Source organism: Paenibacillus sp. KS-LC4 (assembly GCF_036894955.1).
Taxonomy (GTDB): domain Bacteria; phylum Bacillota; class Bacilli; order Paenibacillales; family Paenibacillaceae; genus Pristimantibacillus.
On sequence record NZ_CP145905.1, the window covers coordinates 3963329 to 4020999 of the forward strand.

The 57671-nt window shown below is 49.2% G+C and carries 49 protein-coding genes and 1 other RNA gene (1 of these 50 cut by a window edge); 2 read left to right on the plus strand and 48 right to left on the minus strand.

Annotated elements, in window-relative coordinates; all coding sequences use genetic code 11:
• Positions 1–341: 341 nt before the first annotated feature.
• Positions 342–748, minus strand: an RNA gene (gene rnpB / locus V5J77_RS16640) — RNase P RNA component class A.
• A 133-nt stretch (positions 749–881) separates the two neighbouring features.
• Here rnpB and V5J77_RS16645 point away from each other — a divergent pair.
• Entirely contained in the window at positions 882–2201 is a 1320-nt protein-coding gene (locus tag V5J77_RS16645; RefSeq protein WP_338551945.1) for an ISNCY family transposase, read from the plus strand.
• A gap of 103 nt (positions 2202–2304) precedes the next feature.
• Here V5J77_RS16645 and V5J77_RS16650 read toward each other — a convergent pair whose 3' ends face one another.
• The 38 genes from V5J77_RS16650 to V5J77_RS16835 form a co-directional block, all read right to left on the minus strand.
• Entirely contained in the window at positions 2305–3426 is a 1122-nt protein-coding gene (locus tag V5J77_RS16650) for a Nif3-like dinuclear metal center hexameric protein (protein ID WP_338551946.1), read from the minus strand.
• Entirely contained in the window at positions 3393–4181 is a 789-nt protein-coding gene (locus V5J77_RS16655) for a tRNA (adenine(22)-N(1))-methyltransferase TrmK (protein ID WP_338551947.1), read from the minus strand. The genes V5J77_RS16650 and V5J77_RS16655 overlap by 34 nt, the downstream gene beginning before the upstream one ends.
• On the minus strand, positions 4181–5026 hold the full coding sequence (locus tag V5J77_RS16660) for a hypothetical protein (protein WP_338551948.1): 846 nt from the start codon (positions 5024–5026) through the stop codon (positions 4181–4183). Before V5J77_RS16660 ends, V5J77_RS16655 begins: the two co-directional genes overlap by 1 nt.
• A gap of 147 nt (positions 5027–5173) precedes the next feature.
• A complete protein-coding gene (gene rpoD, locus V5J77_RS16665) occupies positions 5174–6310 on the minus strand; it encodes an RNA polymerase sigma factor RpoD (protein ID WP_338551949.1) in 1137 nt (378 codons plus the stop codon).
• A 34-nt stretch (positions 6311–6344) separates the two neighbouring features.
• Positions 6345–8180, minus strand: coding sequence for a DNA primase (gene dnaG / locus V5J77_RS16670; protein WP_338551950.1), 1836 nt, complete (start codon positions 8178–8180; stop codon positions 6345–6347).
• A gap of 42 nt (positions 8181–8222) precedes the next feature.
• A complete protein-coding gene (locus V5J77_RS16675; RefSeq protein WP_338556871.1) occupies positions 8223–8669 on the minus strand; it encodes a YaiI/YqxD family protein in 447 nt (148 codons plus the stop codon).
• A 61-nt stretch (positions 8670–8730) separates the two neighbouring features.
• On the minus strand, positions 8731–9546 hold the full coding sequence (locus V5J77_RS16680; RefSeq protein WP_338551951.1) for a pyruvate, water dikinase regulatory protein: 816 nt from the start codon (positions 9544–9546) through the stop codon (positions 8731–8733).
• Positions 9547–9630: 84 nt separating this feature from the next.
• On the minus strand, positions 9631–11715 hold the full coding sequence (gene glyS, locus V5J77_RS16685) for a glycine--tRNA ligase subunit beta (RefSeq protein ID WP_338551952.1): 2085 nt from the start codon (positions 11713–11715) through the stop codon (positions 9631–9633).
• Entirely contained in the window at positions 11715–12596 is an 882-nt protein-coding gene (gene glyQ, locus V5J77_RS16690; RefSeq protein ID WP_046229903.1) for a glycine--tRNA ligase subunit alpha, read from the minus strand. Before glyQ ends, glyS begins: the two co-directional genes overlap by 1 nt.
• 388 nt (positions 12597–12984) lie before the next feature.
• A complete protein-coding gene (locus V5J77_RS16695; protein ID WP_338551953.1) occupies positions 12985–14013 on the minus strand; it encodes a pectinesterase family protein in 1029 nt (342 codons plus the stop codon).
• A gap of 129 nt (positions 14014–14142) precedes the next feature.
• Entirely contained in the window at positions 14143–15117 is a 975-nt protein-coding gene (locus tag V5J77_RS16700; protein WP_338551954.1) for a LacI family DNA-binding transcriptional regulator, read from the minus strand.
• Between the two features lie 60 nt (positions 15118–15177).
• Positions 15178–16791 carry an extracellular solute-binding protein gene (locus V5J77_RS16705; protein ID WP_338551955.1) on the minus strand — a complete coding sequence of 538 codons (1614 nt, stop codon included), beginning with the start codon at positions 16789–16791 and terminating at the stop codon, positions 15178–15180.
• 44 nt (positions 16792–16835) lie between these two features.
• Positions 16836–17717: a carbohydrate ABC transporter permease gene (locus tag V5J77_RS16710; protein WP_338551956.1), complete on the minus strand. Its 882-nt coding sequence runs from the start codon at positions 17715–17717 to the stop codon at positions 16836–16838.
• Positions 17718–17757: 40 nt separating this feature from the next.
• A complete protein-coding gene (locus V5J77_RS16715) occupies positions 17758–18675 on the minus strand; it encodes an ABC transporter permease subunit (RefSeq protein WP_338551957.1) in 918 nt (305 codons plus the stop codon).
• Between the two features lie 264 nt (positions 18676–18939).
• On the minus strand, positions 18940–20100 hold the full coding sequence (locus tag V5J77_RS16720) for a hypothetical protein (RefSeq protein WP_338551958.1): 1161 nt from the start codon (positions 20098–20100) through the stop codon (positions 18940–18942).
• A 295-nt stretch (positions 20101–20395) separates the two neighbouring features.
• A complete protein-coding gene (locus tag V5J77_RS16725) occupies positions 20396–21934 on the minus strand; it encodes an MDR family MFS transporter (protein ID WP_338551959.1) in 1539 nt (512 codons plus the stop codon).
• Between the two features lie 52 nt (positions 21935–21986).
• On the minus strand, positions 21987–22733 hold the full coding sequence (recO, locus tag V5J77_RS16730) for a DNA repair protein RecO (RefSeq protein WP_338551960.1): 747 nt from the start codon (positions 22731–22733) through the stop codon (positions 21987–21989).
• A 54-nt stretch (positions 22734–22787) separates the two neighbouring features.
• The gene (locus V5J77_RS16735; protein WP_338556873.1) at positions 22788–22946 is read right to left on the minus strand and encodes a YqzL family protein; all 159 of its coding nucleotides are present in this window, start codon (positions 22944–22946) and stop codon (positions 22788–22790) included.
• A gap of 108 nt (positions 22947–23054) precedes the next feature.
• Positions 23055–23978 carry a GTPase Era gene (gene era / locus V5J77_RS16740; protein WP_338551961.1) on the minus strand — a complete coding sequence of 308 codons (924 nt, stop codon included), beginning with the start codon at positions 23976–23978 and terminating at the stop codon, positions 23055–23057.
• Entirely contained in the window at positions 23978–24424 is a 447-nt protein-coding gene (cdd, locus tag V5J77_RS16745; RefSeq protein WP_338551962.1) for a cytidine deaminase, read from the minus strand. Before cdd ends, era begins: the two co-directional genes overlap by 1 nt.
• A 21-nt stretch (positions 24425–24445) precedes the next feature.
• On the minus strand, positions 24446–24817 hold the full coding sequence (locus tag V5J77_RS16750; RefSeq protein WP_338551963.1) for a diacylglycerol kinase family protein: 372 nt from the start codon (positions 24815–24817) through the stop codon (positions 24446–24448).
• Positions 24817–25314 (minus strand): rRNA maturation RNase YbeY, encoded by a 498-nt coding sequence (ybeY, locus tag V5J77_RS16755; protein WP_338551964.1) that lies wholly within the window; start codon positions 25312–25314, stop codon positions 24817–24819. The genes V5J77_RS16750 and ybeY overlap by 1 nt, the downstream gene beginning before the upstream one ends.
• Positions 25311–27569 (minus strand): HDIG domain-containing metalloprotein, encoded by a 2259-nt coding sequence (locus tag V5J77_RS16760; RefSeq protein ID WP_338551965.1) that lies wholly within the window; start codon positions 27567–27569, stop codon positions 25311–25313. Before V5J77_RS16760 ends, ybeY begins: the two co-directional genes overlap by 4 nt.
• Positions 27570–27586: 17 nt before the next feature.
• Positions 27587–28558, minus strand: a complete 972-nt coding sequence (locus tag V5J77_RS16765; RefSeq protein WP_338551966.1) for a PhoH family protein — start codon at positions 28556–28558, stop codon at positions 27587–27589.
• Between the two features lie 6 nt (positions 28559–28564).
• Positions 28565–29758 (minus strand): sporulation protein YqfD, encoded by a 1194-nt coding sequence (gene yqfD, locus V5J77_RS16770; protein ID WP_338551967.1) that lies wholly within the window; start codon positions 29756–29758, stop codon positions 28565–28567.
• Positions 29759–29770: 12 nt separating this feature from the next.
• Positions 29771–30049, minus strand: a complete 279-nt coding sequence (gene yqfC / locus V5J77_RS16775; protein WP_046229917.1) for a sporulation protein YqfC — start codon at positions 30047–30049, stop codon at positions 29771–29773.
• Positions 30050–30221: 172 nt separating this feature from the next.
• A complete protein-coding gene (locus tag V5J77_RS16780; protein WP_338551968.1) occupies positions 30222–30758 on the minus strand; it encodes a hypothetical protein in 537 nt (178 codons plus the stop codon).
• 55 nt (positions 30759–30813) lie between these two features.
• The gene (floA, locus tag V5J77_RS16785) at positions 30814–31806 is read right to left on the minus strand and encodes a flotillin-like protein FloA (protein WP_338551969.1); all 993 of its coding nucleotides are present in this window, start codon (positions 31804–31806) and stop codon (positions 30814–30816) included.
• A 47-nt stretch (positions 31807–31853) separates the two neighbouring features.
• The gene (locus V5J77_RS16790) at positions 31854–33242 is read right to left on the minus strand and encodes a nodulation protein NfeD (protein WP_338551970.1); all 1389 of its coding nucleotides are present in this window, start codon (positions 33240–33242) and stop codon (positions 31854–31856) included.
• Positions 33243–33476: 234 nt separating this feature from the next.
• Positions 33477–33920 carry a GatB/YqeY domain-containing protein gene (locus tag V5J77_RS16795; protein ID WP_046229920.1) on the minus strand — a complete coding sequence of 148 codons (444 nt, stop codon included), beginning with the start codon at positions 33918–33920 and terminating at the stop codon, positions 33477–33479.
• A 15-nt stretch (positions 33921–33935) separates the two neighbouring features.
• Positions 33936–34109 (minus strand): 30S ribosomal protein S21, encoded by a 174-nt coding sequence (gene rpsU / locus V5J77_RS16800; RefSeq protein WP_046230300.1) that lies wholly within the window; start codon positions 34107–34109, stop codon positions 33936–33938.
• Positions 34110–34209: 100 nt separating this feature from the next.
• Entirely contained in the window at positions 34210–36144 is a 1935-nt protein-coding gene (locus V5J77_RS16805; protein WP_338551971.1) for an FAD-dependent oxidoreductase, read from the minus strand.
• A 142-nt stretch (positions 36145–36286) separates the two neighbouring features.
• A complete protein-coding gene (locus V5J77_RS16810; RefSeq protein WP_338551972.1) occupies positions 36287–37216 on the minus strand; it encodes a polysaccharide deacetylase family protein in 930 nt (309 codons plus the stop codon).
• A 43-nt stretch (positions 37217–37259) separates the two neighbouring features.
• The gene (locus tag V5J77_RS16815; RefSeq protein ID WP_338551973.1) at positions 37260–37604 is read right to left on the minus strand and encodes a histidine triad nucleotide-binding protein; all 345 of its coding nucleotides are present in this window, start codon (positions 37602–37604) and stop codon (positions 37260–37262) included.
• Between the two features lie 140 nt (positions 37605–37744).
• Positions 37745–38362 carry a hypothetical protein gene (locus V5J77_RS16820; RefSeq protein WP_338551974.1) on the minus strand — a complete coding sequence of 206 codons (618 nt, stop codon included), beginning with the start codon at positions 38360–38362 and terminating at the stop codon, positions 37745–37747.
• Positions 38363–38448: 86 nt separating this feature from the next.
• Complete coding sequence (gene addA, locus V5J77_RS16825; RefSeq protein WP_338556875.1) at positions 38449–42363, minus strand: helicase-exonuclease AddAB subunit AddA; 3915 nt, start codon at positions 42361–42363, stop codon at positions 38449–38451.
• The gene (gene addB, locus V5J77_RS16830) at positions 42338–45925 is read right to left on the minus strand and encodes a helicase-exonuclease AddAB subunit AddB (protein WP_338551975.1); all 3588 of its coding nucleotides are present in this window, start codon (positions 45923–45925) and stop codon (positions 42338–42340) included. The genes addA and addB overlap by 26 nt, the downstream gene beginning before the upstream one ends.
• Positions 45926–46078: 153 nt before the next feature.
• A complete protein-coding gene (locus tag V5J77_RS16835) occupies positions 46079–47458 on the minus strand; it encodes a class I SAM-dependent rRNA methyltransferase (protein ID WP_338551976.1) in 1380 nt (459 codons plus the stop codon).
• A gap of 112 nt (positions 47459–47570) precedes the next feature.
• Here V5J77_RS16835 and V5J77_RS16840 point away from each other — a divergent pair, with 112 nt between their 5' ends.
• Complete coding sequence (locus tag V5J77_RS16840) at positions 47571–48545, plus strand: Na/Pi symporter (RefSeq protein WP_338551977.1); 975 nt, start codon at positions 47571–47573, stop codon at positions 48543–48545.
• Between the two features lie 22 nt (positions 48546–48567).
• Here the strand turns inward: V5J77_RS16840 and V5J77_RS16845 are convergent, their stop codons facing one another.
• The 9 genes from V5J77_RS16845 to grpE form a co-directional block, all read right to left on the minus strand.
• Entirely contained in the window at positions 48568–48999 is a 432-nt protein-coding gene (locus V5J77_RS16845; RefSeq protein ID WP_056029360.1) for an NUDIX domain-containing protein, read from the minus strand.
• Positions 49000–49108: 109 nt separating this feature from the next.
• Entirely contained in the window at positions 49109–50539 is a 1431-nt protein-coding gene (mtaB, locus tag V5J77_RS16850) for a tRNA (N(6)-L-threonylcarbamoyladenosine(37)-C(2))-methylthiotransferase MtaB (RefSeq protein ID WP_338551978.1), read from the minus strand.
• Between the two features lie 4 nt (positions 50540–50543).
• Positions 50544–51323, minus strand: coding sequence for an RsmE family RNA methyltransferase (locus V5J77_RS16855; RefSeq protein WP_338556877.1), 780 nt, complete (start codon positions 51321–51323; stop codon positions 50544–50546).
• Positions 51324–51755: 432 nt separating this feature from the next.
• Positions 51756–52430: a site-2 protease family protein gene (locus V5J77_RS16860; RefSeq protein ID WP_338551979.1), complete on the minus strand. Its 675-nt coding sequence runs from the start codon at positions 52428–52430 to the stop codon at positions 51756–51758.
• Positions 52427–53425: a 50S ribosomal protein L11 methyltransferase gene (gene prmA / locus V5J77_RS16865; RefSeq protein ID WP_338551980.1), complete on the minus strand. Its 999-nt coding sequence runs from the start codon at positions 53423–53425 to the stop codon at positions 52427–52429. Before prmA ends, V5J77_RS16860 begins: the two co-directional genes overlap by 4 nt.
• A gap of 213 nt (positions 53426–53638) precedes the next feature.
• The gene (locus tag V5J77_RS16870) at positions 53639–53833 is read right to left on the minus strand and encodes a hypothetical protein (protein WP_338551981.1); all 195 of its coding nucleotides are present in this window, start codon (positions 53831–53833) and stop codon (positions 53639–53641) included.
• 133 nt (positions 53834–53966) lie between these two features.
• Positions 53967–55094, minus strand: coding sequence for a molecular chaperone DnaJ (gene dnaJ / locus V5J77_RS16875; RefSeq protein ID WP_338551982.1), 1128 nt, complete (start codon positions 55092–55094; stop codon positions 53967–53969).
• 403 nt (positions 55095–55497) lie between these two features.
• The gene (dnaK, locus tag V5J77_RS16880) at positions 55498–57327 is read right to left on the minus strand and encodes a molecular chaperone DnaK (RefSeq protein ID WP_338551983.1); all 1830 of its coding nucleotides are present in this window, start codon (positions 57325–57327) and stop codon (positions 55498–55500) included.
• A gap of 64 nt (positions 57328–57391) precedes the next feature.
• Positions 57392–57671, minus strand: the 3' portion of a protein-coding gene (grpE, locus tag V5J77_RS16885; protein WP_338551984.1) for a nucleotide exchange factor GrpE. 275 nt of this gene lie beyond the right edge of the window; only the last 280 of its 555 coding nucleotides appear in the window; its start codon lies off the right edge, out of view — the gene reads right to left on this strand; its stop codon occupies positions 57392–57394.

The following is a 57671-nucleotide window of genomic DNA, read 5'->3' on the forward strand; positions in this document are numbered from 1 at the left end:
TGGCAAACAGGTTTAAGCTGCTTGTCCGAGGGGCTGAATAGAAACTATAAAAGCATGGCTACGAAGCAGCTTATTTGCTTCCAGCCATGCTTTTATTTAACTGCTTGAACTGCTCAAATAAAATCGGATTAAGCTCCATATGCAAAAAAGAGATGCAGGGCCGTTAGCTCCCGAAGGAACGTCCACTACCATCTCTATAATCGCAAATGACGCAAAGTACAAAATATAAGAATTTATAAGTTTCACACTTATCATTAGGCTTATATTTCTCGGATTGAAACATGCCTTGCCGCCAATGGACGGCGATAGCCGTTTCACCTTGTTGCTTGTTTAAGTTCGTTACGGAAAGTTTGCCGTAAGCCGGGTTCTGTACTTTCAGTGGTCCAAACGGTGACGACCCTCCCACTAAGAAAGCGACAATCATCTATCTACGCCGCCTATTGCTAAGCGGCTCCAGCAACCAACCCGGACGTGCCTCAGGCTAAGGCTGCAGCTCGAAGCTGCAACGTCCTCTCGGTCTTGCTCCAGATGGGGTTTACCAGGAATACAGTCACCTGTACTCCTCGTGGTCTCTTACACCACGGTTCCACCCTTGCCTGTGCTGGCACGAAGCCAGCCATCGGCGGTCCATTTCTGTGGCACTATCCTTCAACTCGCGCTGACTGGACGTTATCCAGCATCCTGCCTTGTGGAGCCCGGACTTTCCTCTCGCGGCAACAAGGCCGCCAGCGATTGTCTGTCAAACTTTCCGGTGCATCAATCAGTATACAAGGTATTGACGTAAAGCTCAAGCTTTAATCATTTTCCTGTTGTTCTTCTGTGATAATGTCACCCCATAACTGTTCTGAGATAATGTCACTATGGGACAGGAGACCATTACATTGACGAGAAAAGAACTGAAGAAGATCCATGTGGTGCAGAAAATAGGGGATGGACATCTGACAAACAGCGAGGGGGCTTTGACGCTAGGAATTTCCGTTAGACAAATCATTCGACTGAAGAACAAATATAAAGCAGAAGGAGAATCAGGCATTGCCCATAAAAATCGGGGAAGGAAGCCGATACACGCATTAAAGGAAGACATAAAAGAACGAGCAGCCGAGTTATACACAGCAAAATATCAGGGCAGCAACAGTTGCCACTTTGCCGAGTTGCTCCAAGAGCATGAGAACATGGAACTGAGCCGTTCCAGTGTGAGACGTATTCTGCTCGCTAAAGGACTCAAACAAGCCAAGCAAAGACGCCAGACGAAGACTCACCAGCCTCGTCAGCGTAGAGCCCAAGCGGGCATGCTCTGGCAGATCGACGCGGCCTCTTATGCATGGTTGGAGGAGCACACTCCCGCCTTTTCCTTGCATGCGGCTATTGATGATGCTACGGGCACTGTCGTTGGCGCTGTATTTCGCCCCAACGAATGTCGGGAGGGTTACTCGATTGTGATGCAACAGGGTATCCAGAAATATGGCATCCCGCTTAGCCTTTACAGCGACAGACACACGATCTTCCGCTCGCCCCATGAGAAGCTTACCGTCGAACAGGAACTTGCTGGCGAAACAAAGCCTCTCTCTCACTTTGGAAAGGCGATGGCTGAGCTACATATTGAACATATAAAAGCAACCACGCCACAAGCGAAAGGCCGTGTTGAACGCCTCTGGCTGACCTTACAGGATCGTCTGGTCATTGAGCTACGGCTGCTTGGCATCACCTCAATGGAAGAAGCAAACGTAGCGCTCCCACGGCTCATCGCGAAGCATAACAAGCAATTTGCCGTTGCTCCGCGTTCCAGCGAATCCGCCTACATGAAGCTCCGCGATAACGTTCAACTTGATCATATCTTTACGATCCGCGAGCTTCGAACGTTGGGGTCAGGCCATACCCTTTCTTATGCGGGTACGGTCTACACTTTCGCGGAACCCTCACCTCAGCGTTTTGACGCGAAATCAGTCGTTGAAGTGCGCCAGACGCTTTCAGGAGACGTGTTCATTTGGCATCGTGGACAAGCTTTGCAGCTCAAGAAAACAGAACGGCCTGAGCCCGAGCAAAAGAAAAAGGCGAGTTCTGCGCAGCCACGCAAACCCGCCAACGATCATCCGTGGAAAACCACGCATGACAACAACATCACTAAGCGTAACACAAAACCAAGTACGTTCCAAGACAAGATAAATTCGCAGCACAACGATTATTTAGAGGCCTCCTGGTAAGGGCGGCCTCCACGCTTACAAGTGACATTTTCATAGCACAGTTAAGGTGACATTTTCACAGACGATTGACAGCTTTAATCATTTTCCAAGCTGCCGCTAGGCGTTATACAAAAGTAAAAGGCTCCGTATGAATCGCAGAGGCGATTGCCTTTGTATCTGATTTGCGCGACTCCAGCTGCACATTAAGCCAATCGGCTGTACGCTGCTTCATTATTTTTTCCACATTATGGCCCGGGTCAATAATCGCTATTCCCGCAGCGAGTGCATCATGAGCGGTATGATAGTCAATATCGCCCGTAATGAGCACATCAGCTCCGGCAAAAATCGCATGACGAACGTAGCGCGCCCCTGAGCCGCCCAGTACAGCCACTTTACGCACAACACGTTGTGCTTCACCAACTACCCGAACAACGGGCACCTCAAATGCCTGCTTCACACGCTCTGTAAGCTCAGCAAGCGTTACAGGCTCGCTCAGCTTACCCGCTCTGCCCAGTCCAACTGAACGGCAAGTTAAGTCGATTTCGTACAAGTCATAAGCAACCTCATCGTAAGGATGGGCTTTCAGCATCGCTTGCACGGCTTTGCGCTTTAAGCTGTCTGGGACAACGACCTCAAGCCGGACCTCAGCTGTTTTCTCCAGCTTGCCAGGAGTCCCAATATAAGGCGTCGTTCCTTCCCCAGGCAAAAACGTTCCCGTTCCTTCGCTTATAAAGCTGCAGCGGCTGTAATCGCCGATCTGGCCGCCTCCTGCGCTCCAAATCGCCTCCAGCACCTTTTCCTCATGTCCTTGAGGCACGAATACGACGAGCTTGTTCCACTGGTCCGTGTGCACTTCCTCCAGGCAAACACGCCCTTCCGGCTTTATACCGACCAAATCCGCCATCCAATCGTTAATGCCGCCATCTGTTACATCCAGATTGGTGTGGGAAATGTACACCGCTATATCATTTTTGATTAGCTTCTCATACAGCTTGCCTGCTGGCGTGGAAGTATCCAGCTTTGAGAGCGGGCGGAAAATAATGGCATGGTGGGCAATAATCAGCTCTGCTCCAGCCGCGATCGCCTCGTCCACGACCTCATCCGTCACGTCGAGTGCCACGAGAATATGGCTAATGGGCTTCGCCAGCGTCCCAAGCTGCAGCCCGATTTTATCATTTTCTACCGCATAATGCTTTGGAGCAAGCTGCTCCATTATTTGGACGACGGTTTGTCCATTGGCAAGCATGCGAGCACCTCCTTCATAATCGTTATCTCCTGTCGCAGCTGCGCCAGCTTGCCAGCTGCTTCCGGCTGCTCTGACAGGGATAGGCTTTGGCATACGCGTTCCAGCTTTTCAAGCTCTGCCTGCCATTTTTGATGAAATATCGGAATCGGCTTGCGCAGCAAAAAAGGTCCCATCCGCACGAGCAGAGCTAAGCGAATTTCCTCAGACAAGGAGTCAGGCAATAAGGACGTGTCATACACTTTAGCGTGATGCACCTTGCTCTCTTGGTCATCTTGCTTCTGAGCATGGAGAACCTCGTAAATCTTTCCGTCCTCCTCCATGATCGTCTCAGCAAGCAGCGACCAGCCGTGCTCAAGCAGCCAGCTTCTGACCCGGTCCTCGCCAACATTGGGCTGAAGCACCAGCTCTTTGACGCCCTCAAGCTTTCCAGCCTGATAACCAGCCTCCAAAATATCGCTCATTAATGCGCCGCCCATACCCGCAATCGTTACCGTATCAACCTCCAGCGGCTGAATGACGGATAAGCCATCTCCTTGGCGAACATCGAGCTTATGTAGCAGACCTACTGCTGCTCCCTGCCTGCGTGCCGCATCAAACGGCCCTTTATTTAATTCTCCGGCAATCGCCGAGGGCACTATTCCCGCTTGCAGCAAATAAACAGGCAGCTGCGCATGATCTGATCCAATATCAGCTATACGCGAGCCCGCTGTTACATAGCCCGCAATCGTTTGTAATCGGTTAGAAAGTTTCAACATTAAGCAACCCACACTATCCATTTTTTTCTCATTGCAAACAATAATATGCCGCCTAAAGCGATTTTAATGAGCAGCTGCAATTGCAGCCAATCCGTTTCCAGCACAAACAGCATTGCATACAGCTCAGGCATAAACCATACTAAAGCACAGGTTACGAACAATACAGCCGAAACCGGCTTCGACCATTGATGTACGAACCAGCTAGCCCATCCGAACAAGCCCGACAGCGGCAACCAATAAAGCTGAATGCCATACCATGCAGGAGAATCGGTCAAACGTGACAACAGCCATGCATATACGAGCAAGGAAGCAATCCAGCCGCATAAATGCAAAATATGAATACGAGCGCTAATGCCATATACGATCCAAAATACAGAACAGAAGCCAAGCAAGCATGCCTGCCAGTACCACTCCTCGATGCCATGGAAATTTAGCATGTACATTCCTGCCCCAAGCATAAGCAGCATGCCTACCCCACCGATTACAAGACCAGTGGCTTCATTTCGTTTACGTACCCGCTGGGAAATAATAAGTGAAATGACGACTGCTGAAGCGACGACCCCTATTTGCAATAAAGGATGAAAAGCGTTAAAATAAAGCACAACCAAGGAAATTAAGGTAAAAAAACCAAAAGTAAGCAGCCATTGCTTCCCTGACGCTTGCGAAGCGGCCATGACCGCCTTACCGATTCCGCGTGAAGAAGCTTGCCTTTTTTTGGGATCTTCTTCTTGATCGGGATCCACATATAAATTAAGCAGAAAATCACAATACTGCTGCGGCAGAAGCTTGCTTCTGCTCCAATAATCGATCTCTTTAACAATGGTCTGCCGACGCTCTTCATTCATCCCGGGCTTATTCCTTTCAAGGGAACTTTATACCAACTCGTGTTTTGAAAAAAAAGACCTTGCTGCTCGTTCATGCAGAAAGGTCTAATCTGTAAAACATTATAACGATATCGCGTTATAAAACCTGCCTACCGTTCTAAACACGATTTATTCAAGAAAATCCTTCAAGCGTTTGCTGCGGCTCGGATGACGCAATTTGCGAAGCGCCTTCGCCTCAATTTGCCGGATCCGCTCGCGAGTTACGCCGAACACCTTGCCCACTTCTTCCAGCGTTCTTGTACGTCCGTCATCAAGACCGAAGCGCAAGCGCAAGACATTCTCTTCACGCTCGGTAAGCGTATCGAGCACATCCTCAAGCTGTTCCTTCAGCAGCTCATAAGCAGCTGCATCCGCAGGAGCAAGCGCCTCCTGGTCTTCAATGAAATCACCAAGATGGGAATCGTCTTCTTCGCCAATCGGCGTCTCCAGCGATACTGGCTCCTGAGCGATCTTCATAATTTCCCGAACTTTTTCCGTGCTTAGCTCCATCTCCTCAGCAATTTCTTCCGGTGATGGCTCACGTCCCAATTCTTGCAGCAATTGACGCGATACTCTAATCAGCTTGTTGATCGTTTCCACCATATGCACGGGAATTCGGATCGTCCGCGCCTGATCGGCAATCGCCCGTGTAATCGCTTGGCGAATCCACCATGTCGCATACGTACTGAATTTAAAGCCCTTCAAATGGTCAAACTTCTCAACCGCTTTAATCAGGCCCATATTGCCCTCTTGAATCAAGTCAAGAAACAGCATGCCGCGACCAACATAACGCTTGGCAATACTGACCACTAGACGAAGATTCGCTTCAGCCAACCTGCGTTTAGCTTCCTCGTCTCCGTTCTCAATTCGACGTGCAAGTTCAATTTCATCGTCAGCAGAAAGCAGCGGAACGCGTCCAATTTCTTTTAAGTACATGCGAACAGGGTCGTTAATTTTGATGCCTGGCGGCAGCGCCAAGTCATCATCAAAATTAAAGTCGTCCTGCTCTCTTTCCTGTTCTCCTTCACGATTATCAAGCGGGTTATGGCGCTCCTCATCGTTTTCATTGAGAACCTCAATCCCTTGATCATCCAGTTGCTCGAAAAACTCGTCAATCTGCTCCGGATCTTGGTCGAAAGGCGATAATTTCTCCATAATCTCTTTATAAGTTAGGGAGGATCTCTTCTTACCCTGTTCAATCAGCTGGTCTTTGACTTGATCCAGCTTTTGTTCAGCTTCCAATCCAGTATGCTGATCATTCGCCATATTCCGACTCCCTCCTCCCTAGAAACCCAAGCTTTTATTGTCCTTTAAGCTGTCTCTCTAGGGCATTAATCTCAATGTGCATTTGCGCGGCTAGTATATGATCTCCAGCCCGTTCTGCCTTTACCGCTTCTTCCTTCTTACGCTCCAACTCCCTAAATATTGGAACTTTACTAACATGCTCAATATTGGCAAGCAATGTCTCTTCAGTAAAAGGGACATCCTCCATCATGGAAATGGCGGCGGCTGCTCTCTCCAAACGATCATCTCTAAGAGAATCAATAAAGCCTCCGACATCGGAATCATTATCCTTTGCATAAAATGCGTACAAATAAGCAGCTAGTGCTGCATGATCCTCCACATCGAACGCTTCCCCAAGCTTATCATGAACCACAAGCGCTGATCCTCTGTCACGCATCATAACATGAAGCAATTGCATTTCTGCTTTAACATAAGCAGGAAGCACTGCTGGAGGGCCCGAACTACGGCGATTTTCATTCCTACCATTATTCCACGAATTATCGTTATTATCCCCTTGCGGCTTCTTTTTTTGCAGCTCCAGCACTTTGGCTTGGCAGTCCTGCTTCAATACGTCAAGGGGGAAATTAAACTCGCGGGACAACTCCTGTAAATAAACTTCGCGTTCAATAGCGGAATCCAAATCAGCAACAATGCCAGCCGCCTCGAGCAAATAGTTTTTACGGCCTTCTTCTGTTAGCAGTATATGGTTTTTCCTTGAATATATAAGCTTAAATTTTGTGATGGTTGCCGCTCCGTCGATTGCTTCCCTAAGAAAGGTATCTGGGCCGTATTCCTCAATGTACTCATCGGGGTCCTTACCCTTTGGCAGGATGGACACTCTAACTCTAAGCTTGGCCTTCTCGAGCATCGGAATGGATTTCAAAGCAGCTGCTTGTCCGGCATCATCGCCGTCATAGCACAGGATAACCTCCTCCGCCTGCCTTCCGAGAATGGCACAATGCTCCTCAGTCAATGCGGTACCCATCGTTGCGACACCATTATTTACGCCTGCACTCCAAGATTTAATAACATCCATATATCCTTCAAACAGAACGACCTGCTTGCTCTTGCGAATAGCTGGCCTTGCATGATGCAGATTGTAAAAAACTCGGCTCTTCGTAAACAGCATCGTTTCCGGGGAATTCAAATACTTGGGTCCGCCTTCACCAATTACCCTTCCACCGAAAGCAATTACTTTGCCGTCACGATCCCATATCGGGAACATGATTCGGCTTCTGAAACGGTCGACATGACCGCTGCCGTCATTTTTAGCCGATAACAAACCGCCCTTTTCCATTAAAGCTGGGTCAAAATTTCTTGCGGTTAAAAATCGGTTAAGCGTGTCCCATTGGTCCGGCGCATACCCTATCATAAAGTGGTCGATCTGCTTTTCCCTGAGACCTCTATTAAGCAAATAGTCTTTAGCAATTTTGCCATGCTGTGTGTTATTCAATAGATAGTTATACAATTTCGCTGTCAACTGATGAGCTTCAAGAATGGCTAAGCGGTCTAAGTCAACTTCTTCGCGCTGACTGCCCTCGGCGCCAGTCCAGGTTACAGGCATCCCCGCTTCCTCGGCAAGCACTCTGACCGCCTCTGGAAAAGAGTAGCCCTCGATCTCTTCCACGAATCGTATGACATGTCCGGTCTTACCGCAACCGTAACAATGGAAAATTTGCAGCTCTGGCGTGACCGTGAACGATGGGGTCTTCTCAGAGTGGAAAGGGCATAACCCCTTCATATATTTGCCGTGCTTCGTGAGATGAACATACTTCCCGACTGTCTCTACGATGTCATAATGACGGCGTACCGCATCTATGACCTCCTCCGGTATTTTATTACCGTATGTCATCGTTCATCACCTTCATCCTAAGTAACACGTAAATAATATTCGCTAAATGTCATGTTTCTCCTGCTCGCTTTGCAAAACTTTTGTCATCTTTTGTTGAAATCGATCTCGATCCTCCGTTGTCATCGCTTTCGGACCCTTGGATTTACCGCCGCTGCGCCTGCGTTTGGCTTGTTCATGACGGCGTTCCATCAAATAATCAATGTTGTCATCGGTATATTGCTCGCCGCGCGGCGACAGGACAAGCGCCCCCTTGCCAAGCGCAATGCAGGCAAGACCGAAATCCTGAGTAACCACAATATCGCCCTTCAACAAATGATTAACGATATACATATCGACGGAATCCTTCCCCGCCTCCACCTGAACAACGCTAACGCCCTCTTCAGCCGCAAGGTGATGATCATAAGAAGAAACCATTAGCACCGGCAATGAGAAGCTGCGGGCAATTTGCTTAATTTCCGCTTTGACGGGACAAGCATCTCCATCCACGATGATGGTAGGTTTGTTAATAGAAATAACGACTCACCGCTCGTTTCTGCTCTAGAATAGCGCCCTAAGTAAAGCGGATATGCTCCATAATCAGGCTTGCCGTTTCTTCGACCGCACGATGGGATACGTCAATAATGACACAACCCAGCTGCTTCATGATGGACTCCGCATAAAGCAGCTCCTTCTCGATGCGGTCTGTCGCCGCGTAAGATGCGCTGTTCGGCAGCCCAAGCGCCTTGAGCCGTTCCTTGCGAATAATGTTCAAATAGGGCACGCCAATCGTCAGCCCTATAATCTTCGCTTTCGGAACATTAAACAGCTCTGCGGGCGGCTTAAGTTCCGGTACGAGCGGAATATTCGCCACCTTGTATTTCTGGTGAGCTAAATACATAGATAACGGAGTCTTGGACGTTCGGGATACGCCGATGAGCACAATATCAGCTTTGAGTACACCCGAAGGATCCTTCGCATCATCGTAACGGACAGCAAATTCAACAGCGTCCACCTTGCGGAAATAATTTTCATCCAGCACATGGTTGAGACCCGGCTCCTGCCGCGACTGCTGTCCCGTCTTCACTTCTAGACTTTGGATGAGCGGGCCGAGCAGATCAATCGACACGATATCATATTGCTCTGCCAGCTTGCCCATCGCCTCGCGCAAATGCGGGATGACGAGCGTAAATAATACGATCGCACCCGCTTCCTGAGCTTGGCGGACTACCCGTTCAAGCCCCGTTACATCCGTAATGAATGGCGCTCTGCGGATATCCGTCTGAATCGGATGAAACTGTGCGACGGCAGCTCTTACAACTAGCTCGCCCGTATCGCCAGCTGCATCCGAAACGACATAAATAATGACATCTGTCATTGTTTTTGCCATATTTTATCATCCTCCCCTTCTTCATTAGAAGTTGTTTCGAAGATGAGCAATTCAACGATTGCTACGGTTATTTTCTGCGCTAGCCTATGACCAGACAAGCTTCGAATAATCCGCTACAACCGCTATATCTTCTGCAATTAAAGAGAGAGTCGCCAATCGGTTTGCACGTACCTTCTCATCTTCCGCCATAACCATTACAGCATCGAAATACGTATTAATTGGTGCTTTCAGCGCAGCAAGCTTCGCTGCAGCATTAGCAATTTCTCCTTCGGCAACAGCTTGCTGGAACGAAGCATGAACCGTCTGCCATTCCTTGTACAGAGCCGATTCAGCTGGCTCCGCAAACAACGCTTCGTCTACATCCTTAGTCGTTGCTTTGGCAGCCAAATTGCTAACGCGGTTGAAAGCATCGACAATAAGCTTAAACGCTGCGCGGTCTTCGCCGGAAGCTTGTGCATTTAATAAAGCTGCACGCTCCACTGTCAGCAGCAAATTGTTAAAGCCCGCACCCATTACAGCATCTACAACGTCATAACGAATCGATTGCTCAGACAACACATTTTTCACACGAAGCGCGAAAAATTCCGTTAAATCTTTGCGTACATCATCCGCACTGCGCTTCATGCCTCTTGCCTCATGAACTTCAAGCGCCGCATCAAACAAGTCGCTAAGCTGTAAATTCAGACGCTGTGCCAAAATAATTTGCACGACACCAGCCGCTTGACGGCGAAGAGCGTAAGGATCCTGAGAACCAGTTGGAATAATGCCAATGGAGAAGCAGCCCACAATCGTATCCAGCTTATCTGCAAGGCTCACAACTGCGCCAGTGATCGAGGCAGGGGCGCGATCTCCAGCAAAGCGCGGCTGATAATGCTCATTAATGGCAACAGCAACCGTCTCGTTCTCGCCTGCTTTACGGGCATAATCCTCGCCCATAATGCCTTGCAGCTCTGGAAACTCACCGACCATTTGGGTAACCAGGTCAAATTTGCATATATTAGCCGTACGGCTAATATGCGCTGCAGTAGCCGCATCCACCTGAAGCTTTGCTGCAAGTAAATCAGCCAAAGCGCTAATACGTCCGACTTTATTGGAGACCGTCCCCAGTTCCTCGTGATAAACAATGTTTTCTAGCTTCGCAAGTGCGTCCCCAATCGCCAGCTTCTGATCTTCCTCATAGAAGAACTTGGCATCGGAAAGACGAGCGCGAAGCACCTTTTCATTTCCTTTTGCTACTACGTCAATTTTGTTGCGGTCGCCATTGCGAACCGTTACAAAGTATGGAAGCAGCTGACCTTTGTCATCCAGCACCGGGAAATACCGCTGATGCTCACGCATCGACGTAATGAGCACCTCCTGCGGAATATGGAGGAATTCGGGATCAAATGTACCATATAGCACATTCGGAATCTCGACAAGGAACAGCACTTCCTCCAGCAAATCCTGATTGATGGCGATTTCCCAATTTTGCTCCTTCGCCAGTTGCTCAATTTGAGCGACGATGATTTGTTCCCGCTCTTCTACATCGACCACAACATGCTGCTCACGCAAACGTTCTTTGTACGCCGAAGGCTCCGTTACGGTTGTTTCTGCCCCAAGGAAACGATGTCCTCTGCTGGTGTTTCCACTGCTTACACCTGTAATTTCAAACGGGACTACATCTTGGCCATAAAGAGCCATTAACCACTTTATCGGTCGAATGAACCTCAAATCGTAGCTTCCCCAACGCATATTTTTCGGGAACGACATGGAGGTAATCACATTCGACAAACCTTCGGACAATACAGCCGCCGTATCAATACCGATGCTGCTTTTGTTCGCATAAACATATTCTACTCCTGCAAGCTCTTGAAAATAAAGCTGCTCCGGCTCCGCGCCTTGACTGCGTGCAAAGCCAAGTGCCGCTTTGCTCCAGTTGCCCTGATCATCTTGGGCAATTTTGCGGGACGGGCCCTTTACCTGCTCATTGACATCCGCCTGCTTCTCTTCAACGCCTTGCACCAGCACAGCAAGTCTGCGCGGCGTAGCAAAAGCTTGTACTTCTTGATGAGCAATACGCGATTCTGCAAGCCATTTGACCAGCTTCTCCTTAAGCTGATTCATAGCACCTCTGACGAACCTCGCAGGAACTTCCTCCAAACCAATTTCCAGCAATAAATCCTTAGCCATTACGCCTCGCTCCTTTCTTTCAGCATCGGGAATCCAAGGCGCTCGCGCTCTTCCAAATAAGTCGCAGCCACTTGGCGTGCCAAATTTCTCACGCGCATAATGTAGCCCGTCCGTTCCGTCACGCTGATTGCGCCGCGGGCATCAAGCTGATTGAACGCATGTGAGCATTTCAGCACATAGTCATAAGCCGGGAACACGAGATTATGCTCCATTGTCTTCTTCGCTTCTTCTTCGTACATATTAAACAAAGAGAACAGCATGGCCGTATCAGATGTCTCAAACGTATATTTAGAATGCTCATATTCCGGCTGCTTGAACACATCGCCATACGTTACGCCATCCACCCACTCAAGATCAAACACATTTTCTTTGTCCTGTATATAGGAAGCAAGACGCTCCATTCCGTATGTAATTTCCACGGCTACCGGGCTTGCATCAAGGCCGCCCACTTGCTGGAAATAAGTAAACTGCGTAATTTCCATGCCATCGAGCCATACTTCCCAGCCAAGTCCCCAAGCTCCAAGCGTCGGCGCTTCCCAGTTGTCCTCAACGAAACGGATATCGTGATCCTTCGGATCAATACCGAGACGAGTAAGACTTTCTAAATAAAGCTCCTGAATATTATCCGGCGACGGCTTTAAAATCACCTGAAACTGGTGATGCTGGTACAGCCTGTTTGGATTTTCACCATAACGGCCATCGTTTGGACGACGTGAAGGCTCCACATAAGCTACGTTCCAAGGCTCTGGCCCAATTGAGCGCAAAAACGTCATAGGATTCATTGTGCCTGCGCCTTTTTCCACATCGTAAGGCTGAACCAAAATACAATTTTGCTCGGCCCAGAACTGCTGCAGCGTTAATATCATGCTTTGAAAGTTCATACCTTTTTCGCTCCTTTTGTGCTTTTGCAATTTCACCAGCAGCGACAGTCTCAAGGGAACGCAAAAACTCTCGCCTCTACGTCTGCCGCCAGACATAGGGACGAGAGCTGATCTCCCGCGGTTCCACCCTACTTGGCTTTCTTGACTGCAGCAACAATAACCAGTTAGTTGTACACTAGTTCTTCTCTACTTGCTGCGCAAGAAAACCCGCTTTCTTAAACGCGACTCCGGAGTGCCCTTTCGCTGCTGGTTCGCTTCGGGCTCTCACTATCCCCGAATCGCTAAAGCTGCAACCATCACAACTACTTTCTCCATCATTGTCCGATATTTATATCTGCTTATCATAAACAATTTGTATGCGATTGTCAAACTTCCAGGCTCAAGGCGCCTATTCCAGCAGCCGCTCCACTTGAAGAGGAGACCAGCCATCGGCACCAGCCAAAATCTGCTCCGGTGCATAATGCTCAGCTTGCTCGGAAGTAAGCTGCTGCGACCAGCTCGTTCGCTTGTCATTGGAGCCGCCTGGTCCTGTACTTGCATATTCCGCATATTCAATTGTAGGATGGGCATCAAGCTTATTCCAATCATCCCACCCAGCAGGAGCAATATGCTCGCCCATCCAGCAGCGAATAAAAATCGTTTTGGCATGGTTGCGCCATGGCCTGCCTAAGTATACGCTGCCTGCTGGAGCATCACCTGTTAAACGACATTCGTTGAATACATAGCCGTAAGGCAGATGCGCTGGGGTAGAGGCAGCAGCAATCCATCCATTAATGGCTTCGGGCTCTTTCGCCCCGCGATTTTTAGCAAAAATCTCGCAGCGATTGAACAGCGCCGTGGCCGATCCAAATATAAAATCAACATCGCCCTCGATATAACAGCTCTCGTAATATTGTCGGGAATGCCTTCTTGGAGCTCCCTCCCGCGGACCGCCAAAAAAACTGCGGTCAATTGGAACTTCTGGCAGCGGACCCGTAAACAGCGTATCCTGATGGCCAATTAAGCGACAGTTGCGGAAGCAGGCGCGATCGCCATCGGTGTATAGCGCAATCGCTTGACCTACTTTTTCTCCGGGGCCTGCCGAATTGATCATCGTCATATTTTCTCCTATAAAATCATTCGCTCCTACGAACACCGTATACGAATAAAACGTATGATAGAGCTCGCCATCTGGAAATGCTTTTGTCGCATGGTCATCAAAGCTAATAATCGTCTCATTCACATTTTCGCCGATTAAGCTGATCATTGGCTTTTCGATATGAAGCTTTTCCTTATAAACCCCATTTCGAACATAAATGACAACCCGCTCCTGGTTCGTCGCTGGTACGGCATCCACTGCTGCTTGAATAGTCGTAAAATCGCCGCTTCCGTCAGCGGCTACTATTATAGGGACAACCTTTGCTTCTTCTGCATTCATTCTAGCCGCTACACCTCCGCCGGACAAGCCTGCTGACTGCTATCGTCCGTCCCCTTAATAATCGCTTCCGCTGTCCGTAGCGTCCAGGCAAGCTTCTTTGTCTGTTGCATTGCATTGTCCTCCTTTAAGCTACCTTCGCTCCCTGCATGCCGCTACCGAATTCCGCAAGTACAGCCTCGGCTGGATGTCGACCGGATATTTAACGTCTTCACCCCGTATAAGCGAAACGATCAGCTCGGCCGCCTGAACAGCCAGCTCGCCAAGCGGCGGGCCGATTGTCGTCAATGCGACCTCGGCATACTGCATATCCGGCAAATCATCGTAACCGATTAAGGAGATATCCTGAGGCACTTGATAGCCCGCTTCAATGAAAGCACGCAGCGCCCCGCGTGTAACCAAGTTGTTGAGGCCGATGAATGCGGTTGGCGAGCTGCTCGTGAACGTATAGTTGCGTACGGCAAAATAACCATCTTCCCAAGAGGAATAAGCCGGAAGCACGCTTTCTGGGCAAAATTCCAACCCTGTTCGTTGCAGCGCTTCCTTATATCCTTCTATTTTAATGTTCTGGGAATTGCCGATAAACCCAATACGCTCATGTCCATGCGCTTTCAAATGCTCGACCGCTTTGAAGATACCTTCTTTGCGGTCGATTTTAATATAAGGTGAGTTCGGATTTTCATCAGCGCCAAGTACGAAGCATGGCATTGGCATCGAGGAGACGAGCTTCCAGAACGCCTCCCGATCATCAAGCATATACTCCCAAAAAATACAACCATCCACTCGCAGCTGACTAAAGATGTCTACTCCATCGCCCGCTATGACCAAAATCATTTGATAGCCGCGGCTTTTCAGCTCGCTATGCAAATTTTTCGAGATATTGGAAAATAGCGGGTTGCTGAGTTCATCCAGAACAAAGCCAATAATATTGCTTTTGCCCGAAGAAAGCTGCTGCGCCATAATATTTTTTCGGTATTGATATTTTTCCGCGATCTCCAGCACCTTCTGTCTAGTTGCCGGTTTTATAAGCGGATCATTGTTCAATGCCTTGGAAACTGTGCTGTAGCTTACTCCTGCAAGCTTGGCGATGTCCTTTATAGTAACCAATCCTAAGCCCACACCTTTCCCATCAACCGCTTGCGGCCCTCTTGCCCTATGCTGTGAAGGCTAGGATTTCGAGGCAGCCAAGTACCGGTCGTACTGAGCTTGCCTGCCCGCAATGATTTGTTCAATATTCATATTTTTCAAGTTTGTAATGTAAGCATCGAATTGATCAAGACTTTCTTTGCCTGTAATGAATTTCAAATTCATTTCATCGACATACGTTTGGATGTCCGGCATGGACATATTCTCAACGCTTGCTTCCTCAGGCAGCGCATATACGTCAGGGAATGGAGGACGGATGTATTGCTCAAGCTCCTTGTCGCGTTCCTTGTGCCAAGGTGCTACAATAGAATCCGCAGAATCTGTCGATTGCGCGCTAGGCAGGTTAACTGGGCCAATGCCTAATTTTTGAATGAAGTCATTGTCCTTACCCTTCTCGGTGAACACCTTCTTGCCGTCCTTCTCCTCGTACGTTACGCCTTTAATACCCCAAGTGTAGTATGTTTGGGCTTCTTCGCCAATAGCATAGTCCAAAAATTTGAAGGCCAGCTCAGGATTTTTTGCATTTTTGGAAATACCGAAAATTCCGCTTACTGGCGTACGGCCTACATAAAACTGATCACCATGCGGCCCTTTCAGCGGTAAAATGCCTTGGATGAGCGGCTCCTCCGGGTTGTAGTCCGCAAACAGCGGGCTGTAAACCATCGAAGTATACCAGCTGAAGTTGAACGTCACTCCAGTTACATTTTGTGAAAATCTCGATGTCACTTGATCCGCTGTCGTACTGGCAAAATCAACGCCCAGCAAACCATCGTCATACAAGCCTTTCAGGTAAGTCAAATATTCCTTGTATACCGGCTCGTAGTACCCATAATGCACTTTGCCGCTGTCATCGGCGTAAAACTTACTAGATAAGTCCATACCAAACACTGGTCCAAAAGCCATCGGGATAAATTTCGGATCCATCGACATTGGAATTTCATCCTGCTTGCCATTGCCATTCGGATCATCCGTTTTGAACTTTTTAAGCATTTCTGTGAATTCGTCGAGCGTGGTAGGCTCCTCTAGGCCTAGCTTTTTCAGCCATCTTTCATTCACCATAAACTCCGGCATGTAATTTTTCGTCAGCGTTTGTTGTGGGACATAATATATATTACCATCTGGAGTTGTCAGGCTGGCCTTAATATCAGGCGATTTCTCATAAAGCTTCTTCATATTGACGCCATATTTCTCATACAGCTCATTAAGAGGCAAAAACATGCCGCCGCTCAAGTATTTCATCGTCATATCCTTGTCAGGCAAATAAACAATGTCTGGCAAATCCGTACCCGCTGCAAGCCTCGGCCCTACAGAATCCGCGTAGTTTTGCGGAGGCAGCAGCTGCCAATTCACTTTAACGTTGGCATTTTTCTCAATTTCCTTGACGATATCCGCCGTTGCCAGATCCACATTCGTCGTCCATGCATTCGTTCCTAGGAAGGAAAGCTCCTGATTAGCTTGGTCGGTTATCGGCCCTGATCCGTTGTAGGCGGGTCCTGTCTCTACTGCTGCGCTTGCCGCTGGTGCGGCATTGCCATCTGTTGCTGCCGGCGCCCCACTATTGCTGCATCCCGCCAAAGCTGTTGCCAAAATCATGACCGACAATACTTTTTTCGTCCCTGTTAACTGTTGTGCCATTTAACGTTCCCTCCATTAGTAGATGCTGAGTTTAAAAGCGGTCGTTAGCCTTTTACAGCTCCAAGCGTAATGCCTTTAACGAAATAACGCTGGATAAAGGGGTAAATCATAATAATAGGTAAGATGCTCACGACGATAGATACATATCTGACTTGCAGAGAGGATACCGCAAGCGAGGCTGTTGACGTCGCACCTCCCATACGCTGCATAATTTCCGGAGAGGCCATAATGAGCACCCTTCGCAGAAAAATTTGCAGCGGCTGCAGCTCCTGATTGCCTAAATAAAGCAGCGCCGAGAAAAAATTGTTCCAGTGAAACACCGCGTAATACAAGGTCAGTACCGCAAGCGTTGGCTTGACAATCGGCACGGCGAGCCGGAACAGCATTGTAATATCATTCGCTCCGTCGATGGAGGCGCTCTCGAATATTTCCTTCGGGATGCCTTCAAAGGCCGAGCGGCAAATCATGACATTGAATGTAATGACGAGCACTGGAACAATCATAACCCATCGTGTATTGTATAGGCCTAGTGTCGTCAGCAGCATGTAGAGCGGAATTAATCCGCCGGAAAAATACATCGTAAAGGCAATAAAGAAATTCAGCTTGCGTCTTAGGAAAAATTGCGTTCTGGACAGCGGGAACGCTGCCAGGCAGGTGGCGACAATATTCAGCGTCGTTCCGACAACGGTGTACCATACCGTATTGTAAAAGGAAACCCACAGCTCCTTGTATTGAAGCACCATTTTATACCCCGAAATCGTGAATTCGACTGGATATAAAAACACCTGCTGCTTGTCAATCGCGCTGACGGAGCTGAAAGATACGCTGACGACATAAAGGAAAGGATATAAGGTTACGAGTATGGCCACGCAAGTTATGAAGTACACGAGGCCATAATAAATCAGATCTGTGCTAGACTTTTTCATTCCAGTCTCCTTTTCCAGCGACTTGTATAGGTGTGCGCTTTTACCATAGCGACATGTTCGTTGCCCGTCGGGTCAATTGATTCGCCGCAAAAACAAGAATAAATGTAATGATGGAATTGAATACGCCAATGGCTGTTGCGAAGCTGTAGTTTTGTCCGATGATACCCATCCGGTATACATAGGTCGAAAGCACATCTCCTGTTTCATACGTTGCCGCGTTATAAAGCAGATATACTTTCTCGAAGCCTACGCTCATAATGCCGCCAAGCGAAAGCAGCAGTAAAATAACAATTGTAGGTTTAATGCTTGGAAGCGTTAAATGCCATAGCTCTTGAAATTTGTTGACCCCGTCGATTTTTCCCGAATCATACATTTCTGGATCAATACTCATGATCGCTGCAATGTAAATGATGGAGCTAAAGCCGAAGCTTTGCCAGATTTCCGAGCTAGTGAAAATCGTTCGGAACCATCCCGGCTCCATCATGAAATTAATTGGCTCAATCCCTATCTTCCCTAGCAAAATATTGATGATGCCATCCGTCGGCGACAGGAAGTTGATCAGCATGCCTGCGATGACAACGGTTGAAATAAAATGCGGCAAATACGTAATCGTTTGGGCGAAACGTTTAAATGCTCTGTTTTTAATTTCGACTACGCAAATTGCGAACAAAATTGGAATCGGAAAGCCGAACAGCAACGGCAGAAAAGCAAGCAAGAAGGTGTTGCGCAGCAATCTCCAAAAATAAATCGAGTCATAAAATTGGATGAACCATTTAAACCCGACCCAATCCCCGCCGAAGATGCCATTTCCCGGCGTAAAGTTTTTGAAGGCCATAATCACGCCCGGCATCGGTAAGTACATAATGACCAAATAATAAATAAAAATAGGGGAAAACATGAGTAGTAAATATTTGTCCCGTTTGATTAGCCTAATCAGAGTCGCAGTGCGGCTATTCAATAAAATCCACTCCCTTCAGGTTTAAATTTACAACGTTTGAAAAATTGAATATGACGCTGACTCAAATCGACGATCAATAGGCAAATTCTCTACTCATCATTCCCCCTAACCAAAATTTACAACGTTGTAATTTTAAAATAAATGAATGCGTTTTCATTACGTTTTTATCATTCTAGCAGTTTATTTTCGTTTTGGCAATGAAAACGTTTTAAAAAAAATTAATTCCGTCAGCATTCGGTTTCCATGTTTATTTGTTTCGTCAGATTAATGAGGTCCCGCATTCGCTTGCACGATATTAGGAACATTCTGAACCGCATCTAGCGTATAGCTGTATGGGAACGGCAGCGATGCTGGGAATGCAGCTCCAGTAGCAGATGTTCCAGTAGTCTGGTTGTAAACATTATTGCGCTCATAGAACGAATAGCTATGTGATGAACTGTCTAGTCCAATCTGGTTGCTTTGATTCGTTTTGTAGAAATAATTGCGCTCGGAAAAAATGACGCTGCCGCTGCCGATCTGGTTAGCGTTGTATTGCTGCTGGTTAAATCCGGCTGAATTGTTTCCGCTCGGCGTTGTGCTGTTATCAAAATAATTGTTGTACAGGTGAACAAAGCCTCTCATCAGCGGACGGCCTTTCATGTTCGGGCCAAACCAGTTATGATGCATCGTGACATGCAGCTTGCCGCCGCCATAGGTGTATGAATCGCTGGCGTTGGAGCCAATAATGAGAGCGAGACGCTCGGAGGCGAGATCCTGATTAACACCCACCCAATTCCATAATGGGTTTGGATTCATATTCACCCAGCTGTCTGTGAAGTAAAAATGGTTGTAAGAAAGCGTTACATTATCCGACTTTAGCGAAACGAGCAGTAAATCATCACTGATGTTGTAGAAGGTGCAGTGATCAACGATCGCATTGGTTACTCGACGGAAGGATACGCCCAAATAGTTAGTGCCGCTGCCGCCTGGCTGCGTTGCTGCGCCCGAAAGATTTTGTAAATCTTTAATGTTGCCGTAAAAGGTAATATTCTTAATGACGATATTTTCAATATTCGTTCCTGCTGCAAGCAGCTCTCCGCTGAACTTAAGCTGAATATTTTGCAGCACCGCTTGTCCACCCGCTGCCCCTTCAATCGTCACATTGTTCCAACTAGTGCTTGCGAAGGTCAGCGTCGTTAATTGGGGACCGCCGTATATGTTGCCCTTAACAATAATATGATGCTTCCCGCTGTTGAAGGCCGCTTGCAGCTCGGATAGGTTGGTGACCGTAACCGCTGCAGCTGTAGAGCCGTCTGTCGTAGCATATCCGCCTGTTGAAGCCGCCTCTGCTCGAGTTACGCCAAAATCGGAAACTGGCGCTGATACTAAACAAGCACTCACCATTAACGTACTAAGTAAAACCATAGACCATTTTTTCAAAAGCATTGCCTTACCTCCTCTTGGGTTTTGGTGAAGCGGTGCTGCTGAACTATCGAATCCTCCTTTCTATCCTGCAAGCAAGTCATTTAATGGTAAGCGCTTACAAGATGGAATTGATTATACATCCTTTTGCAAATTTTGGATAGTATTTTCTTTTTATGTATGCTGATAAAATAAATACGATGGAATTGGCTAAACATTAGCCAGACTTTTTCCAGACAACTGGTGCTTTTTTGAGGCAACCCCTTTTATAGCAAAAAAGAGAGCAGGCTCACGGCCCGCTCCCTATCCTCGCCATTCCTTATTTCCCCTTAGCCATTTTGCCTGCCTGCATTCGTTCCCTCTCAATCAGTTCCTTCATCGAGGCATTACCCATCAGCAGTACACAAGCAAGCGCAAGCATAGCCGGCACAATCGACCACATAAACGTTGTGGAAATCGAATGAGACAGCGCGCCAATGATTTTGTCCATGATTTCGACTGGAATAGACTCCCTTTTTTCAGGGGTTAAAATTTGCCGCACATTTTCAGTAGGAAGCGCCGCTCCGCCACTGCCGCCTGAAAAAGCGTCGGTCATGCCATTCGTAAAGCTGTTGCGCTGAATAATCCCAAACACGGTAATGCCTACAGTCATCCCGAACGAACGGATAAAGGACATCGTGGCATTCGCTGAGCCACGCTGCCTCATATCGAAGCTGTGAATGGTAGACATTCCGAGCACCGAGAACGAGAAGCCAATCCCAAAGCCGGTAATGAACATGAAGAAGGCGAGCGTCCATTTAGTCGTTTCTGGACTGATCGTTGAGAGAAGTACAATGCCTGCAATAAAAATAATGGCGGACAGCACCATAACATTGCGATATGGCATTTTATTAGCGAGAACACCGCCCATTTGCGCTGCAAATACCGAGCCTAATGTCATCGGCAGCAGCATTAGGCCCGAGCTAGTAGCTGTGCCTCCATACACTCCCTGCACAAAAATCGGAATGTACAAAGCTGCTGTAATAAAGGCTGCGCCATAAAATAGAGCCGCTCCCGTGCTTGCGCCATACAGGCGCACACGGAACATCTTGAACGAAATAATCGGCTCAGCCGCCTTGCGCTCCACAAAAATAAATAGGATAAACAAAATTGCGAAAGTGGCGAACAGCCCTAAAATTTGGGTCGAATCCCAAGCATATTCATTGCCGCCGAGCTCCAGAGCAAACATTAAGCTGACAATCGAGCCTACAAGTGTTGCGGCTCCCCACCAATCAATTTTCTGCTTGGAGTGCTCCATTGATTCCTTGTAAAACAATAAAATAAATAGCAAAGCTACAATACCAAACGGAATATTAATATAAAAAATCCAGCGCCAGTTGATGTAGTCGGTAAAATAGGCGCCAACCAACGGGCCGAATAAGCTTGAGGTGCCAAATACGGCTCCAAACAAGCCGCCCATTTTGCCCCGTTTTTCAGCCGGAAACACGTCAAATACAATCGTGAAGGCAATCGGCAGCATGGCGCCGCCACCGATACCTTGAATAGCCCGGTAAATGCTGAGCTGTGTAATGGACTCTGCGGTTCCGCAAAGTACCGAGCCGAGTAAAAATAAGAAAATGCCTAATACGAAAAATCGTTTTCTGCCGTACATATCGGACAGCTTGCCGAAAATAGGCATTCCCGCCATCTCCGTTACCAAATAGGCGGAGGTGACCCATACAAATTTGTCCATACCGCCTAAATCGCTCACAATCGTTGCCATAGCCGTTGAAACAATCGTATTATCAATTGATGCAACGAAGATAGCCAGCAATAATCCTGCCACGACGAAGCCAAGTCTACTTTGACTCGCAGACATGAATAATTCCCCCTACGAATAAACGCTCGGCCCTAAGACCGAACGTTATTTGTTATAAGCTATATTTATCAAGCTGATCCAGAAAGCCGCGCGACTTCAGAGGAATGCCAATATGCAAATCCATGAGCATACGCATTACCTTCTTGAGCTCCTGCTTTGTTTCCGGCTTGACTTGTATGGAACCCAGCCTGCGCAAATCCATTCGGACAAACAACCGCAGCAGCTTATACGCTGCTTCAGACAATACGATGCCTTGAGGGTCTTTGTGACCACAGCGACGGCATAATACACCGCCTGCGGCCGCACTAATACGGAAGGGAGTATTCTCCCCGCCGCATTCTACACAATGATCTAGTACAGGTGCATAGCCCGACATATCCAGTACTCTCATTTCGTAAAGATGAGATACAATTTGCGGGTCCTTCCCTTCTGACAAGCCGCTTAAATAAGCTTTCAGCTGCTCGAATAGAAAAGAGCTGGTATCCTCCTCCTGCATCGCCCTATCCGTTAATTCTGCCGCATAGGAAGCATAAGCAGTCAGCTCCAGCTGTTCGCGAAGCAGATGGTTGGAGGCTAAAATCTCGCCATGATTCAACGTACCCAGTCCGCTTGTGCGAAAAAAAGTGAACTCCGCATATGTAAAGGGCTGCGCGAGAGAAGCGTGCCTGCTCCGAGCCTTCTTCGCGCCGCGTATTAATATTCCTACCTTGCCATTCGTATTCGTCAGCACATTAATGATTTTATTATTTTCCCCGTAATCCATGCTGCGAATAACGATGCCTTCCACTCGATACAGCATAATGAAACTCCCCCATGACCTGCTTAAGAGCCAGAAGGCTGTGAGCCCGCTGAACTAAGGAGAAGCTTCTTCTAGCTCGGATGCCCATTGCTGGTCATCACCGAGCAAAGCGTTAGGATGATCCGCTTCTCCAAGCTGATCCATTTCCTTGTAGAGCATATAGGACTCCACATCACCGGTCAATGTAAAATACTTCCACGAAAAATTCCGCAATCGTATCAACCCTTTCCGCCTCGGAAATGCTGCTCAAGACGGTATTAGATTACGTTGATCGAATGAATGTTATCCTTAGCAATTTACGTCAAATTTAGAAGCGGCCCGCTATTCGTGTTTAAAGCCTAAATCCTTCAGCACTCTTTCCTGATTCCGCCAATCCTTCTTAACCTTAACCCACAGCTCAAGGAACGTACGGGACCCAAGCAGCGCTTCAATATCACGGCGGGCCTGCTTGCCAACTTCCTTGAGCAAGGCACCCTTCTTGCCGATAATAATGCCCTTCTGGGAGTCGCGCTCCACATAGATGACACAGCCAATATACACTACGCCATTCTCCTGCACCTTCATGTCCTCAATCGCAACCGCAATGGAATGTGGAATTTCCTCACGCGTCATATGCAAAATTTTCTCACGCACTAGCTCCGTTACAACGAATTGCTCCGGGTGATCTGTAATTTGATCGGCAGGATAATATTGCGGGCCTTCTGGCAAATAGCGAACCAGTTGATCCATCAGCGTCGCCACATTATTGCCTTGCAAAGCCGAGATTGGAATGATCTCCGCAAAATCATGCAGATCTTTATATTGCGTAATAATCGGCAGCAGCTGCTCCGGCTCGATTTTGTCGATTTTGTTCAGCACGAGAAAAATCGGTGTTTTAACCTTTTTTAATTGCTCGATAATAAAGCGGTCGCCTCCGCCAATGCCATCAGCTACATCAACGAGGAAAAGAGCCGCTTCGACCTCCTGAAGCGCGCTTTGCGCGGTTTTCATCATGTAGTCGCCAAGCTTGGACTGCGGCTTGTGTATGCCAGGCGTGTCCAGAAATACGATTTGCGTATTGTCTTTCGTATATACGCCATGGATTTTGTTGCGCGTCGTTTGGGGCTTGTCCGACATAATGGCAATTTTTTGCCCAATTAGATGATTCATCAGCGTAGACTTGCCCACATTAGGTCGGCCGATGATGGCTACAAAGCCGGAACGAAATTTGCCGTTTGTACGGTTGTCAGTTGTAGGTGTACTCATTAGGCTTCCTTTTGCCCCTTTTTCAATACCATTGGTGTAAATGCTCCAGGCAGCAAGTCCGAGACGGTCGAAATTGACCAGTTTCCTCGCAGATTGCCCATAATGACTGGCGTATCCGGGTAAAGCAACTCAACGAGCACCTGGCGGCAAATTCCACATGGCGTTATAGGTTCTTCCGTATTTCCAATAACCGCTATTGCCTGAAATTGACCTGGCTGCTTGCCATCGGCAATGGCCCGAAACATAGCTGTGCGCTCCGCGCAGTTGCCAGGACCATAAGCGGCATTTTCAACATTGCAGCCAAAGTGGACATGCCCGTCGTTATCCAGCAGGGCAGCGCCAACATTAAATTTGGAATATGGGGTATATGCCCGCGTCATCGCCTCGCCTGCCTGATTAAGCAGCGCAGCATAATTCTCCTGTAAACCTTCATAAGTAACTGTCATTTATTAGTAGCTCCCTTAAAATTACTGACTTCCCGCCGTTATTACTTGCCACAATGGCGGGCCAAGAATAATAAAACCAATGAAGACGGCAAAGCATGCTGCCAGCAGTACAGCGCCAGCAGCAACATCCTTTGCCGTCTTAGCGAGCGCATGGCGCTCCGGGCTTGCAAGATCCACAACCTTTTCCACCGCAGTATTGATCATTTCTGCTACGATAACGAGTGCCATCGTGAGCAGCAGCAGTGCCCATTCCATACCTGAAAGCGATAGAAAAGCACCGAGCAGAATGACGGAAGCAGCGACCAGCACATGAATGCGCATATGGCGCTCATTTTGCACACCAAATGCTATACCCGCCCACGCAAATCCTAAACTGCGCATGAATTTTTTCATTAACGCGACAAGCCTGCCTTCGAAAGCACCGCTTCCTGCTTGCTCGTCATCACGGCCTCATCGCTTTCCGTCTCGTGATCATAACCGATTAAATGCAGAAAGCCGTGCACGAATAGGAAGCCGATTTCACGCTCCAGCGAGTGACCATACTCCTCGCTTTGCTCAACTGCCTTCTCCACGGAGATAATGATGTCGCCAAGCATGCCCGATATAGGATCGATCTCATCTTCGCTTTCCACTTCAAAAATGATGTCCAGTTCATCCGTGCCGTCATCCTGCATTGCAAATGACAGAACATCAGTAGGACGATCTATATTGCGGTAATCGCGATTCAACTGATGAATTTGCTCATTATCGGTGAAAGTCAGCGTCACTTCGCCCGTTGTCATCCCCTCCGCTTCACCAGCCAGCTGAAGCAGCTGCTCCAAACGGCCGATCCAGGCCTCGGGAATTTCGACCTTATTCTGCTCATTGCTATAATCCAGCTGCAAACTCATGCTAAACGCTCCTTTGACTTAACATCCTCAGGGTACTCAATACGGGAATGAAAAATCCCAATGACGCTTTCCTTGAGCGACTGTGCGATTTTGTCCAGCTCCTTGAGCGTCAAATCGCATTCATTGTATTGATTGTCGTCCAGTCTGCTTTTGATGATTTTGTTGATCATCGCTTCTACTTGCTCAACCGTAGGGCTGCGCAGGCTGCGGACAGCCGCTTCCACGCAATCGGCAATGCCGACCACGGCAGCTTCCTTCGACTGCGCTTTCGGGCCGGGATAGCGGAAGTCATCCTCCGTAAATGAAGGCTCCTCCCCCTGCTCCTCAGCCTGCTTAAGCGCCTTGTAATAAAAGAATTTCAGCGAAGTCGTGCCATGATGCTGCTCGGCAATATCACGAATAGGCTTTGGAATATTGTGCGCCTTTAGCATATCGACGCCGTCCCGCGCATGGGCGCAAATGATCGACCGGCTGAGCTTTGGATCAATTGAATCATGCGGATTTTCCATGTTAGTCTGATTTTCAATAAAATAATTCGGCCGCTTCGTCTTCCCTATGTCATGGTAGAACGAGCCTACACGGCAAAGCAGCCCGTCCGCCCCGATGGACTCAGCCGCAGCCTCCGACAAATTGCCGACCATGACGCTGTGATGATACGTTCCCGGTGTCTCCGTTAGCAGCTTGCGCAGCAGCGGATGGTTCGGGTTAGACAGCTCGACAAGCTTGAGCGCCGACAAAATGCCAAATGTCACTTCAAAAAACGGCATAAGGCCAATAACAAGCACAGCTGTAAGCAAGCCGCTCGCAAAAGCAAAGCAAAGCGAATACACAAGAGGCCCCTGATCCAGCCGCTCCGTCAGCAGCATAAGCATTAGCACGGAAAACGTGCCAAACAGGCTGACCATAATGCCTGCCTTTAATATCGTCGACCGCTGGCTTGCTCGATGAATCGAGAAGATAGCTGCGACGGATACAACGATAATAACAAAGCCGTATTGAAAATCAAAAATTTGATTTTGACCCGTACCCGAGTTCAGCACAATACTGCCGATAATCGCAAACAGAATCGAGCTGATCAACGCCAAATGCATATCCAGCAGCAGCGTTATCAGCATCGTTCCCAGCGCCGCCGGAGCGAGGAAGCCAACGTACGGAATCTCATCCGTCTGAATCAATGAAATAATGATCATCACAACGATATTGATCAAATAAATGAGCCACAGCATTAAAATTTGAGCATTATTATATTTGGGCTTGAGCCCAGAAATCCCGCCCGACTGATGCAAATAGCCATACATTGCCGCGATGAACAAAATCGACAAAATAAGCAAGCCAAGCTGCGGCCAATAATTGCGTTTATCCTGGAGAAGCGCCGAATCCTTCAGCAGCTCATACATTTCAGGCGTAATGACTTGACCGCGCTTGACGAGAACGTCGCCTTCCTTGATGACAACCTGAGGCGTGTTTTTCTTCGCCTGAATTTTCGCTTCATCCGTTGCATCCTTATCCAGAAAACGGTTCGGCATAATCGAGAAACGTGCCAGCTCTTGCACGATTTCACGGCTAGTCCGATCGGAGAGGGAGCTTGCGTTAACCAGCTCCGCCACACGGGTACGCGCAGCATCAGCGCTGCGGAGCTGCTCGCTCATTAGCTTGCGCACAATCTCCTGCGCTACCTGGCGCATTTCCGTGATTGAGTCTAGCGACATCCGCGGCATTTTATAAAACGTTTCCTCTGGAATCGCATATTCCTGTTCTTTAATTACGACCGCCATCTCATCAAGCAGCGTATCGCTATAAGTGCCATTGCCTTTATTCACCTTGACGAAATTATCGACAAAATCGGGATACCGGCCGGGAATTTCATTGCGGTATATATCGATTTTATTTTGCGTCGTAACCTGATCGTCCTGATTCAACTGCTCCATGCGCGAAAATATCTCGTTTAACAGCAGCTCGCTGCGCAGCGCAACGTTCGAGTAGATTGCATCTACGCGGTTCGCTGCTTCCTCCTGCGCCTGAAGCGTCGCCTTGCTGTCCGGTATTTGGTGGGGAGCAACGATATCCTTCTCGCTGGCAACGCCCTCATGAATATCATAGGTTTCCGGAACGAGATGCGGAGCGAGACTGAAATAAAACAGCAACACAAATAATAACATGAGCACGAAGCGGACAGCTACGCTCTGTTTCCACCCCGCAGCCTTGGTGCTCTGCAGGTTCCCCTGTTTACCGGAATGATTCTGGTTCTGGTTCATGGAGCGGACATTCCTCTCTATGCTTTGTTCTCAGCGTCCTGATTGTAGGCGACAATGATTTTCTGCACTAAGGAGTGACGGACAACATCCTGCTCGGAAAAAAAGATAAAGCCAAGTTCGTCTATATTTTGCAAAATTCGCTGTGCCTCTATTAAACCTGAGTTTTTCCCTCTTGGCAAATCAATTTGTGTCACGTCGCCGGTAATAACCATCTTGGAGCCGAAGCCTAGCCGTGTCAAAAACATCTTCATTTGCTCCGGCGTCGTGTTCTGGGCTTCATCCAAAATAATAAAGGAATCATCAAGGGTCCGTCCTCGCATGTAAGCAAGAGGGGCAACCTCAATCGTGCCGCGCTCAAAAGCCTTTACCGTCTGCTCAGGTCCCAGCACATCATGCAGGGCATCATAAAGCGGACGCAAGTAAGGATCGACCTTCTCCTGTAAATCGCCTGGCAGAAAGCCGAGATTTTCCCCTGCCTCGACAGCTGGCCTTGTCAGAATAATTCGCTTCACCAAGCCCTGCTTTAAGGCGGCTACAGCGAGCACGACAGCCAGGTAGGTTTTTCCTGTGCCGGCTGGACCAATCCCGAATACGACATCATGCTTGTGAATGGTCTTTACATAATGGCGCTGGCCGATTGTCTTAACCCGGATGGGCTTGCCGCGAAACGTCGTTGTAATTTCAGCCTTGAATAAATCAAGAAGCTCTTCTGCCTGCATTGTACGGGCCAAATCAAGCGCATACATCATGTCCCGCTCTGAAGGCATGTAGCCGCCTCTTACCAGCTGCAGCATGACGCTGAACAGCTGCTCAAGCGAGCGTACCTCCTGCACAGCACCGGAAATGACGATTTCTGCCTCACGAGATGTAATGGAGGACTCGCACTGCGCCTCTACCAGTCTCAGGAACTTGTCCTGTGGACCAAATACCGCTAATCCTTCTCCCGCGTTTTCCAGCGGAATTCTGACGACTATTGTTTCATTTTGCAAACAACCTCAATCTCCTTGCATCTGGACTAGGGGCATCTCTTTCACAATGGATTGCTCTACTTCAAAAAGAACTTTCATATAAACTTTACCATTCTCCGTCTTTTCATGCAAAACAATTTCATCCCGGATGACCGCATCGCTGCCCGCTTTCGTCATTACATTCGCTTTCGCCTGCAAAATTCCGCCCGCACGCGCTTCATCCGCTGATAGTTTCAGCTCTTCCATATGTACTTCCCTTACCGTCTGCTTCATCCGGCCGAAGGGCAGAACGATGCTTTTAATGTTTGCCTGATCCTCCTCCACGATCGTCTCCGACTGCTCGTACGGATTTTTGCCGTAGCCGCTCACCTGCAGCGCTCTGCCTGCAATGACGATGTACCACTTCTGCTTTTTTTCCCCTGTATATACTTTAACCTGCTGCGACATCGGTGAAGCAATATTAAATTCATACCAGACTAGCCCGCGTACCGAGCCCTTTGCCACAACCGTTTGCGTATAAGCGCCTCCGCCCAGCGTGCCTGAAATCAACGTTTGTCCTTTTTTGACCTTCGCATTTTTCTTTACGACAGCACGACCGCGTTCCGTATATATTTCCGTAATGACCGCATCGGCTGACGCAATGAGGTGGCGGGGATTTTCCAATTCTCGATGCTCCGGTTCTGTCGTTTCCGCCACTTGGATGAGGATTCTCGTTCCTTTCTTCTCGACCCCAATCCACGTTGCTTTTGGCAGCTTGTTGACGAGTCTTTTGGAAATAATGTCCATATCCTGCAAACGGAACGACCATTGGAGCGGGAAAATCCCCTCCTGCCTTGCCGCCTCTATAATTTCCTCCTCGGTTAATTTCAAGTTCCCCTTAACCTCAACCGACCATACAAGCGAGGAAAGCAGGTAGATGCCTATGAAAAACAAAGCAATGCCTGCGATGAAAAATTTCCTTTTTTCCAGCCTAACCAGCCAAAACGGCATGCCTTGCCGCTTAACGACATGCGCCCTGCAGCCTGTCTCCTTTAAAAAAGGCTTTAAGCGAAAATAATCGCTCACAGACACATCAAACTGCAGCTTGCCATCGCCCGTCCAACCGATGGACGCAAGCGCAAGCCCCCCTTCGAGAGCACGATTCACAAGCCGCTCAGGTTGTCCGCCCCTGATATTAACCGTAACGACGCCGAGTACCCAGTCCGACCATTTCAGCTTCATGCCGCTCCCCTCCTACTCCCGCAAGGCTATGCCTGTAATTTGACCTTCAATAAAAACCTCTTCCGTCCAAATCGTTCGAATGACGAGCGAGCTTCCCGTCACCTCAAGCTCGCCCTTGCTGAGTGCAAGCCTAAGCTGCTCGCTAGAAAAATGGATAACGCCGCGATGGTTCTCAATATATAACTGGCGATCGCCGATCATCGTCAGCCGTGGAAGATCATAGACGACATCCTGGGGCAAATCCAGAATATCCGCTGTCATTTTGCGAAGTTTGCGTTTTAAACGGTTCATAGGTAAAGGATCGTCCCCCTTATCACGCTCGCCAGACGTTAAATATGACACAAGGCCATTATCGTACTATATCAAGCTATGCGCGGGGTGCTGATTTTATGAAAAATAGCGCAGCCTTCAGTCATCCGCAGTGGATTTCTGAAAGCTGCGCTATTTAAAAGAAAAGCTACTATTATCTGACCTTGCCATAAGGCCGCTTCGATTTCGGCGGGCCCAATATTTCTGACCAGATAACCGCCTTGCGGAGCTCATCAGCGCTCAAAGGCGCTAAACGCGTGTCAGGAACAGCCTCAGCGTCGCTGCTAGCCTGGCTGCTGCGCCTTGCGGCCGCTTCACGCTGCTGTGACACAGTTACAGCGGCTTGCTGCTGCTGCGAGCGCTCAAGCGCTCTAGCGAGCTCTGACAGGCGATGCTGCTTCTCACGCTCAGCCTCCTCCTCTGCTTGGCGATAGGAAATTGACCGTTCCTCATAATCAGAGTCGTCTTCCCATTCCTGATATGCCTCTTGATCAAAGCGGCCAGACTGCTGCTCCATAGCTGTACCTTGCTTCGGATAGGCAGGATCAGAAGCGCTTTGACCGTTAAAATCCGGCATTCGCGGATTGCTCCGTTTTTTTGCACTGACCCGATTAAAGATCGACAGGAGAAAGCCGCCGACAATAACGACGAAATAAATATTTTTTGTAATAAATTCAAATACATGTTCCACTGGTTCAGATTCACCTCCAGGGTAAGCCGCTACGCCTGTGCTTTATTTGCCATCCTTAATTGTCATTTTTTTCAGTTGGGGCGTCGCTCTTGCCGATGGAATTACGCATTTGTGTATCCGACTCCAGGTTTTTAAGATTCAAATAATCCATGACGCCGATTTTTCCGTTTTTGAGCGCTTCAGCCATAGCTACTGGTACTTGCGATTCGGATTCTACGACCTTCGCCCGCATTTCTACTACGCGCGCCTTCATCTCCTGCTCCTGTGCAACTGCCATTGCCCGGCGTTCCTCCGCTTTCGCTTGGGCAATCCGTTTGTCAGCCTCCGCTTGCTCGGTTTGAAGATGGGCACCAATATTTTTACCTACATCAACATCTGCAATATCAATGGACAAAATTTCGAATGCTGTTCCAGCATCAAGCCCTTTGCCGAGTACGGTGCGGGAAATCATGTCCGGGTTTTCAAGAACGTCTTTATGCGAATTTGATGAACCAACCGTCGTAACGATACCTTCCCCGACACGAGCAATAATAGTCTCTTCACCGGCACCACCGACAAGTCGCTCAATGTTGGCACGTACCGTAACACGCGCTTTAACTTTAACCTCAATACCGTCCTTCGCTACTGCCGCAACCGTCGGCGTCTCAATGACGCGCGGATTAACACTCATTTGTACCGCTTGAAGCACATCTCGTCCAGCTAGATCAATGGCTGCCGCACGCTCAAATACGAGCGGGATATTGGCACGCTGTGCCGCAATCAATGCATTGACAACGCGGTCAACGTTACCGCCTGCAAGAAAATGGCTTTCCAGCTGATTAATATTCAATCCAAGGCCGGCTTTCGTAGCCTTAATGAGCGGATTAACAATCCGGCTCGGGACAACTCGGCGCAAGCGCATGGCAACGAGCGTAATAATACCGATACGAACACCCGACGCAAGTGCAGAAATCCAGAGCATAATTGGAAAAAAGCTCAGGAATACGGACAACGCAATAATAACAATAACCGCTAAAATCAATATAGATACAACCGGATCCAGACCCATTTATAAATACCTCCATTGCTTTAGTTAAGCGCTGATTCGCGCTTATGTTATGCTTTCATTATCTCTTTCACAACGACCCAAGTGCCTTCCGCTTTGATGACGACAACAGATGCCCCAGTTGAAATAAACTCACCTGACGTTACGACATCAATCCGCTTATCGCCAATTTGTACCGTCCCGGCAGGTCTTAGCGGAGTAAGCGTAACTCCCTCAAGTCCCATTAGGCTGTCTTTCTCATCCGCGGATACATAGCCCTCTTCCTTCGTCAGCTTATCGCGAAGAATGAATTTATTCCAAATGCCTCTATGTCTATATTTTCTGAAAATATAATACATCACAAGAACAGCTACAACGAGTGCTGTGACGAGCGAGATAAATGCCGTCATCGGATCCGATGCTGCGGTAATCACACCAGCAACGAGTGCTGCGCCGCCTAGCAGTCCCAAAATGCCGAAGCTTGGAACAAATACTTCAATAATAAGTAAGGCCAAGCCGATAACGAACAGCACAATTGACTCCATGCCTGCAAATCCGGCAACATAATGACCGAAGAAATACAAGCTGAAAGAAATGATGCCTAGAATGCCCGGCACACCAAAGCCTGGCATTAGAAGCTCAACTACGATGCCCGCAATACCAAGGATGAGCAGCACAGTCATCACATACGGATTAACGAGCCAGCGTGATACCTTCTCCGCGAGCGATGGCTCAAACGAAATAAGCTGCTTCTGATCAAGCTTCAGCCATGTAATAGCTTCCCCTACAGAAGCTGCTATATGCTCTGCGTAGCCGCTAGCCAGCGCCTCGTCGGCGGATAGGGATAATATTTCTCCTGCCGGCTTCTCTATGCCTGCTTTCGGCAAGCTGACCGCCACTGTCGTATCCACCATGGCAGCTGCAATATTCGCATCTCGTCCATTCAGCTTTGCAGCCTCCATCATCGTCTTCGTCCAATAGGAGATGATCTTCGGGTTATCAATCAGCTCACCTTCGCCATTAACGACAGCCGCTGCGCCAATTGTGCTCCCCGGCTCCATTACAATATTTTGCGCATTGAGCGCAATATACGTACCTGCCGACACCGCCTTGCCTTCAATATAGGCAGTTGTAGGAATTGCGCTTTTGCGGATGACCTCCCCGATCTCCTCTGCGCTGGTTACTTCTCCGCCGAACGTGTTAATAACGAGAACGACACGTTCCGCTTTTGCTTCGGCCGCTTCTTTGTAAGCGCGCTCCAAAAAGGATTTAAGCCCGCTCTCAATCGTCTGTTTGACGGGAACAATGTAGACCGCTCCACCAGCCTCATCCGCAGCAAGCTGCTGTGCCTTTACAGGCTGCATACCGACCAGCAAACCGCTGCCTAAGGCGACAACCAATGCTGAAAAAACAGCTAATTTCGCCCAGAAAGCGGTTTGGCGCCATTTTTTTATATTCAACCTTCCACCCCTCCTTTATATCCATTATATTCGTTATTACGATGGATTACCCTGAAACGTTGCAAAATAAGCTTAAATAGCTTACACCAACTTACGCCAGCTGATCTTTCTAATAAGAAAACACACATTTTTTTATCCGCATCCACCTATGAATGACTGCATCAAGCGCAAACGGCTGTCGTCTAAAAAGCAAAAAACACCCCTCGGAAGGGATGTTTTCGTCCGAACATATCGTTATTGCAGAAATTGTTGTACGAGCTGATTTACTAGTTTACCGTCAGCGCGCCCTTTTGTTTTAGGCAACAAGGCGCCCATGACTTTCCCCATCTCGGCTTTGGAAGAAGCACCGAGTTCATGGATGGTCTGCGTTACTATCGCTTTTATCTCTTCTTCGGTCAGCTGCGTGGGAAGGTATTGACTAATAATTTCAATTTCTGCGTTAAGACCTGTTACCAGATCCTCACGGCCGGCTTTGCTAAATTCTTGGAGGGAATCTTTACGTTGTTTGATTTCACGACTTAGAATATCAAGCATTTCACTGTCGTCCAAAGGACGCTTCAAATCAATTTCCAAGTTTTTAGCTGACGCACGCATCATACGAATGGTTGTAAGCCGGAACTTGTCCTGATTCCTCATGGCCTGCTTCATATCGTCGTTCAATCTTTCGCTCAGGTTCATTATACTAAGAGCCTCCTAAAACTTTCTCTTACGAGCAGCCTCGGACTTCTTCTTACGCTTTACACTCGGCTTTTCATAATGTTTGCGTTTCTTAACCTCAGCCAACACGCCATCTTTAGCGATAGAACGTTTAAAGCGGCGAAGTGCAGAGTCAATGGTTTCATTTTTCTTAACCTTAGTTTCAGACACAAGTTTTCCCTCCCTCCGAAACAGACCGTCCAGAGCATTAAACACGGTTTATCAAACTCCATTATAAGTCAAAACAAAATACAGTGTCAACTCACTAATTTCACTCGTAAACAATGCCAAATCCGTTTTTCAAAATATCGTAGAACATCATATAAGTATCCCCATTTGTCAGCTCTTTTACATTGAGTATTTGACCAATGATTTCCTCGCTAATCCAGCCACGGGAAATGAGATCCTTAAGCGCCGTTTCTCTCGTCGTATCGAGCCCAGCCGTCAGTGCCAGCATATAGGCCGCCTGCTCCAATGTCAAGGGGCCAGTCAATAAATCCCTCATATCCTTGAGCGCACCGTCAGGAAAACCGGAGAACTGGTCAGGATGCGCTTTTTTGAGCGTTCTAAGCTTGTTCAAATAGCGCCCAATGCTCATCGAGCCATCAAGGTCCCATGCCTCATTTGAATAGCTTCCAGATGTCATATACATGCTGGCCGCTGTCACAAGACCTTTATAGTCCTTGTGCTTCATGTAAGCAGGCTGTTCGAACTTCTCATACGTCAAGTCCATGCCCTGCTTAACGAGCTTCTTGCGCAGCTTGCTGATGAGCTCCTTCGATTGGGACAGCTCTCTGACCGTGATGTCGTTGCTAATGGCAAGGCTCGCCGCCGCTCCTGCAGCTTCTGCCGTCGCCATGCCTAACGGGATGACCCTTGCGCTGCCATGAGGAATGGTGTCAAAGCTGGCTGAGCGTCCGACTACAAGCAGCCCATCGACTTTAAGTGGAACTAAGCTGCGGAAAGGAACGCCATATTGCATCGGGCTTAGCATAATGGTTCCCACATCGCTGTAGTTAATGCTTTGAATATCCACATCGTAGGAGCCATAAGCGATTGCATCCCATTTATCCCGATTTTCCAGCACATCGGCCAGCGTCAGCCTGTATTCGCCATAAATATGCCTTGACTCTCTTATATACAGCTCTGATGCAGTACCCGCATAGTTCATATTGGCAAACTGTGGGTATGTCCTTTTTAAATAATCGACGATAAGCGGCGACTCTTTTTTGCCTACCTCCATGCCACGAGCTACCGAGGCGGGATCAAGCGGGTCAACATCGTATATTTGCATAGTATTAAATAACATCGTTTGATTGTTTTCCCTGCCAATATTAAGACTGCGAATTTTCACCTTCTGGGGATCGCTTGGCGGATATTTTCTGGCATCGCCAAAGCCCCAAATACTCGTGCTATCCAACCCTAAGCCTTCCAGGCCTTTAAAATTCCGCCAAGCCTCGTTCGTCACGTTATCCATTCTGAACACGAGCGTAGCCGCCATCTTTGCCTTGCCTTCGCCAATATCCTGACGCCCAATGGAGTACGGCACGCCAGCGGCGGCGGCGATATCCGCATCCTGCGAGGCATCAATGACTACTTTTGCTGCAACCTTCTCGGCCTTGCCATCCGGTTTAATAATCGACAGCCCCGTTAGCTGCATATTTGCACCGGACTGCTGCAAAATTGGCTCCATCTTCTGCACATGCATGAGCAAATCAATGTTTTGCTCCTGTTTAACCATTTTGTAAAAGACGTTGGCTGCCGTATGTGTATCGACCGAGCTGCCTTCTACCTGATCAAACCACTCCTGAAATAACCCTTCATTCAAAAACTTCGATTTGTGCAAATAGCGATAATACCACGGCTGATTTGGGGAATAATTCAAATCGAGCGTATTCAGCCCGCCCAGCGTCATTAATCCGCCCAAAATATCGCGGTCTCTGCCTTCAAGCAGCAGCACGCTTAGCCCATTTCTGGCTCCAGACACAGCAGCCATTATTCCTTCTGGATCGGTACCGACAACTATTAAATCATAGCTCGACTTTACGGTTTCGACCGATTCAACTTTTGTAAAGGGGGCCTGAACGCGATCAATAGATAAACGATCGGTAGAAGCTGCTTTAAATTTATATAAATAATAGCAACCGATCAGCATCAAAAAAGCGAGAGCAACGATCGTCAACACTTTATATTTCGTCTTCAACAACTAAAATAACCTCCGAATTATTAATGCCGCCAAGCAGCAAGGCTTTCATTACTAGATGAATAAACCTCATTGTCCGTAAAAAGGCAGGCTCCCGCTTCTCATTAGGAGCCAGCGTCTCATGCGAATGCTGCGCCTTTGCTTATTATTTCAAAATAGCTTCCGGATGAAGCAGCGTCCGCATATCCGTAGAAGAAGTAACGGTCAACCTCGGAACCATCATCGGGTCGGTTCCCGGCTCTGCAAAGCCGCTGCGTACGGAAAACGCCATCCGGTAACCATTTTCACGCAAATGATAAATAATCTGTGTGTTCGCCTCACCATACGGATAAGCAAAATAAGGCGAGTTAATGCCCAGCTCTTTTATCTGGTGAATATCATTCGTGATCAGACTGGCGTCTGCAAGCGAAGAATAGGCAATGCCGCAAACCGCCGTCCCTTTTTTGTGTAGATCATAGGTGTGGCTGTGATAATCAAATACGTCGCTCGACGCTTTCATTTCCTCCGTGGAAAGAAAGCTTGTTTTTTTCGAATCGAATGCTGCCGTCCTTTGCTGAATATGGGTTCCAACAACAAACATCGTCGCGTGAAAACCATATTTCTTCAAAATAGGATATGCATAAACAATATTGTTTTGATATCCATCATCGAACGTAATAACGACCGATTTTTCCGGCAACACACCTTCGCCATTTATATATTTCTCGAGCTGCTCCATCGTCGCTGTCTTATAGCCATTCGTGTGCAAATATTCCATCCCCTGCTCAAACGATTCCAAACTAATCATGGAATGGTTGTCCGGCTCGCTAATGTCAGCCTTTGGAGCAATGTAGTGGTACATCAATACGGGTACCCGTTCAGCATTGTCCGCCAGCGTCAACGCTTTTGCATCCAGCAGCGGCTGTTTTGCTTGCTTGTGCGTCATAATAAACGCTCGATTTTTGGCTAACTCCCAAGAGGTGCAGATTTTTTTCGTAACAACCGTACCTGGATGGGCTACTGCGGTAGCATAGGCGGCGATTAGAAGGACAAATGACAATAGGCCGGCAGCGATATATTTTCGGGAACGGGACATACAAACTCCTTTCAAAAGCCTTTATTGCATGTTCAGCTTTGCCTTATCTCGCATTTAGCGGGCCCAGCTTCTGCCCTCCGAGCAAGTGGAAATGCAAATGATACACAACTTGGCCGCCATCGCTATTCACATTGTTAATTAAACGGTAGCCAGATTCGGCAACACCCTGCTCGATCGCAATTTGACGTGCAGCTGTGAACAGCTCAGCCATTACAGCATCGTCGTCTGCTGTTACATCATTCATTGTGGCAATATGCTTTTTGGGAATGATTAAAATATGTACAGACGCTTCCGGGTTAATATCTTTAAAAGCAATGACGGTATCCGACTCATACACTTTAGTTGACGGCAATGTACCTTCGACAATTTTACAAAAAATGCAATCCATTTAAAACTCCCCCTAAATTATGTTATACAATCTTATTCCATCATAACGGAATGAGCAAAGCTCGTCCAATCCTCCTCAAATCCCTTCAGTCTTCCTATAGGAGAAAAGATGGAGCGGCATCGCTTATTGACGGCTCGCAGCTATGGCAGCCGGGCATCTGTGTGTTCGCCTATCGCTTGCTCCAGCTTATCCGCAATTTCCAGCCAGTTGGTGTAGCCATTGCCGATTTGAATGGACAAGCTTCTGCTTTCCAATGCATCTGTATTAAAACCCATTACTGCTTCCAGCTGCTTGCTGAATGCCTGCCCAAGCTTCGTCAGATAAGCCTGCTCGGCTGCCGTTAGGGCACCCTCATGACCGCCGACCTTGCCCAGCGACTGCTGTACTGCGTTAAAATAAGCTTCCAGCTTGCCGCTAGCAAACTCCGTGCCCTTATACTGATGCGCTTCCTTCAAATAACCTATCACATGATCCACATGACGAAAAGCAGCGCCAGCATTGAATTTGGCCTCATTGCGCTCCAAAAGCTCTGCTGATTTCCCCAGCTTCTCAAGCTCAGGCAATACCTCATTATAAAATGCTGCGGCGCCGATGGCGTCTGTTGTGACACGCTGCCCGGTCTCATATTTTTTTTCTTGAATGTTGGACAAATATTGCGAGTATAAAAACATATTTCCATTAAGGCTGCACACCAGCAGCACGATAGTGATTGCCAATGCAATCGGCTTTTTCTTCGGCGGTTGTTGCTCTACTGACACGCTTTCTTCCCCCTAAAGTTAAATCGCCTTACTATTTATAATTACAGCAATTGGCAACTCTTCGCCATAAAGGCGCTGCTCCATCTTCAACGAAGTCGCACCGACTGGCCGCCATCAAAAAAGAACACATGGCATTCGGCAACTTTGCGAAGCAAAACGGCCTCAAGCGCTTCCGCATAAAGCTCCAGCTGAAACCGATGGCGCTCCGCGGCCTCCTCCCATTGCTGATTAATGATCCGATCCGTTTTATAATCAACCAGCACCAATCCATGCTGATCCTCAAATACGCAGTCCACCACGCCTTGAATTAAAATCTGCTCGTCCTTTGCTTCGTCAGCAACGGAAGGGTGCACCCGCGAGGCAGACAGCATGCAGCTGAATGGCACCTCGCGTTTGACCTCACCAGCTGCAAGCAGGCGCAAGCCGAGGGGGCTTGCGAAAAAAGCCGCAATGCTCTTGGCATCAATAACCTCCGCCTGGCGCGGTGTCAAGAGCTTGCGCTCTACCATGCCGTGGACCGTCTTCATCACGACGTCCCCGTCAACTGTGGCATGAAGCGGTATATGCTGCATGACAAGGTGATTGACAGAGCCTTTCTCCGCCGCTGTAAGTGAAATCTGCTCCATAAACCGCGGACGGCGCAAACGGAAGGACCCTCTAGGAGCTCGCTGTAGGTCCATGCTATTATTCGCTTCACCTTGCTCACTTGCGACAACCGTGTCAAACAAAGGAGCGGCTTCGTGGTCAGTAAGAGCTTCACCATGAAGACGCTTGATCTCAGTAACAGACGTTTTGGCAGGCAAAAGTGTTGCAGCTAGCTGAGAATAATGAAAATCCATTCGCTCGCATAGCTCGCTGTCCTGCTCCTCCGGCTGCAGCTCTAGCTGCGCCAGCGAAAGAACGCCTTGCAGCCGCAGCTCCCTCTCCTCAAGACCCTCATTTGGCTGGAGAGCTGCTGCTGCTTCACTGCTGAATAATGCCGCTGCAACAAAGCCTGCTCGCCATTCCATTCTTGTCATGCCGGTTAGCTGATTTATTTCCTCTGTATCCTGCTTCTCAAAGCTTGATGCGGCGAGCGGTCCAAGCCAATCTAAAAAAGTCGATGCCGATGCCAGTTTAAAATCTGGTATGCTGCCGCTTGCATCAACAGCTGCCAGCCAGCCCGGCAGCTTCTTAGCTGCATCTGAAACCGTACCGACCAGAAACATTTTTTCCTTTGGACGGGTGAGAGCCACATATAAAATCCGCATTTCCTCAGCCAGCATTTCCATGCGCAGCCTGCGGCGGATGGCTAGAAATGGCAATGTCGGATAGCTGACACGCTGCTGTGGATTGACAAATCGCGGTCCAAATCCGAGCTGCTTATGGCGCAAAAAAGCACTCCGCAAATCCTGCTGGTTAAATGACTTGCCGAGACCTGCCGTAAACACGACGGGAAACTCCAGCCCTTTGCTCTTGTGGATCGACATAATACGGACGACATTTTCCTGTTCGCCGAGCGCCCTTGCCGTGCCAAGATCCCCTCCGCTATCGCGCATTCGTTCCACAAAACGCAAAAACCGGAACAAGCCCCGGAAAGAGGTGGCCTCGTAGCCGCGAGCACGGTCATGCAAGGCGCGTAAATTCGCTTGGCGCTGCGTGCCGCCAGGAAGACCGCCAGCAAAATCATAATAGGCGGTTTCACGGTAAATACGCCAAATGAGGTCAGCGAGTGCTCCCTGTCTGGCCTCGCTGCGCCAGCGCTCCAGCTGCGCGAGAAACTGGGTCAGCTTCTGGCGCAGCGCCTCTGGAAGCGTCAGGCTGCCTTCGGCAGCTAGCAGCGCTTCAAAATAGCTGACACCGGGCTTTTCAATTCTTATGAGCGCCAGCTCCTCGGCATTGAGGCCGAAAATAGGAGAGCGCAGCGTACCTGCGAGCGGGATATCCTGATACGGATTGTCAATGACACGAAGCAGGGACAATATCGTCTGCACTTCAATGGCATCAAAATAGCCGCTGCTTAGCTCGGCATAAGCAGGTACTCCATCAGCTTGCAGCTCCTCGATGATAATAGGCGCCCACTGCGATGTCGCGCGCAGCAAAATCACGATATCCCGCCATTCCAAAGGACGGCTCCGTTTGCTTTTGCCATCATAAACGCGATAGCCGCTGTCCATAAGCGATTGGATTTTACGGGCAATCAGCCGGCCTTCCAGTTGGGCTGTCTGCAAATCCTCCGCAGACTCAGCAGCATCTTGCCCCTCCTCCTCATCCTCTGGCTGTACTGTATCTTCCACAACGACAGAGCCAGCCTTATCAATGACAATCATCTCTACTTCGTATGCACCCGTTTCCTCTGCTGCTGGATAAGAAGCGCCGCATACAAGCTCTGCGCGCTGATCATAATCCATTTCGGCTACGGACTCACGCATAATGCCGCGAAATACATCATTGACGCCGTCAACTACCTCTTGTCGGCTGCGGAAGTTGCGCGCCAGATCAATGCGCAAGCCTGCTGATTGGTCATCGGAAGCAGCAGCTTGAGCTATTGACGATGCAGGAGTTGCAGCTTCTTTATCCGCTTCATCCATGCCCGAAGCGGCAGTCTGTACGGCGTAGCTTTTGTATTTATGCATAAATAGATTGGGCTCCGCAAGCCGGAAGCGGTAAATGCTTTGCTTCACATCGCCAACCATAAAACGGTTCCCCGCTCCAGGTCTTGAGATAAGCGTTACAATCGCTTCCTGCACCATATTCATGTCCTGATATTCATCAAGCAAAATTTCATCGAATTGGTTCTGGTATTCTAGCGCCGCATTTGAAGGCAAGGTCTGCTCTACGGACGAGTGTTCCGTACGCAATATACGCAGGCAATAATGCTCCAGATCGCCAAAATCAAGCAGCCCCTTCTCCCGTTTTGCTGCCTCATACCTTTTGCCAAAATCAATAATGAGCTCGCTCAGCGCTGCCATTAATGGAGCCAGCTCCCGCAGCTCCTCCAAAAACTGTTCCGGTGTCCGTCCGAACAGCTCATCGGCTAATGTGCTGAGCAGCTTTTTGGCACCATCCCGCAAATCTTTCGCCTGCTCTTGCAGTGTTTTGTCATATTCGTCGCCGCGCATCGCCTTTAACTTTCCAAATTCCACCGAATGGAACGGCTCAAACCATTGCTCCCAAGGGCTTCCGTGTACGGCAGTCTTGAGCATATGGACAAGTGCCAGATCCTCCTCGAAATTGGCAGCATAAGGCGCTGGCCCAGCAGGCTCGCGCGTTAAATCAAGCCCCTTGCGCAGCAGCGACTCCGCACCGGCAAGCGCCAGCTCCACATCGGCCCGCAAGCTGGCAACCCAGCTGCTGTGCTGAAGCTCAGCTGCATTTTGCAGATTAAAGCTTTGAGCCGTTTCACGCAGCCACGCTTCAGGCCATGGATGGCTTTGCGCGAAAGCATACAGATCCTGTACGAGCTTGTACAGCGGCTCATCGCCGCGTTCTCCGCCCAGTCGATCCGCCAGCGCCAGAAAAGCGCCGCCGTCGCCAAAATCGGCATCAGCCTCGTCATACTTTTCCTCGAAAAGCTGATCCAGCACCTCCATCCGCAGCAGCTCGCTCTCTGTCTCATTGGCGATGCGAAAGCCGGGATCAAGCCCAATCAGCGGATAATAACGGCGAATAACATCGAGACAAAAGGAATGAAGTGTCGTGATCGACGACCTGTTCATCAGTGCGAGCTGACGCCGCAAATGCTCAGATTCTGGCTGGCGATCCAGCTCCTTCTCCAGCGCTAGGCGAATCCGCTCCTTCATTTCCGCAGCTGCCGCTTTCGTAAAAGTCGCAACGAGCAAGCGGTCCACATCGGTCGAGGAAGAAATTTTGCGAATGATGCGCTCCACCAGCACAGCCGTTTTGCCAGAGCCAGCAGCAGCAGCTACAAGGATGTTGGAGCCTTCCGTTACAATGGCGCTCCACTGCTCATCGGTCCAGGTGCTGCCTTCTGGCTTAATGGCCTTTATCACTTCCGTCATCGTTGCTTTCTCCCTTCTCCAGCCGCTGCCATAGCTCTTCTGTTGAAGGCTTGCGAAGCCGCACATATTCATTGCCGTCAAACAGCGGATCGAACTGGCAAACCGCTTTATAATCACAATATTGGCACGGTATTTTTGTCCCAAGCTTGTAAGGCTCAATTGATACTTTACCGCAGCTGATTTCCGAGCCAATTCCGCTAATCGTCCTCCTGACGGAATCCCGCAAAATGTCCCACTGCTTGTCCGTTACGACCGAGGAGCTGCTGTAGAAAGCTCCATCCTTCTTAAGCGCAACAGGCAATAGCTCGGAGTGACCCGTTTCCAGCTGATTATCCATGAGGCGCACCGCCTCTGCTTCTGCCGTAACGAGCCCTCTCAGCTTGAAGCGCTTGCGCAGCTCTGCCTTGATTTTCGCTTCCGGCATTTGATTCGACATCGCAAGCAGCGGATTGTGCACGTGAAAATAAAGCACGCCTGCGGGCGATGCCTGCTTTCCAAGCCAGCCGGAAGAATGCGTCACTAATACGTCCAAATAAGTCAGCATTTGCAGGGAAAGCCCAAAGGCCACTTCCTCCAGACGCAGCTGGGTCACGCTAGACTTGTAATCCAGCACGCGCAGCAGCAGACCCTGCTCCGTATCCGCAGCGTCAACTCGGTCGATTCGTCCGATTATTTCCATGGACTGTCCATCCTGCAAAGGAATGATAAGCGGCGGCAGCGTTCCGCCTGGCCCAAAAGAAACCTCCAGACCGACTGGCTGGAACGCCGCCCGGCGGGCATGCTCACTAAGCATAATGGCCGCTTGCGCTACAATTTCCTTAAGCTTGCGGGCAATATAACGATATCGGCCGCTGCTCAGCAAAATTTGCGATTGCAGCCTCGGTGCTAGCTCGTCCACCGTATGAACCGCCGCCGCGCGGATTTCACGCTCGGAAGCCGAGCCGAAGGCGTGGCCAAGCCCTTCCTCTCCAGCCAATCGGCTGAGCGCAGCGTGAAACAGCTGTCCCACATCCGGCGCCTCCAGCCGGTTCATTTTGCGCTCGCGCAGCTTCAGCCCATGAATGGCAAAATGCTGAAAAGGGCAAGACACAAAGCGCTCCATTCTCGAGACACTCGCCCTCAAGCGCACGCCATAAAGCTGCTGTGCCGTATCAGCGGTCAACAGCTCCTCCTGATTCACATATCCAAGCGATTTCACAAGCAGCGCAAGCTTTGCCTGCCATTGCGGACGTACTGCGAACCAATTGTAAAGCTCCCACCAAAAAGGAGCAATTTCGTTGCCCTGCTTCCAAGCGCGCAGCTCTGTTATTAAGTAAGACAAAGCTCGCTCTGGGTGCTGGATATATTCCCTTTGCTCCTTTACAGACATAGCCGGCGTAGGCTCGGCCTGCACTTGCTGTATCGGCAGCCCATGAAACAGCTGTCTTACCTGCCTGATAATTTCGGATGGGAGCAGGCTTTTCCCTTCTTCATCAGCCTCTGACCAGCTCATCCACAAATGGCGGCTCGGCGTTGTGAGCGCACTATAAATCAGAAAGCGCTCATCAAGCAGCCTTCGCTTGACGCCAGGCGCCATTGCCAAGCCTTCCTCAGCCAGCCTCTCCCGCTCCTGATCCGTCAGTACGCCATCCTCTTGAAAACGCGTCGGCATGATGCCATCATTGGCTCCCAGCACATAACAGATCTGCACCTGCCCGGAACGCGTCCGATCCATGCTGCCTACCAGCACCTGATCGAGAGCAGGCGGAATGGCTCCTAATTTCAGGCTTTCCAAGCCTGTCTCCAGCATGCCAACAAATATATCAGGAGACAGCGGTTCATTACCGACGAGCTCGACCAATTGGTCAAGCAAATTCATGACCCCATCCCACAACTGGCGATGACCGCGTGAGCGCTGCACACGCCCAGCCGCACTGTCCTCCCGGCTCCAGCGCTCCAGCCGCTCCGCCGCCCCCGTTTGCTCAAGCAAGCGGTATAAAGCTTCACACATCATGGTGACATTCGAAGCCTTCTCCAGCTCTTTGCCAAACTGCTGCAAGGGCGGGACAATTACGCCCCGCGCCGCCATAACTGCTTCGAACTCCGCCTTCGCACGAATGGATGGCGTATTGGCTGCTGCATTCTGTTCTTCCTCAAGCGACTCAACAATGAATGGACGCCATCTTTTTTCATCCAGCCACTTCCAGCCGTCAATGCCCGCCGCCAAAACGAAGTTTTCCAGCCAATCAAATTGATCACGAGGAATGCTTCCATCAAGCGGAAACAGCAGCTCCGTCTTAATGCAGCGGAACACCGCCTCATAGCTCCAATTATGCAGCACCGTCTCAAGCGCCGAGCGAATGAACTCGACCAGCGGATGGTGAACGGTCGTGTGCCTCTGATCAAGGAAATAGGGGATTTCATATTCTTGAAAAATAGCTTCCATATAGTCGCTGTAATCACCCATATTCCGCACCATAACCGTCATATCACGCCAGCTCGTTCTATCCTCCCTTACCCGGCGCAGCATATCTCGCGCCAGCAGCTCCACCTCGGTTCGCCGATTTGCTGCCGCATGCAGCGACAAGCCGCATAATGGACTGGCTGCATCCAGCATAGCCGGATTTGAAAGCGCCATTTGGGTCCGGCCCCCGTAGTGACGCTCCAAATGAGCCAGCATAGGGCTGCTGCTGAATCTGCCCGCCACTGCGCCACCATCGTTTGCCGTACCTGCAAGCCCACCTAGCATAATAGGCTCCAGCATTTCAACTCCTAAGCCCTCCGCCATTTCCCTCAGCAATACATAAGCATTCGCTGTAGGATGGAACAAATCCAGCTCTCCTGGCCGCTCTCCATCCGCATAGGTTCGATTCAGCTTAAGCGTAATCGTCACCTTCTTCGCCCTGCTGATAAGCGAGCTAAGCGCGACATATTCTTTTGGCGTAAAGCCATTAAACCCATCAATCCAAATTTCCGTGTCCCGAATCGTTGAAAATTCCGACAACCCCGTTGACAGATGAGCCAAATAATCCTCCGAATCCAAATATTGCCCAGCGAGCTCGGTCTCCAGCTTCTCATATACAAGCTGCAAGTCATGCAGCTTGCGCTTCAGCAAGGCTGAGTCCTGGAGATCAGAAGCCGCCTCTTCCATGCGCTCTGCAAGCATCGCGGAATTAATGCCATAACGCTTCCATTCGGCCAACAGCTCTCCAAGACGCTCAATGAAGCCCGGCTTGCCCGCTCCATGCTCGAATAGCTCCAGCTGATTGCCTAGCCGCTGTACGATTTTGTAAAGCAGCATATTTTTGCCTTCATCGCCAATTGGAATGAGCGCTGTTCCTCCCGTTTCCTGCATGACGCGAAGAGCAAGCCTGCGAAGGCTCAGCACCTGCGCCCGAATCATTCCCTGTAAGCCGCTACCTCGAAGCAGCGTGTACTCGGACTGGAAGGTCGCCTGTTCGGGCACGAGCAAAATAAGCGGAGCCCCATCCGGGTCTGCGCTCAGCCTGTCGCGAATCGCATCATGGCAATATGTCGTTTTTCCCGCTCCCGAGCGGCCAAGCACTAATTGAAGCGGCATCATGCAGCCCTACCTTCCGTTACCGTTCTATTATCAACCATACTACCATACCCTCAGCCACTTTTCACGGCCACTTCAAACGTACGTTCTTAAATTGGTGGCAAAAAAACCTCTTGAACGAGTAAAAAGCATGCTCGCCGTTCAAGAGGTTTTTCGTTATTTGCTGCGCACCTCAAAGATGGCAAATTTCAAGTAATGCCCTTCTGTTACGCCAAGCAGCTGCGGATGATCCTTGCCTGCCGCTCGCCATTCCACAAGCCTAAGCAGCTTGCCTGCATCAGCTGCGGCCTCCTGGATCGTCTCCAGAAACAAATCAGGACGCATATGGTAGGAGCAGCTTGCCGTTACCAAATAGCCGCCTTCATTCACCAGCTTCATGCCGTGCAGGTTAATATCTTTATAGCCGCGGACAGCACCTGCTACCGCATTTTTTGTTTTGGCGAACGCTGGAGGGTCCAAAATGACAACGTCCCAGGTTTGGCCGCCTCCGCTAATCGGCTTGGACGTATCCGTGCCTGCGCGGCTGCGCTCCAGACGCTCCTCCAGCCCCTTCGTTTGCAGTCTCAAGTAATCAAAAGCGTCGGTTACAACGAATTGTACGCGATCGGTAAAGCCGTTGCGTTCCACATTGCGGCGCGCCGTATCAATGGCATGCTCGGAAATGTCCAAGCACGTCACTTTTTTCGCCCCGTATTTGCAAGCGTGCAGGGTAAAGCTGCCCGTATGCGCAAAGCATTCCAGCACCGTAGCGCCGTCCCAGTAAGGGAAGGTCACTTCTTTGCCATTTGCATTGACTGGAACGAGCTCCCCCGTTGTCTTTGCACTTGCGCTGCTATCCTCAGAAGGCTTAGGCACAAGCTTAATGCCGCTGCGCAGGCCCCAGCCCTTCATAAGCGGAGCGATGGAGGCGCGATTTTCACGCTGATCATAGAAATAGCCGGTCTTCTGGCCTTCTACGATATCAACCTCAAGCTTAAGACCATTTTCTTCGATTTCCAAAATCGGTGGACATTCCCCGTACAGCACGCCTGTGCGCTTCTCTAATCCCTCCAGCTGTCTGACGCCAACATCGCTGCGCTCATAAATGCCGCGCGGCTCAAACACCTGAATAAGCGCTTCAATGATCGCCTCGCGGTGAATGTCCATGCCCAGTGTCAGCAATTGAATGACTAGCACATCATTAAAGCGGTCAACGGTCAGACCTGGCAAAAAATCAGCTTCTCCGTACACAAGCCTGCAATCTTGATCCGGCACAAAACGGCTGCGATGCTCCTTCGCAAGCTGGAAACGCTCGCGGAAAAACGCAGCATCCATCGCCTCCAGCTGCTTATACGAAATAATACGCACCGTAATTTGCGATTTAGGATTCCAATAGCCCGTTGCTAGGTAACGTCCTTGATGACTGACTACGTCAACCAAGCCACCCGGCTCCGCGCTGCCTTCCATTTTATCAATCTCGCTTGCATATACCCATGGGTGGCCCTGCTCCAAACGTTTTTTGCGTCCGCGCTGCAGCGCTATCTTTGCTCTCGTCATTATGGCAAAACCAACCTCTCTCATGCTTGTCATGCTTGTCATGCTTGTCATGCTTTTTGCATATATGTATGGGTACATCTGTCACTCGTTTTTAGAAAAGGAGATTCAGCCCATGCTTCAATCTATTATTTTGCCGATTGCAATCGGCTTTGCACTATTCTTGAGCGGCATGAAGCTGATGGAGCTGGCGCTGCATCGCCTTGCCGGCACACAATTGAATCGTATTTTGCAGCGTTTTACCGCTACGCCCATTCACGGATTGGCGGCTGGCGCCATCTCTACTGCTTTTCTTCAGAGCAGCACAGCCGTCACCGTCATCTCTATAGGACTCGTCAATGCTGGGCTGCTCACCTTTCGGAGAACGCTTGGCATCATTCTTGGCACTAACATCGGCACCTGCCTGACGACGGAGCTGCTTGGGCTTAGCCTTGAGCGTCTTACAATGCCGCTGCTCATTTTCTCCGTCTCCGCCTGGCTGCTGACCGCACTGCTTGGGGAGCTACAGCTTATTCCCGCCTTAAGGACGGGCAATTGGCTAAACACGATTCGTTCCGCTTCCGTTGCTACGCTCGGCTTTGGCATTTTGCTCGCCGGCATGATGATGATGCAAAGCGTTGGCCCGGACATTCAGCAAAGCGCCATGTTTGACTGGTTTATGAGCAAAACGGCGGACAGCCTCTGGTGGGGGCTGGCCGCCGGTGCGGTGCTAACCGCAGCCGTGCATAGCAGCACGGCTGTCATTGCCATTATTATGGGTTTTGCCGCAATTGGAGCGATGCCGCTAGAGGTTGGCATTGCCGTTGTACTAGGCGCAAACGTAGGCACCTGCGTCACAGCACTGCTGGCCTCCATTGGCGGATCGCGCGCGGGAAAATTCGTTGCGCTCGCCCATATAACGCTGAATGTCGGAGGCGCGCTGCTGTTTATGCCGTTTGTCGGCCTGCTCGCGGAACTATCTGTCTGGCTGACCGCGGCTCCAGCAGCGCAAATTGCACATGCGCAAACGCTGTTTAATATTTTTAGCTCGCTGCTTGCGCTGCCGCTATGCTATTTGCCAATACTGCGACGGGCACAGCACCCAAACTAAACCTCTACCCCTGCACTGTAAGCTATGTAAATGGTATGCCGAGCAGCTCTAATGCGCCAGAGACGATTCGATTGTTGTTATCATAGCCGGATTGCTTCTGGCGTCTCCATGCATCAAGCGGCTCAAACCAATCCACTCCGCGAATTTCTTCTACTTGAGCTTGCAAATCGCCGCCGATGGCTTCAACCAGGTAATAGTGAACCTCTTTATCGACCGTACCATAGGTGTCATGCTGATACTGATATTTAATTTGGTCAATAGGTGCTATGATATTGCCCTGAAGCCCCGTTTCCTCAGCAATTTCCCGCAATGCGGTCTGCTCAACGGTTTCGCCTGCCTCCATCTTGCCTTTGGGAAGCGACACTTTGCCATAACGATCCTGAATAAGCTGAATTTGCAGCTTGCCTTCCTCCGTGCGGCGGTAGACGACGCCTCCTGCTGATATTTCCTTCACACCTGTTTCCCCCTTGCCTGATTGACATCATATCGCAATTGCGAAAATTCCAGCCGCTTCCTCCAAGCGAAGCCAGCGACCGAAATTCTCGCACATTGGATGGCCTTTGTTATACTCTCATTGCTTCTGCATTTGTATGAACAGCAGCTTCCTGACCCTGCTCATTATCCAGCTCCAACACAAAGCTATGCGTCTCAGAGCCGCGAAGTGCCGAAGCACCGCCTTCCAGCACTCGCACGAGCTGACCACGGCATTCATTCACGCCAGCTTCGGTTACTTTAACGCGGCACAGCTTGCCGATTAAATCCTCGGAGCCGTTGAATACAACTTGAATATAATTGTCGGAATACCCCATAACAAGCCCCGTTCCTGGTGCCCCCTTGTAGTCGCGCTCTGGAATAATATCAAGCACAGCGCCTACATACTTCTGTGCGTAAGCAAGCTGCATGCGCTCGGACAAGTCGATCAGCTTGTGGACGCGTTCATTTTTAATTTCTTCATCAACTTGATCTTCCATACGCGCTGCCGGTGTACCCGTACGTTTGGAGTAAGGGAACACGTGCATTTCCGAGAAGCCCAGCTCCTCCATAAAGCGGAAGCCTTCCTCGAACATTTCATTCGTTTCACCAGGGAATCCAACGATAACGTCCGTTGTAATGGCAACACCCGGCATAACCTCACGGATACGCTTGATTTTCGCCGCGAATTCCTCTGTCGTATATTTGCGGCGCATCCGCTTCAGCACGGAGTTTTCGCCGGCCTGCAATGGAATATGGAGATGACGGCACATTTTCGTTGAACGATTCAGTACATCAATCATCGCCTCATCAATCTGGCTTGCTTCAATCGAGCTGATACGGATACGCTCCAGCCCTTCGATATGATCCAGCTCCCACAGCAGATCGCTCAGGCGATAGTTATCCAAATCATCGCCATAGCCGCCAGTGTGAATGCCTGTAAGCACGATTTCCTTGTAGCCTGCCGCAACCAACTGCTTTGCCTGCTCAACAACGCTATGTGCATCCCGGCTGCGGGACAAGCCGCGCGACCACGGAATGATACAGAAGGTACAGAAGTTGTTGCAGCCCTCCTGAATTTTCAGAAATGCCCGCGTACGCTCGGCAAAATCCGGTACATCCAGCTCTTCAAATTCGCGCGTCTTCATAATGTTGCGAACAGCATTGACTGGCTGGCGGTCCGCATGAATTTGATCGACAAAAGTCATGATTTTCTCGCGGTCCTGCGTACCGATAACAAGATCGACGCCGGGAATCGCCATAATTTCAGCTGGAGACGTCTGCGCGTAGCAGCCTGTTACCGCTATAACGGCATCCGGGTTGCGGCGCACTGCGCGGCGAATGATTTGGCGGCTCTTCTTGTCGCCTGTATTGGTCACCGTACAGGTGTTGATTAAATAAACATCAGCGGTCGCTTCGAAATCGACCTGCTCGTAGCCTTCATTTTTGAACAGCTGCCATATCGCTTCCGTGTCGTAAAAATTCACTTTACAGCCTAATGTATAAAATGCAACCGATGGCATGTTGTTATACTCCTCCCATTTCTCCGGCTTCATACAGCAAGCATGTCAATCCGACGATACCTGCGGTTTCAGTCCGCAATATCCTTTTGCCGAGTCCGACAATAATGGCTCCTGCTGCTTCTGCCTCATCTGCTTCACGCTCGGTAAAGCCGCCCTCCGGCCCTACCATAAGCAATACGCTCGGAGCGGACGTATCGTTTCCCTCGATAGAGCGCCAGCTAGTCAGCGCCTGCCTAATGCCCACGCCTTCCGCTGCATCGCCTTCTCGTTCATAACAAAACAAAACTAAATCATAGGCAGCAATCGAATTGACCAGCTCGCGCCAGCTTTGTACCGGCTCTACAGCAGGTACGCGGCAACGATGCGACTGCTCCGCCGCTTCCTTGGCGATTTTGCTCCAGCGCTCTAGACGCTTGGCTTCCTTCTTGCCGTCATATTGCACAATCATGCGCTCCGACTGGAACGGGACAAACGAATAGGCGCCAATTTCGGTGCACTTCTGGATGACCAGCTCCATCTTGTCGCCCTTGGGCAAGCTTTGGGCAATCGTAACGAGCCAGCTTGGCTCGCTAATTTGGGGAAGCTCCTCTGCAATATCCGCCACAACTTCGGTGGCCGCCGCTTCCCGCACTGAAGCAAGCACGACCCGCTGCTCGCCGTCACTTGCTATAAACGTATCGCCTGCCTTCATCCGCATGACGCGCACAGCGTGGAAAGCATCCTCGCCAAGCAAGCGGACCTCTTCACCTGCAAACTGCTCTTTTGCTATAAAATACCGCTGCATATCGTCTACATAACCATCCTTCATAATAGCATGTTTTGATGTCGAAAATCCATGACCAAACCGTGCCATGCAAGGTGAAACGGCAGACGCCATCCTCCGGCGGCGCAGCGCGTTTCATTCCGAGAAATATAAGCCCATTTATACATGTTAAACTTATAAATCCTTATATTTCAAGGTGAAACGGCAAGCGCCTTCCTTCGGCGGCGCAGCGCGTTTCAATCCGAGAAATATAAGCCTATTTATACATGTTAAACTTATAAATCCTTATATTTCAAGGTGAAACGGCAGACGCCTTCCTTCGGCGGCGCAGCGCGTTTCATTCCGAGAAATATAAGCCCATTTATACATGTTAAACTTATAAATCCTTAAATTTCAAGGTGAAACGGCATACGCCATCCTCCGGCGGTGCAGCGCGTTTCATTCCGAGAAATATTAAATAAACAATCCGCCGATCAAGCTCATAAAATCGGCTGCCAATTTCTGCGAAAAATTAAGAATCGGGCTAATGGTCACCGCGCGAAGCGGTGGAATAAACAACAGCAGCAGGAAAATAATAATGCCCCATTGCATGTTTTGCTCCATTTTATAGCCGACTTTAAGCGGTACAAGATTTTGAATGATCCGGTAGCCGTCAAGCGGCGGCAATGGAATCAAATTGAAAATAAACAGTAAAAAGTTAAGCGATATGAAATAAGAGAAAAATACTTGCAGAGCATCCTGTACGCCAATGGAGCCCATATGGTACAGTCCTGTCTTAATGCTGACATAATAAAGAATGATGCCAAGCAGCCCGAGCACAAAGTTGCTAAGCGGACCTGCCGCTGTCACAATAACGCCCATTAAGCGTGGATGCTTAAAACGATTCTGGTTTACCGGTACAGGCTTGGCCCAGCCAAAGCCTGCAAGCAAAATTAAAATCATCCCCAGCACATCCAAATGAACGCGCGGATTCAGCGTTACCCTGCCTGCATCATAAGCTGTATTGTCACCGAACTTGTAGGCTGTGTAGGCATGCGCAAACTCGTGCACGGTGAAGGCAATAATAAGCACAAGCACAGCAAACGGCAATTCAGCTGTCGGATAAGCAAACCAACCTTCCATACTCATTCCGTTACCTGTGGCTTGCGTGCTACGAACACAATCCAATCTTCATTGCGGCGTGTTTCCTCCACGATAAAGCCGGCCTTTACAAGCCCTTGCTGGACAAGCTCTTCCTTGTTTTTATAAATGCCGGAGGAAATATATAGCCCGCCCGGTTTCAATGCTTCATAAACCTCATCAATAAACAGCATAATAATTTCTGCTAAAATATTCGCAACGACCAGATCGACGGGCACCGAAACGGCCGTGGTTTCGTTAGAGCCTACAGCGCCGCGCGCCCCTTTGCCGCCTAAAACGCCAAGCAGGTCGCTAAGCTTAATTTCCACTTGCTGCTCAAGGCCGTTCAAGCGAACATTTTCCGTTGCACTCGACACAGCCACAGGGTCAAGATCAAGCGCAAGCACACGGCTTGCTCCTAGTCTGCAAGCACCAATTGCTAAAATGCCTGAGCCTGTGCCCACATCAATGATTTCCTCGCCGCCCTTAATGACAGATTCCAGTGTCTGCAAGCAGAGTGAGGTCGTCGGATGAGTTCCTGTTCCAAATGCCATGCCTGGATCAAGCTCAATGATTTTCTCATTTGGCCCAGCTTCGTACTCTTCCCAGGTCGGTTTAATCGTTAGAGTTTCCGATACTTTAAGCGGCTTAAAATATTGCTTCCAGGCCGTCGCCCAATCCTCTTCATCTACCATTTGCGACGTTATTTCATAATCGCCTGGATCAATGCCGAATTCGCGCAGTTGCTCAATCGGTGCTACAAGCTCAGCCTTCAAAGCGTCAATATCTGTTCCTTCTGCAAAATACCCCTTAATAACGGCCTGTCCTTCCGGAATATCATTCAGCGGTGTCTCATACCACTGACCGAGGGACGTGTCCCGTTCTTTGTTCAGCGTGCCGGACTCTTCAATGGAAACCCCGTCCGCATCCCGCTCATGCAAAAAATTAGAAATCATCTCAATCGCTTGCTCCGTCGTCGAGATTGTAAGTTCATGCCATTTCATTTGCTTCTACGCCTCCAGTGTGAAAAACTAACATCTATTGTACACCAATCCGCATTGATGCACAAAATATGTATTTGAAAATGCGATAAACCTGCTATTTCACAGCCTTACCAGCCATTAAATCCTCTTTTGTGCATAGTAAAAAGAGAGGACAGGCTGCTTTTCCCTGTCCTCTCCGCCTGCAAATGCCATAACTGGCTATACATGGCCTGGTTACATCAATAGCTCCATAATTCCGCCAGCATCCTCAATTAGGCGAAGTGCCCTGTCCTTGATATGCTCTTCAAGTATCGCGGTAAGTGCCGAACTGTCTGCCTGTCCATCTACACGAAGCGCCTGCAGCTTGCGCAGCGCTCCTTGTGCCGCCTCAGAATGCTCAAATACAGCACGTACGTGTTGATCAGCCATAATAGGCCTAGCCTCCTTCTTCGTATAGATAAGCGGCAATCCACCGCCCTGCTTCCTACTTCGATAGAATGGAAAACCAGCGCCATTATTATTCATTTTTTCACAAGCCTCCAGAAAAAAAGACGATCCGCGCTTATTCGCCGCGGAACGCCTTTTTCATCCGTTCAAAAATCGACTCGTGATTTTCTGCTGTTTCTGCCGGAGCGGAGCCTGAAACGCCGCCAAACTGGCGAAGCAATTCTTTCTGTTCATCCGTCAGCTTCTGCGGCGTAACGACCGTTACTTTAACATGCTGGTCGCCCTGTCCATATCCGCGCAGCTTTGGAACGCCTTTGCCCTTCAGGCGGAAATACGTGCCCGTCTGGGTGCCGGCAGGAATTTTCAACTTGATTTTCTCCGTCAGCGTCGGAATTTCGATTTCATCACCAAGCGCTGCCTGAACGAAGGAAAGAGGAACCTCGCAATAAATATCGTCGTTTTCACGTTCGAAAAACTCATGTGCTCTTACGCGAATAACGATATACAAATCGCCCGCAGGACCGCCGCGTTGACCAGCCTCACCTTCGCCGGACAAACGGATTTGTGCCCCTTCATCAACGCCAGCTGGGATTTTAACAGTAATTTTACGCTGTTTTTTCACTTTGCCTGCGCCATGACAAGTTCCGCATTTATCTTTGATTACGCGGCCCGTTCCGCTACAGTTAGAGCAAGCACGACGGTTGACCATTCGGCCGAACGGCGTATTTTGTACAACCTCCTGCTGACCAGTACCGCTACATACGGAGCAAGTATCCGGCTTCGTTCCTGGTTTCGCTCCAGAGCCGCTACAGGTATCACAATTCTCGGTACGCGGAATCGTAATTTCCGTTTCCTTGCCGAATACCGCTTCCTTGAAATCAATCGTCATCGTATATTGCAAATCGCTGCCGCGCTGCGGCGCGTTCGGGTCACGACGGCCACCGCCGCCACCAAAGAACATATCAAAAATATCGCCAAAGCCGCCGCCGTCAAAACCGCCAGCTCCGCCGCCCATGCCCTGATTCGGGTCAACATGCCCGTATCGGTCGTAGGTTGAGCGTTTGCCATCGTCACTCAGCACGTCGTAAGCTTCCTTAACTTCCTTAAACTGCGTTTCGGCATCAGCTGCCTTGTTGACGTCGGGATGATACTTTCGCGCAAGCTGACGGTACGATTTCTTAATGTCATCCGCTGAAGCATCCTTGCCTAAACCCAAAACCTCATAATAATCTCTTTTTGACAAACGGTATCACCTCCGCCCATAAATGTGTTGGATAAGCTTGACGAAAGAAAGTGGTATGTGCGCCGTGGTCGCCACTGCGATAAAGGTTGGACTTTCGGCCGCTGTTGTTTTCTGATTTCTTGAATTTTGACCCCTTTAGAGGTTGAAATCCGAAAACAAAGGCGGACGCTAGGCTTATGCTTACAAAGCTGCTTTTCTACGAAAAGCTGTAGCTCTCTCCAGCTCCAACCTTTCTCTCCGTTACTCCCTGCTTCATAATATTTCTTTCGTTCAACTTATCCTTTTTAAAAAATTATAGCTTCGTCTCAACTTCTCGTCGAAGCTTTTTTTATATACTTCAATCATGGAACAAGGTCAAAGACAGGGGGAAGCCCTGTCCTTGACCTCTTCCGCGCTTACAAGCTTAGTTTTTGTCGTCAACTACTTCGTAGTCAGCGTCAACCACATTGTCCTTGCCTTTTGCTGCTTCTGGCTGTTCGCCTTCTGCGCCCGGCTGTCCAGCCGCTTGCTCATACAGCTTCACGGAAAGCTGTTGAACAATTTCAGTCAGCTCATCAGAAGCTGCTTTAATTTCTTCAAGATTATCGGTAGCAAGCGAAGCCGTTACTTTTTCTTTCGCAGCGTTTGCTTTTTCGATTTCTTCTGGCGCTACTTTATCGCCAAGATCTTTAATCGTTTTGTCTACCGAGTATACGAGTTGGTCAGCGTTGTTTTTCGCTTCTACAAGCTCACGGCGTTTGCGGTCTTCTTCCGCATTCAGCTCGGCATCCTTCATCATTTTTTCAATTTCCTCGTCACTCAGACCGCTTGAGGAAGTGATTGTAATTTTTTGGCTTTTTCCAGTACCTTTATCCAGTGCAGATACGTTAACGATACCGTTCGCATCGATGTCAAAAGTAACTTCGATTTGCGGTACGCCGCGCGGTGCAAGAGGAATATCGCTAAGAGTGAAACGACCCAGCGTTTTGTTGCCCGCTGCCATCTCGCGCTCGCCTTGCAGGACGTGAATTTCAACGCCTGGCTGATTGTCAGCATAAGTCGAGAAAACTTGCGATTTGCTCGTTGGAATCGTTGTATTGCGGTCGATCATTTTCGTGAAGACGCCGCCTGCTGTTTCGATACCAAGGGACAATGGAGTAACGTCAAGCAATACAACGTCCTTCACATCGCCAGTCAATACGCCTGCTTGAACAGCCGCGCCCAAAGCAACAACCTCATCCGGGTTAACGCCTTTGTGCGGTTCTTTGCCGATTAGTTTTTTAACCGCTTCTTGAACGGCAGGAATACGCGTCGAACCACCAACAAGAACGACTTTGTCGATTTGGCTTGCGGATAGACCGGAATCGCTCAGCGCTTGACGAGTTGGCTTCAGCGTGCGCTCTACGAGGTCAGCTGCCAGCTCTTCAAATTTTGCACGAGTCAGGTTCGTTTCCATATGCTGAGGAACACCATCTACCATAGTAATAAACGGCAGGGAAATCGTTGTCGACATAACGCCGGACAATTCTTTCTTCGCTTTTTCAGCAGCATCCTTCAAACGTTGTACAGCCGCTTTATCTTTGGAAAGGTCTGCGCCTTGCTCTTTTTTGAATTCAGCTACAAGGTGATCGATAATGACTTGGTCAAAATCGTCGCCGCCCAGCTTGTTGTCGCCGCTTGTTGCTTTAACTTCGAAGAAGCCATCGCCAAGCTCAAGGATCGATACGTCGAATGTACCGCCGCCAAGGTCATAAACAAGAATCGTTTGATCTTCTGTTTTCTCAAGGCCGTAAGCAAGAGCTGCTGCTGTCGGCTCGTTGACGATACGAAGAACTTCCAAACCTGCGATTTTACCAGCATCTTTTGTTGCTTGACGCTGGCTGTCGTTGAAGTAAGCAGGAACCGTAATAACGGCTTGCGTTACAGTTTGACCTAAGTAAGCTTCTGCATCGGACTTCAGCTTTTGCAAAATGATTGCGGAAATTTCTTGTGGCGAATAATCTTTGCCATCAATGCTTTCCTTATGGTTTGTACCAATATGACGCTTGATCGAAATAATCGTGCGGTCAGGGTTAGTGATCGCTTGGCGCTTCGCGCTTTCACCGACGATACGCTCGCCGTCTTTTTTGAAGCCAACGACCGAAGGGGTTGTACGGCTGCCTTCCGGGTTAGGAATAACGACAGCTTCGCCGCCCTCCATTACTGCAACGCAAGAGTTTGTTGTACCAAGGTCGATACCGATTACTTTACTCATCGTGAATTTCCTCCTTATAATGGTTCTTCATTTCAAGCCTTCTATTATCAAAGGAAAATATCGGTTAGCCGCTCACCTTAACCATTGCCGGACGGAGAACCTTCTCCTTCAGCATATAGCCTTTTTGAACTTCCTCCACAATAATTCCTTCTTCATATTCATCGGATTCCACCGTCATAATCGCCTGATGGAAGTCAGGGTTAAAAGCTTCTCCAACGACATTCATCGCCGTGAGACCTTCCTGCTCCAGCGTTTGTAGCAATTGGCGGAAAATCATGTCCACGCCTTTCGCAAGCGCCTCTACGTCACCATTAACGGAAACAGCTGCAGTAGCGCGATCGAAG

What these genes read in the sequence shown, in the direction of transcription:
- V5J77_RS16650 (WP_338551946.1), bottom strand. Translation starts at nt 3,426, where the DNA reads ATGCTTGCCAATGGACAAACCGTCGTCCAAATAATGGAGCAGCTTGCT.
- V5J77_RS16655 (WP_338551947.1), bottom strand. Translation starts at nt 4,181, where the DNA reads ATGTTGAAACTTTCTAACCGATTACAAACGATTGCGGGCTATGTAACA.
- V5J77_RS16660 (WP_338551948.1), bottom strand. Translation starts at nt 5,026, where the DNA reads ATGAATGAAGAGCGTCGGCAGACCATTGTTAAAGAGATCGATTATTGG.
- rpoD (WP_338551949.1), bottom strand. Translation starts at nt 6,310, where the DNA reads ATGGCGAATGATCAGCATACTGGATTGGAAGCTGAACAAAAGCTGGAT.
- dnaG (WP_338551950.1), bottom strand. Translation starts at nt 8,180, where the DNA reads ATGACATACGGTAATAAAATACCGGAGGAGGTCATAGATGCGGTACGC.
- V5J77_RS16680 (WP_338551951.1), bottom strand. Translation starts at nt 9,546, where the DNA reads ATGGCAAAAACAATGACAGATGTCATTATTTATGTCGTTTCGGATGCA.
- glyS (WP_338551952.1), bottom strand. Translation starts at nt 11,715, where the DNA reads ATGGCTAAGGATTTATTGCTGGAAATTGGTTTGGAGGAAGTTCCTGCG.
- glyQ (WP_046229903.1), bottom strand. Translation starts at nt 12,596, where the DNA reads ATGAACTTTCAAAGCATGATATTAACGCTGCAGCAGTTCTGGGCCGAG.
- V5J77_RS16695 (WP_338551953.1), bottom strand. Translation starts at nt 14,013, where the DNA reads ATGAATGCAGAAGAAGCAAAGGTTGTCCCTATAATAGTAGCCGCTGAC.
- V5J77_RS16705 (WP_338551955.1), bottom strand. Translation starts at nt 16,791, where the DNA reads ATGGCACAACAGTTAACAGGGACGAAAAAAGTATTGTCGGTCATGATT.
- V5J77_RS16710 (WP_338551956.1), bottom strand. Translation starts at nt 17,717, where the DNA reads ATGAAAAAGTCTAGCACAGATCTGATTTATTATGGCCTCGTGTACTTC.
- V5J77_RS16720 (WP_338551958.1), bottom strand. Translation starts at nt 20,100, where the DNA reads ATGCTTTTGAAAAAATGGTCTATGGTTTTACTTAGTACGTTAATGGTG.
- V5J77_RS16725 (WP_338551959.1), bottom strand. Translation starts at nt 21,934, where the DNA reads ATGTCTGCGAGTCAAAGTAGACTTGGCTTCGTCGTGGCAGGATTATTG.
- recO (WP_338551960.1), bottom strand. Translation starts at nt 22,733, where the DNA reads ATGCTGTATCGAGTGGAAGGCATCGTTATTCGCAGCATGGATTACGGG.
- era (WP_338551961.1), bottom strand. Translation starts at nt 23,978, where the DNA reads ATGAGTACACCTACAACTGACAACCGTACAAACGGCAAATTTCGTTCC.
- cdd (WP_338551962.1), bottom strand. Translation starts at nt 24,424, where the DNA reads ATGACAGTTACTTATGAAGGTTTACAGGAGAATTATGCTGCGCTGCTT.
- V5J77_RS16750 (WP_338551963.1), bottom strand. Translation starts at nt 24,817, where the DNA reads ATGAAAAAATTCATGCGCAGTTTAGGATTTGCGTGGGCGGGTATAGCA.
- ybeY (WP_338551964.1), bottom strand. Translation starts at nt 25,314, where the DNA reads ATGAGTTTGCAGCTGGATTATAGCAATGAGCAGAATAAGGTCGAAATT.
- V5J77_RS16760 (WP_338551965.1), bottom strand. Translation starts at nt 27,569, where the DNA reads ATGAACCAGAACCAGAATCATTCCGGTAAACAGGGGAACCTGCAGAGC.
- yqfD (WP_338551967.1), bottom strand. Translation starts at nt 29,758, where the DNA reads ATGAAGCTGAAATGGTCGGACTGGGTACTCGGCGTCGTTACGGTTAAT.
- yqfC (WP_046229917.1), bottom strand. Translation starts at nt 30,049, where the DNA reads ATGAACCGTTTAAAACGCAAACTTCGCAAAATGACAGCGGATATTCTG.
- floA (WP_338551969.1), bottom strand. Translation starts at nt 31,806, where the DNA reads ATGGGTCTGGATCCGGTTGTATCTATATTGATTTTAGCGGTTATTGTT.
- V5J77_RS16795 (WP_046229920.1), bottom strand. Translation starts at nt 33,920, where the DNA reads ATGAACCTGAGCGAAAGATTGAACGACGATATGAAGCAGGCCATGAGG.
- V5J77_RS16810 (WP_338551972.1), bottom strand. Translation starts at nt 37,216, where the DNA reads ATGTCCCGTTCCCGAAAATATATCGCTGCCGGCCTATTGTCATTTGTC.
- V5J77_RS16815 (WP_338551973.1), bottom strand. Translation starts at nt 37,604, where the DNA reads ATGGATTGCATTTTTTGTAAAATTGTCGAAGGTACATTGCCGTCAACT.
- addA (WP_338556875.1), bottom strand. Translation starts at nt 42,363, where the DNA reads ATGACGGAAGTGATAAAGGCCATTAAGCCAGAAGGCAGCACCTGGACC.
- addB (WP_338551975.1), bottom strand. Translation starts at nt 45,925, where the DNA reads ATGATGCCGCTTCAATTAGTGCTTGGCCGCTCGGGAGCGGGAAAAACG.
- V5J77_RS16835 (WP_338551976.1), bottom strand. Translation starts at nt 47,458, where the DNA reads ATGACGAGAGCAAAGATAGCGCTGCAGCGCGGACGCAAAAAACGTTTG.
- V5J77_RS16840 (WP_338551977.1), top strand. Translation starts at nt 47,571, where the DNA reads ATGCTTCAATCTATTATTTTGCCGATTGCAATCGGCTTTGCACTATTC.
- mtaB (WP_338551978.1), bottom strand. Translation starts at nt 50,539, where the DNA reads ATGCCATCGGTTGCATTTTATACATTAGGCTGTAAAGTGAATTTTTAC.
- V5J77_RS16855 (WP_338556877.1), bottom strand. Translation starts at nt 51,323, where the DNA reads ATGCAGCGGTATTTTATAGCAAAAGAGCAGTTTGCAGGTGAAGAGGTC.
- V5J77_RS16860 (WP_338551979.1), bottom strand. Translation starts at nt 52,430, where the DNA reads ATGAGTATGGAAGGTTGGTTTGCTTATCCGACAGCTGAATTGCCGTTT.
- prmA (WP_338551980.1), bottom strand. Translation starts at nt 53,425, where the DNA reads ATGAAATGGCATGAACTTACAATCTCGACGACGGAGCAAGCGATTGAG.
- V5J77_RS16870 (WP_338551981.1), bottom strand. Translation starts at nt 53,833, where the DNA reads ATGGCTGATCAACACGTACGTGCTGTATTTGAGCATTCTGAGGCGGCA.
- dnaK (WP_338551983.1), bottom strand. Translation starts at nt 57,327, where the DNA reads ATGAGTAAAGTAATCGGTATCGACCTTGGTACAACAAACTCTTGCGTT.